General features: G+C 63.3%; 44 protein-coding genes, 1 tRNA gene and 2 pseudogenes. 22 read left to right on the top strand and 25 right to left on the bottom strand.

Annotation, left to right across the window (positions count from 1 at the left end; all coding sequences use genetic code 11):
• The 13 genes and pseudogenes from tnpA to J8G26_RS15945 all read right to left on the bottom strand — a co-directional run.
• Window positions 1-244, bottom strand: a pseudogene (gene tnpA, locus J8G26_RS16005) (IS200/IS605 family transposase); the annotation flags it as partial.
• A gap of 190 nt (window positions 245-434) precedes the next feature.
• Window positions 435-1,268, bottom strand: coding sequence for an N-formylglutamate deformylase (hutG, locus tag J8G26_RS16000; protein WP_210570122.1), 834 nt, complete (start codon window positions 1,266-1,268; stop codon window positions 435-437).
• A gap of 30 nt (window positions 1,269-1,298) precedes the next feature.
• Window positions 1,299-2,696, bottom strand: a complete 1,398-nt coding sequence (locus tag J8G26_RS15995; protein WP_210570121.1) for a formimidoylglutamate deiminase — start codon at window positions 2,694-2,696, stop codon at window positions 1,299-1,301.
• Window positions 2,686-4,008 (bottom strand): imidazolonepropionase, encoded by a 1,323-nt coding sequence (hutI, locus tag J8G26_RS15990; RefSeq protein WP_210570119.1) that lies wholly within the window; start codon window positions 4,006-4,008, stop codon window positions 2,686-2,688. Before hutI ends, J8G26_RS15995 begins: the two co-directional genes overlap by 11 nt.
• Window positions 4,009-4,075: 67 nt before the next feature.
• Window positions 4,076-4,744: a HutD family protein gene (locus J8G26_RS15985; protein WP_210570117.1), complete on the bottom strand. Its 669-nt coding sequence runs from the start codon at window positions 4,742-4,744 to the stop codon at window positions 4,076-4,078.
• Complete coding sequence (locus J8G26_RS15980; protein ID WP_210570115.1) at window positions 4,741-5,598, bottom strand: phytanoyl-CoA dioxygenase family protein; 858 nt, start codon at window positions 5,596-5,598, stop codon at window positions 4,741-4,743. Before J8G26_RS15980 ends, J8G26_RS15985 begins: the two co-directional genes overlap by 4 nt.
• Window positions 5,599-7,329 carry a urocanate hydratase gene (gene hutU / locus J8G26_RS15975; RefSeq protein ID WP_210570113.1) on the bottom strand — a complete coding sequence of 577 codons (1,731 nt, stop codon included), beginning with the start codon at window positions 7,327-7,329 and terminating at the stop codon, window positions 5,599-5,601.
• A gap of 39 nt (window positions 7,330-7,368) precedes the next feature.
• The gene (gene hutH / locus J8G26_RS15970; RefSeq protein WP_210570111.1) at window positions 7,369-8,910 is read right to left on the bottom strand and encodes a histidine ammonia-lyase; all 1,542 of its coding nucleotides are present in this window, start codon (window positions 8,908-8,910) and stop codon (window positions 7,369-7,371) included.
• Window positions 8,911-8,977: 67 nt separating this feature from the next.
• Window positions 8,978-9,790 (bottom strand): histidine utilization repressor, encoded by an 813-nt coding sequence (gene hutC, locus J8G26_RS15965; RefSeq protein WP_210570109.1) that lies wholly within the window; start codon window positions 9,788-9,790, stop codon window positions 8,978-8,980.
• Between the two features lie 18 nt (window positions 9,791-9,808).
• On the bottom strand, window positions 9,809-10,588 hold the full coding sequence (locus J8G26_RS15960) for an ABC transporter ATP-binding protein (RefSeq protein WP_210570108.1): 780 nt from the start codon (window positions 10,586-10,588) through the stop codon (window positions 9,809-9,811).
• Window positions 10,585-11,420, bottom strand: a pseudogene (locus J8G26_RS15955) (ABC transporter permease). The gene J8G26_RS15960 and the pseudogene J8G26_RS15955 overlap by 4 nt, the downstream one beginning before the upstream one ends.
• 21 nt (window positions 11,421-11,441) lie before the next feature.
• Window positions 11,442-12,407: an ABC transporter substrate-binding protein gene (locus tag J8G26_RS15950; protein ID WP_087748225.1), complete on the bottom strand. Its 966-nt coding sequence runs from the start codon at window positions 12,405-12,407 to the stop codon at window positions 11,442-11,444.
• Between the two features lie 459 nt (window positions 12,408-12,866).
• The gene (locus tag J8G26_RS15945) at window positions 12,867-13,793 is read right to left on the bottom strand and encodes a LysR family transcriptional regulator (protein ID WP_210570106.1); all 927 of its coding nucleotides are present in this window, start codon (window positions 13,791-13,793) and stop codon (window positions 12,867-12,869) included.
• 133 nt (window positions 13,794-13,926) lie between these two features.
• On the opposite strand from J8G26_RS15945, the gene J8G26_RS15940 reads away from it, so the two are divergent.
• The 7 genes from J8G26_RS15940 (at window position 13,927) to J8G26_RS15910 (ending at window position 20,307) form a co-directional block, all read left to right on the top strand.
• Window positions 13,927-14,925: a tripartite tricarboxylate transporter substrate binding protein gene (locus J8G26_RS15940; protein ID WP_087748224.1), complete on the top strand. Its 999-nt coding sequence runs from the start codon at window positions 13,927-13,929 to the stop codon at window positions 14,923-14,925.
• Entirely contained in the window at window positions 14,922-15,770 is an 849-nt protein-coding gene (locus tag J8G26_RS15935) for a hypothetical protein (RefSeq protein WP_087744985.1), read from the top strand. The genes J8G26_RS15940 and J8G26_RS15935 overlap by 4 nt, the downstream gene beginning before the upstream one ends.
• On the top strand, window positions 15,767-17,029 hold the full coding sequence (locus tag J8G26_RS15930; protein WP_210570103.1) for a CoA transferase: 1,263 nt from the start codon (window positions 15,767-15,769) through the stop codon (window positions 17,027-17,029). The genes J8G26_RS15935 and J8G26_RS15930 overlap by 4 nt, the downstream gene beginning before the upstream one ends.
• 669 nt (window positions 17,030-17,698) lie before the next feature.
• Window positions 17,699-17,774: transfer RNA gene (locus J8G26_RS15925), tRNA-Asn, on the top strand.
• Window positions 17,775-17,926: 152 nt separating this feature from the next.
• Complete coding sequence (gene aat / locus J8G26_RS15920) at window positions 17,927-18,661, top strand: leucyl/phenylalanyl-tRNA--protein transferase (protein ID WP_087744982.1); 735 nt, start codon at window positions 17,927-17,929, stop codon at window positions 18,659-18,661.
• 17 nt (window positions 18,662-18,678) lie between these two features.
• Entirely contained in the window at window positions 18,679-19,440 is a 762-nt protein-coding gene (locus J8G26_RS15915) for an arginyltransferase (protein ID WP_210570102.1), read from the top strand.
• 54 nt (window positions 19,441-19,494) lie between these two features.
• Complete coding sequence (locus J8G26_RS15910; protein WP_210570101.1) at window positions 19,495-20,307, top strand: IclR family transcriptional regulator; 813 nt, start codon at window positions 19,495-19,497, stop codon at window positions 20,305-20,307.
• A gap of 53 nt (window positions 20,308-20,360) precedes the next feature.
• On the opposite strand, the gene J8G26_RS15905 is transcribed toward J8G26_RS15910, so the two are convergent.
• The 6 genes from J8G26_RS15905 to J8G26_RS15880 all read right to left on the bottom strand — a co-directional run bounded on the left by J8G26_RS15905 (window position 20,361) and on the right by J8G26_RS15880 (window position 27,980).
• Window positions 20,361-21,431 (bottom strand): serine hydrolase, encoded by a 1,071-nt coding sequence (locus J8G26_RS15905; protein ID WP_087744976.1) that lies wholly within the window; start codon window positions 21,429-21,431, stop codon window positions 20,361-20,363.
• Window positions 21,432-21,545: 114 nt separating this feature from the next.
• On the bottom strand, window positions 21,546-23,084 hold the full coding sequence (locus J8G26_RS15900; RefSeq protein ID WP_087744973.1) for a 2-isopropylmalate synthase: 1,539 nt from the start codon (window positions 23,082-23,084) through the stop codon (window positions 21,546-21,548).
• 209 nt (window positions 23,085-23,293) lie between these two features.
• On the bottom strand, window positions 23,294-24,127 hold the full coding sequence (pssA, locus tag J8G26_RS15895) for a CDP-diacylglycerol--serine O-phosphatidyltransferase (RefSeq protein ID WP_210570100.1): 834 nt from the start codon (window positions 24,125-24,127) through the stop codon (window positions 23,294-23,296).
• A 201-nt stretch (window positions 24,128-24,328) separates the two neighbouring features.
• The gene (gene ilvC, locus J8G26_RS15890) at window positions 24,329-25,345 is read right to left on the bottom strand and encodes a ketol-acid reductoisomerase (protein WP_210570098.1); all 1,017 of its coding nucleotides are present in this window, start codon (window positions 25,343-25,345) and stop codon (window positions 24,329-24,331) included.
• A gap of 160 nt (window positions 25,346-25,505) precedes the next feature.
• The gene (ilvN, locus tag J8G26_RS15885; protein ID WP_007857867.1) at window positions 25,506-25,997 is read right to left on the bottom strand and encodes an acetolactate synthase small subunit; all 492 of its coding nucleotides are present in this window, start codon (window positions 25,995-25,997) and stop codon (window positions 25,506-25,508) included.
• Between the two features lie 192 nt (window positions 25,998-26,189).
• Complete coding sequence (locus J8G26_RS15880; RefSeq protein ID WP_210570096.1) at window positions 26,190-27,980, bottom strand: acetolactate synthase 3 catalytic subunit; 1,791 nt, start codon at window positions 27,978-27,980, stop codon at window positions 26,190-26,192.
• A gap of 288 nt (window positions 27,981-28,268) precedes the next feature.
• On the opposite strand from J8G26_RS15880, the gene J8G26_RS15875 reads away from it, so the two are divergent.
• The 6 genes from J8G26_RS15875 to J8G26_RS15850 are packed head-to-tail and all read left to right on the top strand — an operon-like array spanning window position 28,269 to window position 31,767.
• On the top strand, window positions 28,269-28,838 hold the full coding sequence (locus J8G26_RS15875) for an RNA polymerase sigma factor (protein WP_210570095.1): 570 nt from the start codon (window positions 28,269-28,271) through the stop codon (window positions 28,836-28,838).
• Complete coding sequence (locus J8G26_RS15870; RefSeq protein WP_087744961.1) at window positions 28,835-29,275, top strand: DUF3619 family protein; 441 nt, start codon at window positions 28,835-28,837, stop codon at window positions 29,273-29,275. The genes J8G26_RS15875 and J8G26_RS15870 overlap by 4 nt, the downstream gene beginning before the upstream one ends.
• Before the next feature lie 19 nt (window positions 29,276-29,294).
• Window positions 29,295-30,173: a DUF3106 domain-containing protein gene (locus tag J8G26_RS15865; protein WP_087744959.1), complete on the top strand. Its 879-nt coding sequence runs from the start codon at window positions 29,295-29,297 to the stop codon at window positions 30,171-30,173.
• A 5-nt stretch (window positions 30,174-30,178) separates the two neighbouring features.
• Window positions 30,179-30,718: an RDD family protein gene (locus J8G26_RS15860; RefSeq protein ID WP_087744957.1), complete on the top strand. Its 540-nt coding sequence runs from the start codon at window positions 30,179-30,181 to the stop codon at window positions 30,716-30,718.
• 52 nt (window positions 30,719-30,770) lie between these two features.
• Window positions 30,771-31,181, top strand: coding sequence for a diacylglycerol kinase (locus J8G26_RS15855; RefSeq protein ID WP_198314769.1), 411 nt, complete (start codon window positions 30,771-30,773; stop codon window positions 31,179-31,181).
• Complete coding sequence (locus tag J8G26_RS15850; protein ID WP_210570093.1) at window positions 31,174-31,767, top strand: TIGR00730 family Rossman fold protein; 594 nt, start codon at window positions 31,174-31,176, stop codon at window positions 31,765-31,767. The genes J8G26_RS15855 and J8G26_RS15850 overlap by 8 nt, the downstream gene beginning before the upstream one ends.
• An 82-nt stretch (window positions 31,768-31,849) precedes the next feature.
• Here J8G26_RS15850 and J8G26_RS15845 read toward each other — a convergent pair whose 3' ends face one another.
• Together J8G26_RS15845 and J8G26_RS15840 are read right to left on the bottom strand one after the other, a co-directional pair.
• A complete protein-coding gene (locus tag J8G26_RS15845; RefSeq protein ID WP_210570091.1) occupies window positions 31,850-32,188 on the bottom strand; it encodes a P-II family nitrogen regulator in 339 nt (112 codons plus the stop codon).
• Between the two features lie 50 nt (window positions 32,189-32,238).
• Window positions 32,239-33,897, bottom strand: coding sequence for an NAD+ synthase (locus tag J8G26_RS15840; RefSeq protein ID WP_210570089.1), 1,659 nt, complete (start codon window positions 33,895-33,897; stop codon window positions 32,239-32,241).
• Window positions 33,898-33,980: 83 nt separating this feature from the next.
• On the opposite strand from J8G26_RS15840, the gene J8G26_RS15835 reads away from it, so the two are divergent.
• A complete protein-coding gene (locus J8G26_RS15835; RefSeq protein ID WP_210570087.1) occupies window positions 33,981-35,171 on the top strand; it encodes a GNAT family N-acetyltransferase in 1,191 nt (396 codons plus the stop codon).
• 56 nt (window positions 35,172-35,227) lie between these two features.
• On the opposite strand, the gene J8G26_RS15830 is transcribed toward J8G26_RS15835, so the two are convergent.
• The 3 genes from J8G26_RS15830 to ppa all read right to left on the bottom strand — a co-directional run bounded on the left by J8G26_RS15830 (window position 35,228) and on the right by ppa (window position 38,480).
• Window positions 35,228-35,740, bottom strand: a complete 513-nt coding sequence (locus J8G26_RS15830) for a chemotaxis protein CheW (RefSeq protein WP_210570085.1) — start codon at window positions 35,738-35,740, stop codon at window positions 35,228-35,230.
• 131 nt (window positions 35,741-35,871) lie between these two features.
• Window positions 35,872-37,635, bottom strand: a complete 1,764-nt coding sequence (locus J8G26_RS15825) for a methyl-accepting chemotaxis protein (RefSeq protein ID WP_210570083.1) — start codon at window positions 37,633-37,635, stop codon at window positions 35,872-35,874.
• A 308-nt stretch (window positions 37,636-37,943) separates the two neighbouring features.
• Window positions 37,944-38,480 (bottom strand): inorganic diphosphatase, encoded by a 537-nt coding sequence (gene ppa, locus J8G26_RS15820; RefSeq protein ID WP_210570081.1) that lies wholly within the window; start codon window positions 38,478-38,480, stop codon window positions 37,944-37,946.
• A gap of 240 nt (window positions 38,481-38,720) precedes the next feature.
• On the opposite strand from ppa, the gene J8G26_RS15815 reads away from it, so the two are divergent.
• The 8 genes from J8G26_RS15815 (at window position 38,721) to J8G26_RS15780 (ending at window position 47,855) form a co-directional block, all read left to right on the top strand.
• Entirely contained in the window at window positions 38,721-40,802 is a 2,082-nt protein-coding gene (locus J8G26_RS15815) for a sodium-translocating pyrophosphatase (RefSeq protein ID WP_210570079.1), read from the top strand.
• Window positions 40,803-41,016: 214 nt separating this feature from the next.
• Complete coding sequence (locus J8G26_RS15810; protein WP_210570077.1) at window positions 41,017-42,450, top strand: aldehyde dehydrogenase family protein; 1,434 nt, start codon at window positions 41,017-41,019, stop codon at window positions 42,448-42,450.
• Between the two features lie 106 nt (window positions 42,451-42,556).
• The gene (locus J8G26_RS15805) at window positions 42,557-43,174 is read left to right on the top strand and encodes a DUF2889 domain-containing protein (protein WP_210570075.1); all 618 of its coding nucleotides are present in this window, start codon (window positions 42,557-42,559) and stop codon (window positions 43,172-43,174) included.
• A gap of 98 nt (window positions 43,175-43,272) precedes the next feature.
• On the top strand, window positions 43,273-44,064 hold the full coding sequence (locus tag J8G26_RS15800) for an SDR family oxidoreductase (RefSeq protein ID WP_210570073.1): 792 nt from the start codon (window positions 43,273-43,275) through the stop codon (window positions 44,062-44,064).
• 128 nt (window positions 44,065-44,192) lie between these two features.
• Entirely contained in the window at window positions 44,193-45,329 is a 1,137-nt protein-coding gene (gene moaA, locus J8G26_RS15795) for a GTP 3',8-cyclase MoaA (protein ID WP_210570072.1), read from the top strand.
• Between the two features lie 11 nt (window positions 45,330-45,340).
• Window positions 45,341-45,973, top strand: coding sequence for a molybdenum cofactor guanylyltransferase MobA (gene mobA, locus J8G26_RS15790; protein WP_210570071.1), 633 nt, complete (start codon window positions 45,341-45,343; stop codon window positions 45,971-45,973).
• 46 nt (window positions 45,974-46,019) lie between these two features.
• Window positions 46,020-47,375 carry a gephyrin-like molybdotransferase Glp gene (glp, locus tag J8G26_RS15785; protein WP_210570070.1) on the top strand — a complete coding sequence of 452 codons (1,356 nt, stop codon included), beginning with the start codon at window positions 46,020-46,022 and terminating at the stop codon, window positions 47,373-47,375.
• A gap of 132 nt (window positions 47,376-47,507) precedes the next feature.
• A complete protein-coding gene (locus tag J8G26_RS15780; RefSeq protein WP_210570069.1) occupies window positions 47,508-47,855 on the top strand; it encodes a thioredoxin family protein in 348 nt (115 codons plus the stop codon).
• Window positions 47,856-48,121: 266 nt separating this feature from the next.
• On the opposite strand, the gene J8G26_RS15775 is transcribed toward J8G26_RS15780, so the two are convergent.
• A partial coding sequence (locus J8G26_RS15775) for an MFS transporter (RefSeq protein ID WP_210570068.1) occupies window positions 48,122-48,564 on the bottom strand: 443 nt, incomplete at its 5' end.

Genomic DNA, 48,564 nt, shown 5'->3' with positions numbered 1-48,564 from the left:
AATTCCCCTATCGGAATGTCCGAAAAAACTTGACCAGGACAGATCGATAGCATCACATGCACCTCATCAGGCATCGGGTGCCCTTCCTCCACCCTGTACTCCTTTTGCGCCGCCAGCTTGCGAAACACCTCTCCAAGGTGCTGGCGCAGTTGGTAGTACTGCGTCCTTCGCCGACATTTCGGCATGAAACCACGTGATATTTGCAGTCCCATGCCGTGTGATTCAAACTCTCATACTTGTCCATCCTCATTATTCCTTTCGTTTGCTGGGCGGCTCACGTCTGGAAGTCTCTGCGATGGACAACTCCTGAAAAGTCAAACTCCTACTGCCTCCCCGGCAGAACCGGGGTTTTCCTGCTATTAATAAACTGCGTCGAATCAATAACGTTCTGGACACCGGGCGTCCACCCTCATAGCCAGTGCCGGGCAAACCCGTCAGCCTTTGGGCGCCTGGCGCGCGGCAAACGCCAGCACGGCCTCCAGCATGCGCCGCAGGTGCGGCTGCACGCCCGCAGCCACCTCGGGCAGGTAGTCAAATGGCAATGCTTCTTGCATATAGCTGCACTGGGTCATCTCCAACTGGATGGCATGCACGCCCTGCCCCGGCTGGCCATAGGTGCGTGTAATGTGCCCGCCCTTGAAGCGGCCATTGAGCACTGCCGTATACCCACTGGCTTGCTTCGCAATCGACAGCACTTCTTGCGCCAACGCAGGGTCACAGCTTTCGCCGTTGGCCGTGCCCAGGTTCAGGTCGGGCAGCTTGCCTTCAAAGAAGCGCGGCAGCACCGAGCGGATGGAATGGGCGTCCCACAGCATTGCCACACCGTGTTGCGCGCGGATGCGGTCCAGCTCAGCACGCAGTTGCGCGTGGTACGGCGCCCAGATGGCGTCGCGGCGCGCGGCGATCTCAGCGTCATCGAGCACATCACCGTTGGCGTAGATGGGTGTGTCGTCAAAGGTATCGACAGGACACAGGCCGGTGACGCTCTGGCCAGGGTACAGGCTGGCGCCGTCGGGCGGACGGTTCAGATCGACCACATACCGCGAATGCGTGGCCACCAGGATGGACGCCCCCATGTCTTTGGCAAAGGCGTAGAGGCGCTCCATGTGCCAGTCCGTGTCGGGCACCTGGCGGGCTTCTTCCGTGAAGCGAGCGGCCAGCGCCGGGGGCACATAGGTGCCTGCGTGGGGCATGGAGATCAGCAGCGGCTGCGTGCCCTGGTAAAAATTGAACGACGGTGGTGGTGCGGTATTGGCGGTATTGGTCATGGCGGGTTCAGAAAAAAAGGGGGGAAGGGATCAGTCGCGTGCAATGGTGGCAGAGCGCGCGGCCACAAAGGCCTGCGCGGCGGCCTCGTGCAGCGCATGGCGGCCTTTGGACACACGGCACACGCCACCTGCCCACAGGCTATCAACGGCCGAAGTGCGGTGGCTGCCAAACACATGGGCCGACAGCATGCTGTGCACAGGCAGATCACGCAGCGCCACATGCTGCGCGTCCAGCACCACCATGTCAGCCTGCTGGTCCACGGCCAGGCCACCAACAGCGCGCCCGGCGGCCTGCGCGCCACCCGACACGGCCTGCAAGCTCATGGCCGTGGCGACCTCGGGCTGCGCCGCACTGGCCAGCACGTTGCGCTGACGCCGCGACAGGCGCTGGCTGTACTCCAGCATCTGCAACTCTTCGGCCGCGTTCACGCAGGCATGGCTGTCCGAGCCCACGCCCCAGCGGCCGCCATGTTGCAGCCACAGCGGCATGTCAAAAATGCCATCGCCCAGATTCGCTTCTGTCGTGGGACAGATGCCTGCCACGGCGCCCGTGCGTGCGGCAGCGGCGTATTCATCCGGCGTCATGTGCGTGGCGTGCACCAGGCACCAACGGGCGTCCACGGGTGCATGGTCGAGCAGCCATTGCACGGGGCGCTGGCCGCTCCAGGCCACACAGTCATCCACCTCCTGCGTCTGCTCGGCAATGTGGATGTGGATGGGAGCCTGCGGGTTCAAGGCGGTAAGGCCCTGCACGGCAGCGGCCAGGCTGTCGGGCGGCACAGCCCGCAGCGAGTGCGGCGCCAGACCCAAAACGGCCCCTTGCGCTTGTGCAGCGGGCGCAAGGCGCTCCAATAAAGAGAGCATGTTGTCCGTGCTGCGGATGAAGCGCGCCTGGTCGGCACGCGGCGGCTTGGCGCCAAAGCCGCTGGTCTGGTACAGCACCGGCAGCAGTGTGATGCCCATGCCCGCGTTGCGCGCGGCGCGCAGCAGGGCCAGAGACAGCGTGGCGTCGTCGGCATAGGGCCTGCCATCGCGGTCGTGGTGCACGTAGTGAAACTCGCACACCGAGGTGTAGCCCGCCTCCAGCATCTCCACGTACAGCCAGGTGGCAATGGCCTCCAGCGACTCGGGCGTGATGCGCGCGGCAAAGCGGTACATCAGATTGCGCCAGCTCCAAAAGCTGTCCTGGCTTTCTCCCCGGTATTCAGTGAGTCCGGCAAACGCGCGCTGGAACGCATGCGAATGCAGGTTGGGCATGCCGGGTAGCAGAGGCCCGGCTGCCACCGGCGTGCCCTGTGGCGCGGTGGTGTCCGCAGTGACCGCACCAATGCGCCCCGCCCCATCCCAATGCACCAGCACATTGCGCGCCCAGCCGGTGGGCAGCAGCGCATCGGCCGCAAAAAGGCTGTGTGAAGCGTCAAGCGCCATGGCGAACTCCCTGGTGTGTGTGAATGCCCAGGCCGTCGGCGGCCACACGGCCCTGGCGCACGATGGTGCAGGCGGGCTTGTGGCCCAACCAGTAGGCCAACTCTGCAGCCTCCCCCACGGGCCACAGCACAAAATTGGCGGGTCGGCCCGACGCAATGAGCCCCTGCGAATCCTGCAGCCCCAATGCGCGCGCGGCATGGGTGGTGATGCCTGCCAGCGCCTCGGGCACCGTCAGGCGGAACAGCGTGCAGGCCATGTTGGCCATGAGCAGCAGGCTCAGTGCAGGCGAGGTGCCCGGGTTGTGGTCGGTGGAGACGGCCATGGGCACGCCCGCTTTGCGCAACTGCGCGATGGGGGGCAGCTGCGTGTCGCGCAGCGTGTAGTAGGCGCCCGGCAGCAGCACGGCCACGGTGCCGGCCGCCTTCATGGCGGCGATGCCGTCGGCCGATAAGTGTTCGATGTGATCACACGACAGCGCGCCATAGCGCGCGGCCATCACTGCGCCGCCCATGTCCGACAGTTGCTCGGCATGCAGCTTGACGGGGATGCCGAGCTTTTGTGCCGCCTGAAACACTTGCTCCGTTTCCGCCAAGGTGAAGGCGATGCGTTCGCAAAACACGTCCACTGCATCCACCAGGCCCTCGGCCGCCAGCGCGGGCAGCATCTCGTGGCAGACGAGGTCGGTGTACGCCTGGCTGCGGCCCGCGTACTCGGGTGGCAACGCATGCGCGCCGAGAAAGGTGGTGCGTACCGTCACGCCGAACGCCTCGCCCAGGCGGCGCGCCACGCGCAGCTGCTTGCGCTCATGGGCCAAAGCCAGCCCATAGCCAGACTTGATCTCGATGGCGCACACGCCCTCTGCCAGCAAGGCCTGCAGGCGCGGCAAGGCCAGCGCGAACAGTTCGTCCTCCGACGCCTCGCGCGTGGCCTTGACCGACGACACGATGCCCCCGCCCGCCTTAGCCACCTCTTCATAGGTGGCGCCGGCCAGGCGCATGGCGAACTCGTTGGCACGCTGGCCGCCGTAGACCAAATGGGTGTGGCAATCGACCAGGCCGGGCGTGGCGATGGCGCCCTGGCCGTCAAACCGGGGCAAAGCGCTGAAGGCCGATGGCAACTGCGCGTGCGGCCCCACCCAGCGCACCATGCCACTTTGCACCACCACGCTGGCGGGTTGCCCCTCAGGCACCGCCACATCGGCCACCCACAAAGGGGCAACGGGTCGCAGGCCCGACCAGACGCCGTCCGCCATGGGGGCCGATGAAAGCCGGGAGAGCTCGCCCTGAATCTGCGGGTTTGCAAACGTGTTCATGGATGTAATTGCTACTCAATTAATAGCTGCTTACGCTTATAAATAAAGCGCTAGCGGCCATTTTTAATCATATTTCTATCGAAATGAAAGGCTGCAGCGCCACAAAGACCAGAACAGGGTCAGCACCTTGCTGCCCCACACGGCTCGTGTCACCGAGGGGTTCGAGGCGGGTGCTCGCAACCCCGCCGTCGCCCACCTGCGCGCCATTGCCATTGGCTTCGGCAGGTCCATTGACCCACCAGGCCCCCTGCCCCGCCATCAGCGAACGCGGGTTGCTACCGTCGCCGCAAAAAACCCAGGTGCCCTGCAGCACCATACAAAGGCCAGCAGGGGCGTGTGCAAGCTGCTGCGCGTCGCGCACCACTTGCAGCGTGCCGCGCCAGGCACCCCGGCGCAGCATGAGATTGAAGTCGGTCGAGGCGCCACCCCGCATGCGGCAATTCACGGGCTCATCGCCCGAGAAGGCAAACGGGTGCCAACGCTGGTCCAGCGTATGCTCCCAACGGCCACCAGCACCCTGCAGATGCACACCATCGCCCCCCAGCAGCATGATCTGCCGATCCACCCCGGGGAAGGCCGAGAAAGGTCCGGGGGTGGCAATGGTGGCCACACTCACACGCCATTCAAAATCGTCCATGCCGGCACCGGGTGGCCAGCAAACCAGCTCCTGCGTGCTGCCACCACCGTTCTTCCAGGGCACAGAAGATAGGTCGGCCAGGTCAAAAAACGCCGTCATGCGACGTTACCCCGCTGCGCCGGCGCACCATCCACCAACAGAGGGAACAGCGGGTGATTCATCTCCGCCCCGGCGGGCAGCTCATCGGCCAGGCCCGGAAACTCGGGCGATGTCTTCCACGGGCGGGGCGCATGGCGCGTGTCGTCACCGAGGAATCGCACCGAGAACACGCGGCGGCGGTTGGTGCCGTCCACCCCACCCGCCGCATGCAGCGTGAGCATGTGGAAACACACCACGTCGCCGGGCTCGGTCTCCCAGCCCACGATGGGGAAGGCGTCGCGGTCGGCCTCGACATTGGGCAAGTCCTGCAGGCTGCCTTCGGGGAACCACTTGGCCTGGTTGTCCATGAAGGTGCGCGGCATGAGCCAGGGGCCCTTGTGTGAACCGGCCACGAATTCAAGCGTGGCAGCGCGCGACACCGGGTCGACCGGAATCCACATGCTCACGTTCTGCATGCCTTCGATGTTGTAGTAGGGCTGGTCCTGGTGCCACGGTGTGCGCTGGCGCGTGCCCGGCTCTTTCACCAACACATGGTCGTGGTACAGCCGCACGGTGCGCGATTGCATAAGCCGCTGCGCGACCAGGGCCAGCGGCGTCTCGTGCACGAAGCGGCCAAATTGCGGGATGTCTTGCCAGTTGCAGAAGTCCTCGAAGAAGCGGCCCGGGTCATCGGGGCGGCTGGCCACCTTGGCGCGCAGGCTGGGTGCGGCCAGGTTGGCATCGATGCCTTCGCGCAGCAGCGCGACTTCATCGGGCGTGAGCAGTTGCTTGATGCAGATGGCGCCGTCGCGGGCGAAGTCTGCCACCTGCGCGTCGCTCAGTCGCTCCTGCAGGCGTTGTGCAAAGCTGGCCATTCACTTCACCATCGGCAGCTTCAGACCCTGCTTCTTGGCCGTCTCCACCGCCAGTTCATAACCCGCGTCGGCATGGCGCATCACACCGCTGCCGCAGTCGTTGACCAGCACATTGGCAAGGCGCTGAGCCGCCGCTTCGGTGCCATCGGCCACGATGACCATGCCCGAGTGCTGCGAGTAGCCCATGCCCACGCCGCCGCCGTGGTGCAGGCTGACCCAGGTGGCGCCGCCCGAAGTGTTGAGCAGCGCATTGAGCAGCGGCCAGTCGCTCACGGCGTCGGTGCCGTCCTTCATGCCTTCGGTCTCGCGGTTGGGGCTGGCCACGCTGCCAGTGTCCAGGTGGTCGCGGCCGATGACGATGGGCGCCTTGAGCTCGCCGTTCCTCACCATCTCATTGAAGGCCAGGCCCGCAATGTGGCGCTCGCCCAGGCCCAGCCAGCAGATGCGCGCGGGCAGGCCCTGGAAGGCGATGCGCTCGCCCGCCATGTCGAGCCAGCGATGCACGTGTTTGTTCTCGGGGAACAGCTCCTTGATCTTGGCGTCGGTCTTGCGGATGTCCTCCGGGTCCCCCGACAGCGCCACCCAACGGAACGGCCCTTTGCCTTCGCAGAACAGCGGGCGGATGTAGGCAGGCACGAAGCCAGGGAAGTCGAACGCGTTCTTAACGCCTTCATCAAATGCCACTTGGCGGATGTTGTTGCCATAGTCCACCACCGGGATGCCCATCGACTGGAAGTCGAGCATGGCCTGCACATGCACGGCGCAGGATTTGGCGGCGGCTTTCTTCAGCGCTTCGTGCTGCGTCACGTCCTGCTGCGCGGCGCGCCACTGCGCCACGGTCCAGCCTGCGGGCAGGTAGCCGTTGACGAGGTCGTGGGCCGAGGTCTGGTCGGTTACCAAATCGGGCTTCAAGCCACCTGCCTGGGCACGCTTCACCAGTTCAGGCAGCACGTCGGCCGCATTGCCCAGTAGCGCGATGGAGATAGCTTCCTTGGCCGCCGTGTGCTGCTGGATGAGTTCAAACGCATGGTCGACGTCACGCGCCTGCTTGTCCACGTAGCGTGTGCGCAGGCGAAAGTCGATGCTGCTTTGCTGGCACTCGATGTTGAGCGACACCGCACCCGCAAAGGTGGCGGCCAGCGGCTGTGCGCCGCCCATGCCGCCCAGGCCCGCAGTCAGGATCCACTTGCCCTCCAGCGAGCCGCCGTAATGCTTGCGGCCCGCCTCGGCAAAGGTCTCGTAGGTGCCCTGCACGATGCCCTGCGTGCCGATGTAGATCCAGCTGCCCGCCGTCATCTGGCCGTACATGAACAGGCCCTTCTGGTCCAGCTCGCTGAAGTGCTCCCAGTTGGCCCACTTGGGCACCAGGTTGGAGTTGGCCAGCAGCACGCGGGGCGCGTTGGAGTGGGTCTTGAACACGCCCACGGGCTTGCCGGACTGGATGAGCAGGGTTTCGTCGTCGTTCAGGTCCTTGAGCGAGGCGAGGATCTGGTCATAGCACTCCCAGTTGCGCGCGGCGCGGCCGATGCCGCCATACACCACCAGGTCTTGTGGGCGCTCGGCCACTTCGGAGTCCAGGTTGTTCTGGATCATGCGGTAGGCCGCTTCGGTGAGCCAGCTCTTGCAGGTGAGCTGGCTGCCGCGCGGCGCGCGGATCACGCGGCTGGCGTCGTGGCGGGGGTCGGTGTTGGACGAAGCTGCGGCAGCAATGATGGCGTCGTTGGCGTTCATGGTGGACTCCTGTGAATCAATGGGTGTGAACAGAAAAGATCAGGCGTGGCTGGGCAGGCACTGCAGCAACGGCACAGGCCATGGCGTCTCCATGGCCCATCCGCGCATGGCTTCGATGTCGGTAGCAAGGAAGCGGTCTTGCTCCAGATAGGCCACGCGCTGGCGAATGGCGGCGAACTGGTCTTCGATGAGGGGCGAGGATTTCAGGCTGCGGTCGAACTCCATGCCCTGCGCAGCGGCCATGGCCTCGATGCCCACCATCACGGCCGCATTGCGCACCATGTCACCCAGGCGGCGCGCGCCGTAGGTGGCCATGGAGACATGGTCTTCCTGGTTGGCCGATGTGGGCAGGCTGGTCACGCTGCTGGGGTTGGCCAGGCACTGGTTCTCGGCCGCCAGCGCGGCGGCGGTGACCTGGGCGATCATGAAGCCTGAATTGACGCCGCTGTCGCGGATCAGGAAGGCGGGCAGGCCTGAGAGACCTGGGTCCAGCAGCAGCGACAGGCGGCGCTCGGAGATGGCGCCAATCTCGGCCACGGCCAGTGCGATGATGTCTGCCACGAAGGCCACGGGCTCGGCGTGGAAGTTGCCGCCGGAGATCACGTCGCCGTTGTCAAAAACGAGCGGATTGTCAGACGCCGCATTCGCCTCGATCGTCAGCACGCGTGCGGCATGGTGCAGGTTATCGAGGCACGCGCCCATCACCTGCGGCACGCAGCGGATGGAATACGGGTCTTGCACGCGGCCACAGTTCGGGTGCGAGGTATCGATGGCGCTGCCATCGAGCAGCGCGCGCACGGCAGCGGCCACGGCGATCTGCCCGGTCTGGCCGCGTGCCTCGTGGATGCGTGCATCAAACGGCTTGACCGAACCCTTGATGGCTTCGAGCGACAGACAGCCTGCCACCAGCGCGGCAGCGAACACGCTCTCGGCACCAAACAGCCCGGCCAGCGCGAGCGAGGTGGACACCTGCGTGCCGTTGAGCAGCGCCAGCCCTTCCTTGGGACCCAGCACGAACGGTGCAAGGCCGATAGAGCGCATGGCCTCGGCCCCCGACACCACCGTGCCATTCACCTTGGCCTGCCCTTCACCGATTAGCACACAGGCCAGGTGGGCGAGCGGCGCCAGGTCACCCGACGCGCCGACCGAGCCCTTGGCCGGAATAACAGGAAGCACATTGGCGTTCGCCATGGCCAGCAGCGCATCCACGATCTCAGGCCGGATGCCGGAGTGGCCGCGCGCCAGGCTGATGGCCTTGGTCGCAAGGATGAGGCGCACCACATCGTCCGCCAGCGCATCGCCCGTGCCCACGCTGTGCGACAGCACCAGGTTGCGCTGCAACTCGGCCAGGCGCGCGTGGGCGATCTTGGTGCTGGCGAGCTTTCCAAAGCCGGTGTTGATGCCATAGACCACCTGGTCTTCGTCCACGATGCGCTGCACCGTGGCCAGCGACGCCTGCATGAGGGCGCGCGCGGACGGGTCCAGCGACAATTGCACGGGCGCGGCATAGATGCTGCGCAGCGCGGCCAACGACACATGGCCGGGGAGCAGGGTCAGGGAGGAAGTGGTGGCTTTTGTCATGGCGTTGATCCTGTATATACAAGTAGGTACAAGCGAAAGAAATTCTGGGGCTTTTGACCAACAGCCATCAACCAGCGACGGGGTTGCCGTCGGCCCGGAAGCGGCTGCCCAAACGGTAGCGGGTGGCGGGGTGCAGGCAGCGCACCACGGTGATGGGTACGCCGCGCGACCAGGTGCGGCGGGTGAGCAGCAGGCAAGGCTCCTGCGGAGACATCTCCAGCAGCGCGGCCTGCTCGGCGGTGGGCATGACGGCATCGACCACATGCTCGATCTGGTCGAACGGCACGTTGCGCACCAGGTATTCGGAGGGTTGCAGTTGCGTGAAGTCCTGCGCGGCGAACTGGGGCACCTGGCGCGGGTTCACGTGGCGGTCTTCCAGTTGGACGGGCAGGCCGTCCTCGCGGTGGATGCACAGCGAGTGGAACACCGACTCGCCCGTGCGCAGGTCCAGCGCTGCCGCCACTTCGAGCGTGGCCGAGATGCGCTCCACGGCCAGCACGTCGCATCGGTAGTCGTGCCCCCGCTGGCGGATTTCGCTCGCGAGGTTGGCGATCTGCAGCAGCGTGGACTGGGGCTTGTCTTCCGCCACGAAGCTGCCCACGCCGGCCACGCGCACGATGCGGCCCTGCTCCACCAGTTCGCGCAGCGCGCGGTTCACCGTCATGCGCGAGATGCCGAACTGGGTGACCAGCTCGTTTTCGGACGGCAGGCGGTCGCCCGCGCGCCAGATGCCTTCCTGGATCTTGCGCGAGATGTGGTCCTTGATCTGCTCGTACAGCGCCATCGCCGGTGCGGGCGCAGCCACGGCTGCCACGGCCTTGGCAGGCGAGGCTCTGCGGGATGCAGTGGCTACGGTGCTGCGGGAAAGACGGGCGCTCATGGGATGTGCGTTTTCAGATCAATGCAGATCCGCCGCCATGGATTCGGCGCGGATCTCTTCCGTGAGGCGCGCCTTGAGGTCCATGAACTCAGGGCTGGTCTTGATTGTGTAATGGCGCGGGTGCGGCAAGTCCACTGCCAGCTCGGTCTTGATGCGGCCAGGCCGGGCGCTGAACACGGCCACGCGGTTGGCCATGAAGATGGCTTCGTCGATGTCGTGGGTGACGAAGAGCACGGTCTTGCGCTCCGCTTCCCAGATGCCGAGCAGCAACTCTTGCATTAGCACGCGGGTCTGGTTGTCGAGCGCGCCAAAGGGCTCGTCCATCAGCAAAATCTTGGGGTCGTTGGCCAGCGCGCGCGCAATGGCGGTGCGCTGCTGCATGCCACCCGACAGCTGCTTGGGGAAATGCTGCTCGAAGCCGCGCAGGCCCACCTTGGCGATGAAGTACGCAGCGCGCTCTTTCTGCTGCGATTCGGGCATGCCCCGCTCGCGCAGGCCGAAGCGGATGTTCTGCTCGATGGTGAGCCAGGGGAACAGCGTGTAGCTCTGGAACACCATGCCGCGCTCTGCGCCAGGGCCCTCCACTGGCATGCCGTCGAGCAGCACACGGCCGCTGGTGGCGTGGTCCAGCCCCGCCACGATGCGCAGCAACGTGGACTTGCCGCAGCCCGAGGGGCCGAGGATGGTCACGAAGTCGTTGTCACGCACTTCAAAATCCACCGGCTGCAGCGCCTGTGTGCGCTGGCCTTTGGCGGTCTCGAAGACGCGCGAGACGGCTTGAATAGATACGCGGCTCATCGCACAAAACTCCAGGCAAACAGACGGTGGTTGAGCGCCTTGAAGGCGAAGTCGGACACCAGCCCGATGAGGCCGATGATGATGATGCCGAAGATGATCTGGCCGGTGTTGAGCAGCGACTGGCTGTCGGTGATCATGTGACCGATGCCGCTGGATGAGCCGATCAGCTCGGCCACGATCACATAGGTCCAGGCCCAGCCCAGCACCAGGCGCAGGGTCTCGGCGATCTCGGGCGCAGCGCCAGGGATGAGCACGCGCGTGACGATGCCCTTGTGGCCCGCGCCCAGGGTGTAAGCAGCTTCCACCAGGTCGCGCCGCGCCCCCCCACGGTGACGGCCACCATCAGCGTGATCTGAAAGACCGAGCCGATGAAGATGACGAGGATCTTCTGTGCCTCGCCAATGCCCGCCCACAGGATCAACAGCGGGATGAAGGCCGATGCAGGCAGGTAGCGGCAGAACGAAACGAAGGGCTCAAAGAAGGCCTCAATGCCCTTGTAGGCACCCATCGCGATGCCCAGCGGCACGGCGATGACAGCGGCCAGGATGAAGCCGCCGAACACGCGCCACACCGTCATGCCGATGTCTTTGTGAAAGCCGTATTCGCTGAACAGTAGCCAGCCCTCCTTGGCCATGGTGACGGGGCTGGCCAGGAAGGTGGGTGACACGAAGCCGCCCAGCGTGAAGAACGCCCACACCAGCACGAACAACACAAAAAAACCAAAGCCCAGCAGCCAGCGGGCACGGGCGCTCACAGGCTCCAGAGGGGCCAGTGAGCGTCGGCGCCCGGGGGCCTTTGGCGTGGTCACAGACAGGGGTTGCACAGCAGACATGGCGCGTTCTTCTTCCTGCTCTTATTTGATGAAGCTCGCGTCGAAGGTCACTGCCAAATCTTCATTCGCCTTGCGGATGATGCCCGCCTCCAACAAGATGGCCGTGGCGTCCTTCATGAAGGTGGTCAGCTCGCCCGCAAAGAACTTCTGGTTGGCAGCCTTGTCCTGCCAGCGCAGGAAGGACGACGACTTGGCGAACTGCTCGCCCGTCTGCTTGACGGCAGCACCCATGATCTCGTTGGACTTGGCAGGGTCGGCCTTGATCATGTCCAGCGCCTGGAAGTACGAGTTGGCCAGCGCCTGCGCGGCCTTGCCGTTGGCCTTGAGCCAGGTAGGGTCGCAGCCCACGGTGTCCATCACCATGGGGTAGTCAAGCGTGGTGGCCAAAATCTTGCCCGCAGCAGGGTTGTCGCGCACGGTGGAGAGGTACGGCTCGTAGGTCATGGCGGCATCGTTCTGGCCCGCCACAAAGGCTTGTGCAGCCGCCTGGGGCGACAGCGTGGTGGTCTTCACGTCCTTGAGGCTCATGCCGTTCTTGCTCAGCATCCAGGCCAGGCCAAAGTACGGGGCGGTGCCGGGCGCATCCACGCCGATGGTCTTGCCCTTGAGGTCGGCAAAGCTCTTGATGTCGCCGCGCACCGCGATGCCGTCAGCGCCATAGGACTTATCCATCTGGAAGATCTGCACGATGGGCACGCCATTAGCGTTCCAGGCCACATGCGTTTCGACCGTGGTGGCGGCGCACTGGATGGACTTGGATGCCAGGGCGAGGTGGCGGTCCTTTTGCGGAATCATCTTGATCTCCACGTCCAGCCCATTCTTCTTGAAGATGCCCGCTTTGTCGGCCAGGGTGAGCGGCGCAAAGCCCGTCCAGCCGGACATGCCCAGCACGATTTTGGTGTCCTGCGCCTGGGCCGGTGCGGCCAGGGCCATCATGCATGCCGTTGCCGCTGCCAGCGACGTCCATTTCACAACCGATCGAGTCATCATCTGCTCCTGTTTGAAGAAAGTACCTTGCCCCACTCCAGCCGGTGCACCCGTGCACATCGGCCGCCATCATGGCACCCTGGTATACCTGTCTATACAGGGTAAACACCAAAAACAGCTGAAAGTGATGCTGCCAATACACAGCAAGAAAAGGGCCAACCTGTGGCAACGGCTATTGGGTGGGGTTTTCAACACAATCAACTATCAAATTTATAGCTGCTTGCGCTTGTGCAACAAGCGTAAGAACCCAATTTGATATAAAAAGCGCCGCTGCAGACCCCCTGCATGGTTCGGTGACGACAAACCAAAACGCACCAGCGGTGTGCAGACAAAGCGCCCCTCAGCCTTAGCCCCCCTTTCAAGGTGTTACCCGCGGTGACCTTGCCCCTGAAAAGTGGGATTCTTAGCCCTATCGACCGTCAAAAAAGCAGGGGTTGGACAAAGGTCTGAAACCGAATTTCAACGGGCATGCCATTGAGGCGCCTGGTTTTTCAGGTGATCGCTGACAAAGTCCATGAGTGCTTTCGTTGCAAGGGTGGGATAGCGATTGGACGTTGTCAGCATGTAAATACTGTCGCCCACACCGACAGCTTCACAATTTTCGAAAACTTCCCTCGCCCCGCCCGCTTGAATCGCCCGCCAGACCGCATACCGAGGCAGAAGGGCAACGCCGAGCCCCGCCATCATGGACTCGAACAAGAAAGGATAGTCTCCAGACTGGATTCTCGGATTTGCCCGAAGGGTGTGAGACACGCCGTCTATCCGCAGTTTCATGTTGAACCGACGGCCCAGGGATTGGGGTGTTATCAGGTCGCATCCTTCCAGGTCTGCCAGTTGTGTGATTGGAGGCCGGGCATTCAAAAAAGCGGTGGATGCGCACAGGCACCAACTGACGTCGCAAATCCGTTTTGCGACATGGTCTTCCGGCGGCTGCGAGGTTACCTTGAGGGCGACATCGACTTCCGCCGAGATAAGGTCGCCGATACTGTCGTTAATCGCGACCCGCAAGGAAATCTGCCGGTGGCTTTTGGCGAATTCGAGGAGGACTGGGGTGAGATACAGATGCGCCAGCCCTGTCGGCACACGTATTCGGACATCGCCTCTCAATGTCTGCCCGAGGCTATCGATCGAACTCCTGGCCGCGTCCAACTCTTCCTGCATTCGCAGGGCGTGCGTGTAAAGAAATTGTCCTGCCTCGGTCAATTCCACATGGCGGGTGGTACGCCGCATCAACTGCGCCCCGACCGCGTTCTCCAATAGCTTCAAACGTCGCGACGCGTTGGATCGCGTCATGCCGCTGGCTGCGGCCGCTGCTGTCAGCGACGGCGACTCCACCATCGTGATGAACAGCCGCAGCAGGTTCAGGTCCAGCTGATTGTCAATCATGGGTCAACATATGTGGCACAAATTGCGAGATTGTCGCCGACGCGATGCACGAATAAGATTTGCGCTGCAAATGGGCCATCGCGCATCCGCCACCGGCGGCGGGCGACGGGCGGCCATGACCAAGGAGACAAACATGAACGATTTATTGAATGGCCTTTCCCGGCGCCGTGCGTGGATTACGCTGCCCCTGCTGAGCGCTCTTGGCGCATTGCCGTTATCGAGCCACGCGCAGGATTACCCCCGTCAATCGATCCGCCTGGTATTGCCCTTCCCGCCGGGCGGCCCCACCGACCTTCTGACCCGGCTTGTCGCCGTGAAGATGGGCGCTGCGATGGGCCAGACCTTCGTCATAGACAACAAGCCGGGCGCGAGCGGAATGATCGGGGCCGAAGCAGTGGCACGCGCCACTCCAAATGGCTACACCCTTCTCTCGAACGCTTCGCTGCACATCATCACGCCGATCGTCCAGACGAAGATGCGATACGACGCCGTTAAAGACTTTGAGCCCATCACGCAACTGGCCGAGGTGCCGCTGGTCCTGGTGGTCAACATCAACTCGCCGATCAAGACGGTCGCCGACCTGATCGCGCTGGCCAAGTCCGGACGCGAGCGCTTGAATTTCGGATCTCCAGGCAATGCTTCCTCGCAGCATCTGGCGGGCGAATCCTTCAAGCTCGCCGCCAAGGTGGCCATGCAGCACGTGCCATACAAGGGCAGTGCCCCGGCCTTGACCGACCTGATGGGCGGGCAGATCCAGCTGATGTTCGACTCGATGCCTTCGGCGATGCCGTTCATCAAATCGGGCAAGCTGCGCGCCATTGCCGTGACTACCGCCAAGCGCTCCTCCGCCTTGCCGGACGTGCCCACCGTGGCCGAGTCGGGCCTGCCCGGTTTCAACATCAGCACCTGGTATGGCCTGTGGGCGCCCCACGGCACTCCGGGCCCGATCGTCGCCCAACTGTCGAAACAGGCCGCCCTGGCCCTCAAGCAGCCCGACATTCACAAGCAATACGTCGAGATGGGAGCCGAGCCGGTGGGCTCCACGCCGGAAGAATTCGCCAGGTACATCCTGGCGGAGCGGGCCAAGTGGGAAGACGTGGTCCGCCGTGCGGATGTAAAGGTCGGCGAATGAACGCCGAACTGACAAGCGGCACCGGGAATTCGGTCGTCCGCACGGAAATCTGCGCGTTAGCTTCAGCAAGGCGGGTTGCGGCCATGCTGGATCAGGACCCAGACCTCCTGCGCGAAGGCGCCTCGCTGCCACGGGGCTGGCAATTCATCCTGATGGGTGCGGATACGCAGCGCAGCGCACTGCGCGGCGACGGTTTTCCAGGCTTGGGGGTCCCTCTTCCTGACCTGGGCCTGCCGCGCTTGATGATCGTCGGGCGCGCCGTGAGCTGCGTCTCGGACATCCCAATCGGCGCCGTTGTACAGCGGCTCAGTTCGGTAGAGAAGATTGTGGAAAAGGAGGGCGCTGGCGGACGCATGGCGCTCGTCACCATCGGGCATCGGCTCATGCGCGAGGGAGTGCTCGCCTTGAGCGAAACGCAGACTTATGCCCTCCTGGGGGCTGCACCCGCAACGGCCGCTGCGGCCACCAAAAGCATTCCGGCGTCACCGGTTCCGGGCGAAGTGTTGGCGAAGAAGACCTTGGTCGCCGACGAAACCCTGCTGTTCCAATACTCTGCCTTGGGCTTCAACTCGCACAAGATCCACCTCGACAGGCAGTACGCAAGGGACGTCGAAGGTCTGCCCGACCTGGTGGTCAACGGTGGCCTGACGAACCTGCTGATGACCGAGTTCGCATTGCGCGAAATGCAGTTGGCGCCCCGCCACTGGAAGACGCGGCATGTCGCGCCGCTGTTTTGCAATCGTCCACTGAACCTGGTCGGAGCGAAGGTTGCCGACCATTTCGAGGTCCATGTGCTGGACGACGACGGGCGCCTTTGCGCGGTGATGGAGGTGCAAACATCATGAGTTTCGAACCACTCAAAGGCATCCGCATACTGGACCTGACCAGCGTGGTGGTCGGGCCGGTATGCACCTGGCGATTGGGCCAGTACGGTGCGGAAGTCATCAAGGTCGAAAGCCCGGGAGGAGACCTGATGCGTGGCCTCGGCGGACTTTCGCCCACCGGCGAACACTCCGGCACTTACCTCCACCTCAACCGTGGCAAGCGGAACGTCTGTCTCGACCTGAAGGCGAAGGAGGCACGCGCGGCGCTCAACCAGCTGTTGGAAACAGCCGATGTCATCGTCGCGAACATGCGGCCGGACGCGCTGGCCCGGCTGGGCCTGGACGCCGAGACCGTGCGGGCGCGCCACCCCGACAAGATCCATTGCCTGATCACGGGGTACGGAACGGATGGGCCATATGCCGGCCTGCCGACATACGACAGCGTCATTCAGGGCGCCACCGGCATGGCGGGCCTGGCACTGCGCCGCGACGGCGCACCGGCCTATGTCCCCATGCTGATCTGTGACCATGTCGCTGGAGAAATCGCTGCAGGCGCGATCCTCTCTGCGCTCGTCCAGCGCGGCGTGAGTGGCGAAGGCTGCAGCATCGAAGTCCCGATGTTCGAGACGATGGCCGCGTTTGTCATGCAGGAGCACCTGGCGCAGCACAGCTTCGACCCGCCGGTCGGACCGGCCGGCGATCTGCGATTGCTCAGTCCGCACAACAGGCCGGTCGCCACCGCGGACGGCTGGATCTCCTTTACCGTCAACACGGACTCGCAAGTACGGGCATTCCTGGCCGCCACCGGGCGAGACGACCTGCTGGACGACCCCCGGTTCAACACCGTCGCGGCACGGGCCCGCAATGTATCGGAGTGGTTCGAGATCCGGGGCGCGCCGCTTGTTGCAAAGACGAGCGCTGAATGGCTGGCGCTTTTCCGTGCCGCCGACATCGCAGTCCAACCCTGCAACACCCTGGAGTCGCTGCCAGAGGATCCGCACCTCGTCGCCGTGGGTCTTCTGCGGGAAGAAAACCATCCCACGGAAGGCAAGACAAAGGTCATCCGCGCATCGATCCGTTTCGACGGCGACTACCCATCGACCCGGGGTGCCGCACAGCCCCGCGGCTGGGAAACCTCGAAGGTCCTCGCCGAGCTCGGTGTCGAAGGCGAAGCAGTCGAGCGGATGCTCACGAGCGGCGCGGCGATCCAGGCCGCCAACAAAAGCCAGATCGCCGAGTTTTCGCTGGATGAATCCGGCAAGGTCACCGATCCAACATAGCGGGCAACTTGCGTTCTTCGTTGTTGGCGGAGAAGCCTCAGCTTCAAGTGTCGGCATCGAAGCAACCTCGAAACCACCCCCTACGATTCGGGACTCAACAACCACCGGCTAAAGCCGGTGGGTTGAGACCCAGGCGCTGAAAGTGCACCGCCCACGCGGCGACTTCAGAAAACGTCAGACCCAGGTGGCTCTGCCCTGAAGTTGTCATTTGGGCTCGGCTCAAAGTGATGCTCCAGGTATGCAATGGAGCGCCGCCGTTTAAGAAAGGTGCCGTGCAGGAGGTGCGTCGCATAAACGTTTAGCTGCATGATTCCGGGCGAGCTTATGTGCTCGCCCTTTTTTTGGGACCAGCTACGCTGGAGGTTAGGGAGAGTCAGACGCTGAACGGACCGCGCTTGACCGGTTTCGAGCGCTTGGCCCTTACATTCGCGAAGCAGTTTGCATCAAACCCCATGCGTTGGGTCAGCCACGTCGTCACGGCGCTTTCCGCGCCGCTTGTTCTGTCGGCCTGCCCTCTCCCAGGGTCCTGCCGGTGTCCCATGGGACACTGGTAGGACACTAACCAGCGAAAAACTACAACAATCAGCAATCATTCGCAAAAACCGGTCCCATAAAACAGTAGCAAACTTACTATACAATCAGGGCTTCAACGTGTGTTGAACAGCATATTCCTCGATAGCTCAGTCGGTAGAGCGCCGGACTGTTAATCCGTAGGTCCCTGGTTCGAGCCCAGGTCGAGGAGCCATCTATTGGCAGCTAAAGGCTACCCTTACGGGTGGCCTTTTTGCTTTGCGGCACCGGGTGTTGACGCCGACGGAGAACTGAGCCACTTTTTGAGCCTGATACCAACGCAAAACTGAGCCAGGTGTTTTACCTACTCCCCTGACACGTAGCAATATGCCCCCTCAACTGCCCTGGCTGGAGCCAGAGGATTCTTTGCCAGATCCTTCCACCGCATGGGGAGCGGACAGCCCTGCTCCTGGCCTCTTGGCAGCGGGCGGGACCCTCGACGCAGCGCATCTACGCGCTGCCTACACTCAGGGCACATTTCCATGGTTCAGCACCGGCCAGCCCATTCTCTGGTGGGCACCGGATCCTCGCATGGTGCTGGAGGCGGCAGCATTCCGATTGCATCGTTCCCTGCGAAAAACCCTGCAGAGATTTCGCACAAACGCAGCCTGTGAAATCCGTATCGACTCCGCCTTTGGCAAGGTCATCCGGGCATGCTCCAGCACCCCACGGGACGGACAGAACAGCACCTGGATCGTCCCCGACATGGTGGCTGCCTACGAAGCGCTGCACGCACAAGGAATGGCGCACAGCGTCGAAACATGGGTGGAAGGAAAGCTGGCGGGTGGGCTGTATTGCGTGGCAATCGGCCACGCCGTATTTGGCGAATCGATGTTTGCCCATGCCACGGACGCCTCCAAGATCGCGCTGGCCGCGCTGGTGTGCATGTGCCGTCGCAATGGCATCGAACTGATTGACTGCCAGCAAAACACATCGCACCTGGCATCCCTCGGCGCTCGCGAAATGCCACGCGCGGAGTTCGTGCGACATGTCCAAAGACAGTGCAGTCGGCCACCCATTCCTTGGCATTTTGAACCCGTATACTGGAACGAGCTGTTGTAATCCCCGGTGCCCACGGCATGACGCAACTCAACGACCTCCCGCTGCAAACGCTTCAGTTCTACGCAACAGCCCCCTATCCGTGCAGTTATCTGCCTGACAGGCAGGCGCGGTCACAGGTCGCCACGCCCAGCCATCTGATTCAAACCGATGTCTATTCGGCCTTGGTGGCCCAGGGATTCCGGCGCAGCGGCATGTTCACATACCGCCCCTACTGCGACGGTTGCCAGGCTTGTGTGCCCCTGCGCATCAAGGTCCACGATTTCAAGCCCGATCGCAGCCAGCGCCGCGCTTTTGCCCGCCATGGGCACCTGCAGGCCAGGGTACTGAGGTTGTGCTTTGTTCCCGAGCATTACCAGCTGTACCGGCTGTACCAGAATGCCCGCCACCCCGGCGGTGGCATGGACCATGACAGCATCGACCAATACACACAGTTTCTGCTGCAAAGCCGCGTGAACTCCCGTCTCGTCGAATTTCGTGAGCTCGATGCGTCTGGCGAGGTGGGAGCACTCAAGATGGTGTCCATCCTGGACATCCTGGAAGATGGTCTCTCGGCCGTCTACACGTTCTATGCGCCAGACGCACAGTGCAGCTATGGCACCTACAACGTGATGTGGCAGATTGACCAGGCCAGGTCCTTGGGCCTGCCCCATGTGTACCTGGGTTACTGGATCCAGGAAAGCGCAAAGATGAACTACAAAGCCCGGTTCATTCCCCATGAAATCCGGGTGGCAAATACATGGATCTGCCAGCCAGATCAGCGCGTGTCCGGGGCTCTGTAGCGCCCATCAAATTTCACAAGATAAAATGCACAGACTCCCCTTTCATCGCACCCCATGAAGAAAAAAGATCCAGGCATTCCCGTGAAACCCAGCGTTCAGGTGCTCGAACGCATGTTCACGCTGATCGATGTCCTGGCATCTCGCGAAGAAGCCATTTCGCTCAAGGAAATCAGCGAGAAAACCGGCTTGCATCCTTCCACCACCCATCGCATCCTGAACGATCTGACCATTGGCCGATTCGTTGACCGGCCAGAATCGGGCAGCTACCGGTTGGGCATGCGGCTGCTGGAGCTGGGCAATCTCGTCAAGGCCCGCCTGAGTGTGCGCGACGCGGCACTTGCGCCCATGCGCAATCTGCACAAGCTGATTCAGCAGCCGGTGAACCTGAGCATGCGCCAGGGCGATGAAATTGTGTACGTCGAACGCGCCTACAGCGAGCGATCTGGAATGCAGGTGGTACGTGCCATCGGCGGGCGGGCGCCGCTGCACCTCACATCCACCGGCAAGCTGTTTCTGGCGCTCGATGATCCGCAACGTGTGCGCGCCTACGCCACACACACCGGGCTGGCAGGGCACACCCGCAACAGCATCACCCAGCTGCCGATCCTCGAACGTGAATTGGCCAAAGCCCGCCAGTATGGCGTTGCCCGTGACAATGAAGAATTAGAACTTGGCGTGCGCTGCATGGCAGCAGGCGTCTTTGATGACCAGGGCAAGCTGGTGGCAGGCCTGTCCATATCGGCCCCGGCCGATCGCCTTGATGAGGGCTGGCTGCCCAAGCTGCAAGCCACGGCACACGAAATTTCTCTGGCGCTGGGCTACCTCTCCACCAAAGACACGACCGGCGGCAACGTTTCCGAAGCCTGAAATATGCCGCAAGCCCTGGTTGACACCGCCAGGCCAGGGCAATGCCGCACCGATCAGCCCGCGCGGGCGCCCTGCAGTTTGGGCCCGAGCGCCGGCAAAGACTCTACCCACTGGCGCACACGCTGCGCATCCCCCAGACGACTGAACTTGCCCGCCGAGTCCAGAAAAACCATGATGAGCTTGCGTCCGGCGATGTGCGTCTGCATCACCAGGCATCGGCCCGCCTCAGAGATATAACCGGTCTTCTGCAACCCGATGTTCCACTCCGGGTTTTTTACCAGCCCATTGGTGTTGTTGTACTGCAGGGTTTTTTGCCCCACCGCGACCTCATAACCCGGAGAGGTGGAAAACTCCCGCATCACCGGATCCCCGTGGGCCACATTCACCAGTCGGGCCAAATCGCGCGCACTCGATTGGTTGCGGCTTGAAAGCCCCGTGGGCTCGACATAGATCGTGTCGGTCATTCCAATGGATCGTGCCTTGCTGTTCATCAGTGCCACAAAAGCATTCAGTCCACCGGGATAGGTGCGGCCCAATGCGTGGGCTGCGCGGTTTTCACTGGACATCAGCGCCAGATGCAGCAATTCGCCACGGGTCAAAGTGGTACCCACGCTCAGACGCGAGCGGCTCCCCTTTTCAGTATCCACATCATCCTGGGTAATGGTCAGGGGTTCATCCATGGGCAGGCGGGCCTGGGTGATGATGAGGCCCGTCATGAGCTTGGTCAGCGATGCAATGGGCAGCACCGCATGGTCGTTCTTGCTGACCAGAACCTCGTGCGTGTCCTGATCAATCACGAAAGCCACACTGGACTTGAGATCGAGGGGATCGGTGACTTGATGCAGTCCCGCCATCTGGCCAAAGGACTGCTTGGCGGGCTCAAAGGCAACCCGTGTAGGGGCCTTTGCGGTGCGTGCCGTAGCGCGCAACGCCCTGCCCGCGCCTGCAGACTTGCGCGTTACCGCAGCACGCTTTGCGCTGACGGACTGGGCTTGCTGCTTTTTGACGGAGGCTTTCTTGCGTTCGCTCGCCTGGGCGGCTGGAGACAGCAGCGCGACGCTCACCACGAACAACCCAATAGTCTGGAAAAAACGATTCAATGCGGTGGGGCGGCGATGGTGCATCAAAGTGCTCCAAACGGTAAAAAGTGTGGGCAGTGTACAGAATCGAAAAAAGTCGCGCAAGATCAACACCTTGCACGACTTTTCAATAAAGTGAGTGAATTATAGATTCACATCTCAACCTTGAGCGGCCACACGGTCGGCTTTACTTTGCAGTTTGTTCAATGCACTCAGGTAGGCTTTGGCGGACGCCACAACGATATCCGGGTCTGATCCCACGCCGTTCACCACACGACCGCTGTTTTGCAGTCGCACGGTGACCTCCCCCTGGCTCTCGGTCGAACCGCTGATGGCGTTCACCGAGTACAAAACCATCTCGGCACCACTCTGGACATGCGACTCGATGGCTTTGAGTGATGCATCCACCGGTCCATTGCCATCGGATTGCCCCTGAACCTCCTTGCCGTCCACGGTGAACACGATCGAGGCCTGAGGTCGCTCGCCCGTCTCGCTGTGCTGAGAAAGCGAAACAAATCCAAATTGTTCCTTTTCGCTGGTCACGCTTTCATCGCTCACCAGCGCCAGGATGTCTTCGTCAAAGATCTCGCTCTTGCGGTCGGCCAGTTCTTTGAACTTGGCAAAAGCATTGTTGACGTCGGTTTCGCTTTCCAGCTGCACACCCAGCTCCTGCAAGCGCTGCTTGAAGGCGTTGCGCCCGCTGAGCTTGCCCAAAACAATTTTGTTAGCGCTCCAGCCCACGTCTTCGGCGCGCATGATTTCATAGGTATCACGGGCCTTCAGGACGCCGTCCTGGTGGATGCCGCTGGCGTGGGCAAATGCATTGGCACCCACCACAGCCTTGTTGGGTTGCACCACAAAGCCCGTGGTCTGGCTGACCATGCGGCTCGCAGCCACGATGTGCTTGGTGTCGATGCCCACATCCAAGCCAAAGTAGTCGCGGCGTGTCTTGACCGCCATGACCACCTCCTCAAGCGAGCAGTTGCCCGCGCGCTCGCCCAGGCCGTTGATGGTGCACTCCACCTGGCGTGCACCGCCAATCTTTACACCCGCGAGCGAATTGGCCACCGCCATGCCCAGATCGTTATGGCAGTGCACCGACCAGATGGCCTTGTCGCTGTTGGGCACCCGTTCGCGCAAGTTCTTGATGAAGTGGCCATACAGCTCGGGCACGGCATAACCCACGGTATCGGGCACATTGATGGTGGTGGCACCCTCGGCAATCACGGCCTCGATCACGCGGCACAGAAAGTCCGGATCGCTGCGGTAGCCATCTTCCGGGCTGAATTCGATATCGCCCACCAGATTGCGCGCAAAACGCACCGACTGCCGGGCCTGCTCCAGCACCTGCTCTGGCGTCATGCGCAGCTTCTTTTCCATGTGCAGCGCCGACGTCGCGATGAAGGTGTGGATGCGCGCGCTGGCGGCGCCTTGAAGGGCCTCGGCGGCACGCGAAATATCGCGGTCGTTGGCGCGCGAGAGCGAGCAGATGGTGGACTCCCGGATGGCATTGGCGATGGCCTGCACCGCCTCGAAATCCCCGTTGGAGCTGGCAGCAAAGCCGGCTTCGATCACGTCCACCTTCAGGCGTTCGAGCTGACGGGCAATGCGCAGCTTTTCGTCCTTGGTCATCGACGCGCCTGGGGACTGTTCGCCATCGCGCAAGGTGGTGTCAAAAATGATGAGTTTGTCGGCCATGTGGTTTCTCCTGATACTGGTGGGTTGTTGCCCGCAACGTCAAAATTCTGGCGCCCAAAACAAAAGGCCCGTTGCGGGTGCATACGGGCCTTTGTGGAAAAAGTGTGCGCGTGCGCCTACAGTCTCCGCCCGTGGGGAGATAGCAGTAGAGCCAGTGCAAACGTGTTCATGCGTTCCAATGTAGCACAGTTTTTTGCGCCCTGCCGCTGTCACCGGTGCAGACCCCGTTCATCGGGTTCATCGGTCGACATGCTGATCACACTGCTGTGCTGCCCCTTGGCCTTGCGCCACGCATACACGCCGTAGCCGCTCAGGCCATACAGCACGAAGACGCCAAACAGGACGATGGGCGGATGGATATTGATGATGGCAATGCCCAGGGCAATCAGCACGATGACCGCGAAGGGCACGCTTCTCTTCATCTGCACGTCCTTGAAGCTGTAGAACGGCACATTGGTCACCATGGTCAGCCCCGCATACAGCGTGAAGGCAAACATTACCCAACTCACTTGCGACCACTCAAGCCACGCGTCTTCGCCCCGATGCACGCCCAACTCGGTCATCAGCCAGATGAAGCCCGCCACCAGCGCGGCGGCGGCAGGCGACGGCAAGCCCTGAAAATAGCGCTTGTCCACCACGCTGGTGTTGACGTTGAACCGCGCCAGACGCAGCGCAGCGCATGCGCAATAGACAAACGCGGCAATCCAGCCCCAGCGGCCCAGCCCCCTGAGCGCCCATTCGTAGGCAATCAGCGCCGGCGCTGCACCAAACGACACCATGTCGGACAGTGAATCCATTTGCTCGCCAAAAGCACTTTGCGTATTGGTCATGCGGGCCACACGCCCGTCGAGGCTGTCGAGCACCATGGCACAGAAGACACCCACAGCGGCCATGTCAAAACGCCCGTTCATGGCCATCACGATGGAATAGAACCCACCGAACAATGCCGCCAGCGTGAACAAGTTGGGCAGGATGTAGATGCCCTTGCGCCGCTTGCGCACCATCACACCGGGGTTTTCGGTGGATTCATTGCCGTCATGCATCAAATAGACCTCCAGCGCTTGCCAGTCATGCGCAAGCAGCTCTCAAATTTATAGTATTTGGTTCTCACCCGCAGACCAGGCATAACGCCGAACGGGTACAAGGCGAAGGCAGCAGTGTAGCGCCAGCCACGCTGTGCCCCGCCCACAAAAAAGGCCACCGAAGTGGCCTTTGGGTGCGCGTGATGCGTCAGCGACGCTGCATCAGTTGCGGGTCTGGTCGACCAGCTTGTTCTTGGCGATCCAGGGCATCATCGCGCGCAACTGGCCGCCCACCTTTTCGATGGAGTGGTCGGCCGTGTTGCGGCGGCGCGCCGTCATGCTGGGGTAGCCGGTGCGGCCTTCCAGGATGAACATCTTGGCGTATTCGCCGTTCTGGATGCGCTTCAGGGCATTGCGCATGGCTTCGCGCGACTGCGTGTTGATCACTTCAGGGCCGGTCACGTACTCGCCATATTCGGCGTTGTTCGAGATCGAGTAGTTCATGTTGGCAATGCCGCCTTCGTAGATCAGGTCCACGATGAGCTTGAGCTCGTGCAAGCATTCGAAGTAGGCCATTTCAGGCGCGTAGCCGGCTTCGACCAGGGTTTCGTAACCCATCTTGATCAGCTCGACGGCGCCGCCGCACAGCACGGCCTGCTCGCCGAACAGGTCGGTCTCGGTTTCTTCCTTGAAGTTGGTCTCGATGATGCCGGCCTTGCCGCCACCATTGGCCATGGCGTAGCTCAATGCCAGGTCACGGGCCTTGCCGGACTTGTCCTGGTGCACGGCCACCAGGTGGGGCACGCCGCCGCCCTGGGTGTAGGTGTTGCGCACGGTGTGGCCAGGTGCCTTGGGGGCGACCATCCACACATCGAGGTCGGCGCGGGGCACGACCTGGTTGTAGTGCACGTTGAAGCCATGGGCGAAGGCCAGCGATGCGCCTTGCTTGATATTGGGCTCGACGTTGTTCTTGTAGACGCCAGCGATGTCTTCGTCGGGCAGCAAGATCATGACCACGTCAGCGGCCTTCACGGCGTCGTTGACTTCCATCACCGTGAGACCGGCCTTGCCGACCTTGTCCCACGAGGCGCCGCCCTTGCGCAGGCCGACCACGACCTTCACGCCGCTGTCGTTCAGGTTTTGTGCATGGGCGTGGCCTTGCGAGCCGTAGCCGATGATGGCCACGGTCTTGCCCTTGATCAGGCTCAGGTCACAGTCTTTGTCGTAGAAAACTTTCATGGGTCGCTCCGGTTGAAATGCGTTGTGGGGGGTGAAAAATAAACAGTGGATTGTCTTACATAGGATTTGAATTCAACCGGATAACCAGGCGGGGAGCCGCGGACGGTGCTCTAGCACGGCAAGGCGACGCAACGACGTTAGAAGGTTGAAGGCAAATCCGTTACACGCGCAGGATGCGCTCGCCGCGGCCAATGCCGCTGGCACCGGTGCGCACGGTTTCCAGGATGGCCGTGCGGTCGATGGCCTGCAAAAAAGCGTCGTTCTTGGACTGGTCGCCGGTGAGCTCGATGGTGTAGCTCTTCTCGGTCACGTCGATGATGCGGCCACGGAAGATGTCGGCCATGCGCTTCATTTCCTCGCGCTCCTTGCCCACCGCGCGCACCTTCACCATCATGAGCTCGCGCTCGGTGTAGGCGCCTTCGGTGAGGTCCACCACCTTGACCACCTCGATGAGGCGGTTCAGGTGCTTGGTGATCTGTTCGATCACATCGTCGGAGCCCGTGGTCTGGATCGTCATGCGCGACAGCGATGGATCCTCGGTGGGCGCCACGGTGAGCGATTCGATGTTGTAGCCCCGGGCAGAGAACAGGCCCACGACGCGCGACAGCGCGCCGGGTTCGTTTTCCAGCAAAACGGCAATGATGTGTTTCATGATGAAGAGATTCCTCTTTTTGCGACGGCAGCACGATCAAGAAGTGGTCGCTGAAAACTGCCGTTTTTCGCTGCCCTCCCCCGTGCACGGTAATGCACGGGCTTGGCAGGCAATAGATTCGTCAAAAAAGTGAGTGCTATTTATTCGATAGCTGGTAGCGCTTGAAGGACAAGCACTGGAGGCCGATTTGGCTTAAAGGTCTTCCGACCCCAGCAGCATTTCGGTGATGCCCTTGCCGGCCTGCACCATCGGGAACACGTTCTCGGTGGGGTCGGTACGGAAGTCCATGAACACGGTGCGGTCCTTGAGCTTGCGTGCTTCGCGCAGTGCGGGCTCGACGTCCTTGGGGTGCTCGATCAGCATGCCCACATGGCCGTAGGCCTCGGCCAGCTTCACGAAGTTGGGCAGTGCGTCCATGTAGCTGTGGCTGTAGCGGCCGGAGTACTCGATCTCCTGCCACTGGCGCACCATGCCCAGATAACGGTTGTTCAGCGAGCAGATCTTGATCGGCGTGTTGTACTGCAGGCAGGTGGACAGTTCCTGGATGTTCATCTGCACCGAGCCTTCGCCGGTGATGCAGAACACTTCGGATTGCGGCTTGGCCAACTTGATGCCCATCGCGTACGGAATGCCCACACCCATGGTGCCCAGGCCACCGGAATTGATCCAGCGGCGCGGCTCGTCAAAACGGTAATACTGCGCGGCCCACATCTGGTGCTGGCCCACGTCGGACGTGATATAGGTGTCCGCGTCCTTGGTCATGTTCCACAGCGTCTCGACCACATACTGCGGCTTGATCACGTCGCCGCTGCCCATGCTGTATTTGAGGCAGTCGCGCTTGCGCCAGCCTTCAATGGTGTCCCACCACGCAGCGAGCGCGCCGGCGTCGGGACGCGTGCTGCTTTCGCGGATCATGGAAATCAGCTCGGTGAGCACATCCTTCACGTCACCGACGATGGGGATGTCGACCTTGACGCGCTTGGAGATGCTCGACGGGTCGATGTCCACATGGATGATCTTGCGCTCGTTCTGCGCGAAATGCTTGGTGTTGCCGATGACGCGATCGTCAAAACGGGCGCCCACGGCCAACAGCACATCGCAGTTTTGCATGGCGTTGTTGGCCTCGATGGTGCCGTGCATCCCCAGCATGCCCAGGAACTTGCGATCCGACGCGGGATAGGCGCCCAGGCCCATCAACGTGTTGGTCACTGGGTAGCCCAGCATGTCCACCAGCGTGCGCAGTTCGTTGGAGGCATTGCCCAGCAGCACGCCGCCGCCGGTGTAGATATAGGGGCGCTTGGCCGCCAGCAGCAGTTGCAGCGCCTTGCGAATCTGGCCGCCGTGGCCCTTTCTCACCGGGTTGTACGAGCGCATTTCCACGCTCTCGGGATAACCGGTGTAGGGCACCTTCTTGAACGACACATCTTTCGGAATATCGACCACCACGGGGCCAGGACGGCCGGTGCGGGCGATGTGGAAGGCCTTTTTCAGCGTCATGGCCAGATCGCGCGGGTCCTTGACGAGGAAGTTGTGTTTGACGATGGGGCGCGTGATACCCACCGTATCGCATTCCTGGAACGCATCCAGCCCGATGGCCGCCGTGGGCACCTGGCCGGAGATGATCACCATGGGAATGCTGTCCATGTAGGCCGTGGCGATGCCGGTGACGGCGTTGGTCAGCCCAGGGCCAGATGTGACAAGTGCCACTCCCACCTCGCCGGTGGCGCGCGCGTAGCCATCGGCGGCATGCACCGCGGCCTGCTCATGGCGCACCAGCACATGCTGAATGGTGTCTTGCTTGTACAGCGCGTCGTAGATATAGAGAACTGCGCCGCCGGGGTAGCCCCAGATGTACTGCACGTTCTCGGCCTGCAACGCCTTGACGAGGATTTCAGAACCCATGAGGTCCTGCGAGCCGGAGGCGGAAGAGTTGCCGTGGGAGGCAGCGGCTGCTGAAGTGAGTTCAGCCTTGGAGATTTCCATGATCGATCAACCTTTGTGAATTTCTCTAACGAAAAACCTTGGGTGCTCCTTGCACGCGCTCTTGTGAAGCCAGCTCGGAACTTGAGGCCAAGGACATGGGCGGGATGATTGCCGCGCCGGACCGTGACCCGTTTGCCTTTTGAATTGCAGCGCGGATTATCGCACTGCAACATGTCCAAAACCAGCCATTTTCAGAAAATTCAGCACCCAATGCGATAATTGAAGAATTGTGCGTGCTGCACCGCGCTTTTTCGCATGACAGCATTGATCCTCCCGGGCTGACTCCTCTTGGCAACTGAACAAGAACTCTCCGAATTCCTCAAAAGTGTAGAAAAGCGCGCTTTCAAGCGCTCGGTCTACCACGTCCGCAATGAGGAAGCGGCCCTGGATATCGTTCAGGACAGCATGCTCAAACTGGCCGAGCACTACGGCGACAAGCCCCCGGGCGAACTGCCCATGCTGTTTCAACGCATTCTGTCGAACTGCACGCTGGACTGGTTTCGCCGCCAGAAGACCCGCAACGCACTGTTTTCGAGCATGAGCGACTTCGATGGACCGGGAGACGTTGGCACGGAATTTGATCTGCTCGAAGCCTATGCCGGCCCGGACAACGGAGAGCGGGCCGAGAGCGCGGAAGATCTGGCACGGCGTGCGCAGATCTTCAAGGGCATCGAAGAAGAAATCGAGGAGCTGCCTGCACGTCAACGGGAAGCGTTTCTCATGCGTTACTGGGAAGAAATGGATGTCGCAGAAACAGCAGCCGCCATGGGCTGCTCCGAAGGCAGCGTCAAAACGCACTGTTTTCGTGCAGTACAGACCCTCAGCAAGGCACTGAAGGCAAAAGGAATCGAACCATGAACACCGCAAACACCCCCCCCTCTGAATTGGCGGCGGATCGTTTCGCACGCCGCGTTACTGCGCGGCTGACCAGTGGAACGGACGACCTGCCCTACGATATTTCCGAGCGGCTGCGCGCCGCGCGCATGCAAGCGCTGGCCAAGCGCAAAGTGGTTGTGCCAGTGCGTCGCGCCGCGCCTGCGGTCATGCACACTGGCAACACCGCAGTGCTCGGTGGTGGTAACGAGCGGGGTGGCTGGTGGAGTGCACTGGTTTCGGCGGTTCCCGTGATGGCCCTGCTGGTGGGCCTAGTGGTGATCAATATGGCCGAGGACGAGCAGGGTAACAATGAAGTGGCGGAAGTTGATGCCGCCCTGCTGACCGACGAGTTGCCCCCAGCGGCTTACTCCGACCCAGGTTTTGTACAGTTCCTAAAAACCACCCACACCAGCAACTGATTGCATTCGCTTTTACTGCATGTACGCAAGTCCACCTGAAGCCCGCCCCACCATGCCAGCCTTTGTGCTGGCTTTGGTGCTTTTAGGTGCGTTCGCAGCAGGTGGCATGGCGGTGCTCAATCAGGTGCGCATGGCCCCCGGCACCGTCCTGCCAGCTGCTGCGTTGGCACCCAAATCCAGCGGCAAAGGCACATCCGGCAGGGTGGTCGATCCGTCCACGCTCACTCCTGCCGGCCCGGGCTGGGAAGTCCTGAACACACCCCAGAAACTGGCGCTTTACCCACTGGCGGAACGCTGGGCTCTGCTCAGCGAGGTGCAAAAAAAACGCTGGCTCGCTTTGGCCCATACCTTCTCGACACTGCCAGAACAAGAACAGGAAAAACTGCACAACCGCATGACGGAATGGGCCAGCCTGAGTGCCCAACAACGCAATCAGGCACGGCTCAATTACGCCGATTCCAATCGCCTGGCGCGTGACAACAAACTCGCCCAATGGCAGGCCTACCAGGCACTGAGCGACGAAGAAAAGCGCAAGCTGGCTGCGCGCGCAGCCCCCAAGCCCCAAGGAGCAGCCACTGCGCTCAAACCAGTGTCTCCCCGCAAGCTGGCGCAGATTCCAGCAGCCTCGGAAGCCAACCCCAATCGCGCCAATCAGCCCAAGATTCCCCCCATCCAGAATCTGTCTCCGCGCGTTGCGATGCCTTTGCCAACGGCTCCTGCGGCGGGTGCGGGCGCCCATGGCTCCCCCGCTCCATCCCCTGCTGGCGTGGTGGAGACCGCCCCCGTCAACGTGCCTGTGGCCGTGCCCATCACACTGCCGCCACTGTCGGGCACGCCCGCAACCAACGACCATGCGGCCCCTGTGGCGCCCGATGTGCCCCTCCTCACTCCCCAGTAATCTGCATGCCCGCCTTGTCTTCGCCTGACGTGCAGACTTCCACTGTCGCCGCACCCTCGAACCTGCATGCCCCCAGCCTGGTGCGCCGCATGGCCTGCTGGATGTACGAAGGCATCCTGATGTTTGGCGTGGTCTTCATCGCCGGCTACCTGTTTGGAACCCTGAGCCAGACCCGCAATGCCATGGACAACCGGCACGCCCTGCAGGCCTTCCTGTTCGTAGTGTTTGGCATCTACTTCACCTGGTTCTGGGCGAAAGGCCAGACGCTGGCCATGAAAACCTGGAACGTCCGCGTGGTGGACCACGCTGGCCGTCCGCTCACCCAGCGGCGCGCACTGCTGCGCTACGTTCTTTCCTGGCTGTGGTTTCTGCCGCCACTGGCCGCCGTAGCGCCCTTTTCGCTGCCGGGCGGCGAGTCCGCGGTGATTGTGTTGGGCTGGGTCGCGGTGTGGGCGCTGCTGAGCCGCTTTCACCCGCAGCAACAGTTCTGGCACGACGCACTCGCGGGTACCCGCCTGGTGCACCATGAACCCACCAAAAAATAAGCCCTGGCCGGACATGTGCTTGCCAGACACATCCGCGCCTGACAATCGCCGCATGCAATCACTCGACCCATCGCCCCAAGCGCCCGCCAACCCGCACAAGGCACGCTCCGGGCTGAACCGGATCTGGCATGCCACCGGCTACTCGCTCGAAGGCCTGCGTGCCGGCTGGGGCGAGAAAGCGTTTCGCCAGGAAGCCATTGCAGCAGTGGTGCTGGTTCCGCTGTCGTTCTGGCTGGGCCACCGCTGGGTGGAAGTGGCGCTGCTGGCCGGTTCTGTGGTGATCGTGATGATCGTGGAGTTGCTCAACACCGGCATCGAAACCGCCATCGACCGCATCGGCCCCGAGTGGCACGACCTTTCCAAGCGTGCCAAGGACATGGGCAGCGCTGCGGTGCTGCTGTCGCTGCTGCTGTGCGTTGGCATCTGGTCTGCAGCTCTTTTTCAGAGGTTTTTCCATGGCTGAGCCAACTTTTTCCATCTGCGTGTACTGTGGTTCCCGCCCTGGCGAGAACGCGGCGTTTGCCCAGGCGGCAACCGCCGTGGGCCATTGGATCGGATCGCATGGCGGCCAGCTCGTGTATGGCGGCGGGCGCAGCGGCCTCATGGGCATCGTGGCCGAGGCCACGCGCCTGGCCGGCGGCCGGGTGGTGGGCGTGATACCGCAGACCTTGGTCGACAAAGAGCAGGCCAACCGCCAGTGCGACGAGTTGCACATCGTGCAGACCATGCACGAGCGCAAAGCCATGATGGCCGAGCGCAGCGACGCCTTCGTGGCCCTGCCCGGCGGCATCGGCACCTTTGAGGAACTGTTTGAAGTGTGGACCTGGCGCCAGCTGGGCTACCACGACAAGCCGGTGGGCCTGCTCAATGTGGCTGGCTACTACGACGGCCTGCTGGCCTTTTTGCAGACCAGTGTGGCCAGCGGCTTCATGGGGCCCTGGCAAATGGACCTGCTGAACACTGCAACCGACAGCAATGCGCTGCTTCGCACGCTGGTGCAGTCGGCCGACCACCGCCAGGAACAGGTGCCGCTGCGCTCCGTCATCTGAAGCGCAACCGGGACGGCTGGAACAACGGGCCACTGGCCCATCGGCCCCGCTCTGCGCCCGGCTGAGGCACCCAGGAAGTCGCTCAGACTGCCGCGTCGTCCAGGTCGCCCGTGCGAATGCGCACCACGCGCTCCACGGCGGTCACGAAAATCTTGCCGTCACCAATCTTGCCTGTGCGCGCCACGTTGACGATGGCGTCCACGCAGCGCTCCAGATCTTCAGACTTGACCACCACCTCGACCTTCACCTTGGGCAGGAAATCGACCACATACTCGGCCCCCCGGTACAGCTCGGTATGGCCCTTCTGGCGGCCAAAACCCTTCACTTCGGTCACGGTGAGACCGGTCACACCGCATTCGGCCAAGGCTTCGCGGACTTCTTCGAGCTTGAACGGCTTGATGACGGCAGTGATCATTTTCATGGGGAGTGGCTCCTGGAAGATAAAAAGAGGTTGAACCTGGCAGATGCCCGTCAGGCCCTGAATTGGCTGGTGATAGGGTAGCGCCAGTCCTTGCCAAAGCTGCGGCGCGTGACGCGCACGCCCACGGGCGCCTGGCGTCGCTTGTATTCGTTGATCTTGATCAGCCGGGTGACGCGCTCGACATCGGCGCGCTCGAACCCGGCGGCAATGATGGCCTCTATCGGCTCGTCATTTTCCATGTAACGCGCCACGATGGCATCGAGCACCTCGTAAGCCGGCAAGCTGTCCTGGTCTTTCTGGTCGGGGCGCAACTCGGCACTGGGCGGGCGCGTGATGATGCGCTCAGGGATGGGGTTGGCCCCCGTGCCATAAGGGTCGTGGGCATTGCGCCAGCGTGCCAGGGCGAACACCCGGGTCTTGGCCACGTCCTTGATGGGAGCAAAGCCGCCGGCCATGTCGCCGTAGAGCGTGCAGTAGCCCGTGGCCATCTCGCTCTTGTTGCCGGTGGTCAGCACGATGGCCCCGAACTTGTTCGACAGCGCCATCAGCAGCGTGCCGCGGATCCGGGCCTGTAGGTTCTCTTCGGTGGTGTCCTCGGGCAGGCCGGCAAACTGGCTTGCCAGCGCGGCCTTGAAGGCCTCGAACTGGGGCGCGATCGAGATTTCGTCATAGCGCACGCCCATGCGCTCGGCCATGTCGCGCGCGTCAATCCAGCTGATGTCGGCCGTGTAGGGCGAGGGCATCATCACGGTGCGCACCTTGTCGGCGCCCAGGGCGTCCACCGCGATGGCCAGCACCAGTGCCGAATCAATGCCGCCGGACAAGCCCAGCAAGGCGCCTGGAAAGCCGTTCTTGCCCACATAGTCGCGCACGCCCAGCACCAGCGCGTCCCACAAATCAGCCTCCAGGCTACGCTCGGGCACCACTTCTGCTTCTATTTTGATAGCTGCTTGCGCTTTATCTATCTGCGCAAACACCAGTTTTTCCTTGAAACCGGGGGCGCGCCCCGCCACCGCGCCGTCGGCATTCAGGGCAAACGAGCGGCCCTCGAAAACCACCTCGTCCTGCCCGCCCACCAAGTGGGCATAGACCAGCGGCAGGCCGGTTTCGGCCACGCGCTCGCGCATGGTCTGCTCGCGCTCGGCACTCTTGCCCAGATGAAAGGGCGAGGCATTGATCACCGCCAGCAGTTGCGCCCCCGCCTGCGCCGCAGCACGGGCGGGCGCTGCGAACCATGCGTCTTCGCAGATCAGCACGCCCACCTTCACACCCTCCACCTCGAACACGCAGGGCGATTGGCCCGCGACGAAATAGCGGCGCTCATCAAACACCTGGTAGTTGGGCAGCTCGCGCTTGGCATAGGTCTGCTCGATCTGGCCATGGCGCAGCACGCTGGCCGCATTCAGGCAGGGGCTGAACGCCGGGTCGCCAGCAGCCAGCTTTTGCGGATGGCCCAGCACGATCGCCAGGCCATTCAACCCCGCGGTCTCGCGGGCCACGGTTTTCACGGCATCATCACAGGCCGCAAGAAACGCGGGGCGCAGGAACAGGTCTTCTGCCGCGTAGCCACAAATAGCCAGTTCGGGCGTCAGCAACAGGCGCGCGCCCTGCGCATGGGCTTCACGCGCTGCAGCGATGATTTTCTGCGCATTGCCGGGCATGTCGCCCACGACAAAATTGAGCTGAGCGGTGCAAATGGAGAGCGTCATGGAACTGGGATCGGCCCTTGCGGCCAGGTTGGACACCGCCACCCCTCGGTGCCCCGCGCTAAACGGTGGCCCATGGAGGCAGCATGGCTGAAGCCGCCATTATCGCGCGCGTGCTGGCATCCCCGCTGGAGGTGGACGCCACGGCCTGGAACGCCCTGCTGGCACAGCAATCGCACGCCACGCCCTTCATGCGCCACGAATACCTGGCCGCCCTGCACCAGAGCCAAAGCGCCATTCCCCCAACCGGCTGGACGCCCCGCTTCATGACGCTGTGGGAAGGCGATGCACTGGTGGCCGCCTGCCCGCTGTACCTCAAGAGCCATTCGTACGGTGAATACGTGTTCGACTGGGCATGGGCCAATGCCTACGAGCAGCATGGCGTGCCCTATTACCCCAAGGCCGTGGTGGCCGTGCCCTTCACCCCCGTGCCCGGCACCCGGCTGCTGGCGCGCGACGACGCTGCGCGCCAGCGGCTGGTGCAGGCGCTGTGCCAGTGGTGCGAAGACGAAGGCATCTCCTCACTGCATGCGCTGTTCGCCAGCGATGACGATGTGCTGACCGCTGCCCGGCAAGGGCTAATGCTGCGGCACACGGTGCAGTTTCACTGGAAGAATGCGTCTTATCCGGATTTCGATGCTTTCCTGGCCAGCCTCACCCAGGAAAAGCGCAAGAAGATCCGCCAGGAACGCCGGCGCGTGGCCGAGGCCGGTGTCACCTTCCGCTGGGCGCAGGGGGCCGACATCACGCCAGCGGATTGGGACTTTTTTTACCGCTGCTACGAGCGCACCTATCTGGAGCACGGCAACCCGCCCTACCTCACGCGCGCCTTCTTTCATCAGATGGCCGAGCACATGCCAGAGCACTGGCTGCTGTTCATCGCCGAGCGCGAAGGCCGGCCAATTGCTAGCAGTTTGATAGCTATTGACGCTGAACCAGCAAGCGCTAGCGGCACAAATTGCTCCAAAAATTCGCCCCGCGCAGCATACGGCCGCTACTGGGGCGCGCTGGAGCGCGTGGACTGCCTGCATTTCGAAGCCTGTTACTACCAGCCGCTGGCCTGGTGCATTGCGCATGGCGTGCAGCGCTTTGAAGGCGGCGCCCAAGGCGAACACAAGATGGCCCGCGCCCTGCTGCCCGTGCAGGCGACCAGCGTGCACTGGCTGGCACACCCGGCTTTTGCCGACGCAGTGGAACGCTTTCTGGCCCGCGAGGGCGCTGGCGTGGAAGACTATCTGGACCACCTGCAGGCGCGCAGCCCGTTTCGGGTGGCATAGCGCCCCGCAGCGCGACCCGGCGCCCCCCTGCAACAGTGCGATGCCAGCGCGGCCGATTACTGCGCGACCTGGGCCACCAGGCCCATTTCGGCGCTGCTCAACAAAGATGCGATGTCCATCATGATGAGCATGCGCTCGCCCAGCGTGGCGATGCCGATGACGAAGGCGGAATCCACCTGGCTTTCAAACTGTGGCGCCGGCTTGATGGCATCGGCCGTGAGGGCCACCACATCGGCCACGGCATCCACCACGGCGCCCAGCACAGTGCCGCCCACATTCAGGATGATGACCACGGTGAAATCGGTGTATTCGGCCGTGGGGCAGCGCAGTTTCAGGCGCAAATCCACGATGGGAACGATGCGCCCGCGCAGATCGATCACGCCCTTGATGAAGTCGGGCGCATGGGCCATGCGCGTGGGCTGCTCATACGAACGGATTTCCTGCACCCGCAAGATGTCGATGCCGTATTCCTCCTGGCCCAGGCGGAAGGTCAGGTATTCCGCCGCAGGGGCTGTGGCAGCGGTGCGCGACGACGGCTCGGAACGGGTTGCCGTGGGGGCAGAAATCATGTGCGCATCTTTCAAAAAATCGGTGGAGGCAGGCGGGTGGCCACGCCAGTCAGGGGAACCAGCGCCCTGGCATCGTGGGCCGGCGTTGCCGCACCAGCGGCGGCAAGGTCGAGAGTCGGCGCGTAGGTGGCTTAAAAGCTTTCCCAGTCGTCCTCGGCACCGCTCTTGTGCGCCGGCGCAGCAGACTTGGGCGCTGCGGCCGCAGGTGCTGCCAGGCGGGTGGGTGCCTTGGAGGCGCCCTGCCCCTTGCCTGCTGCACGAACGGCGCCCGTGGCCCGCAGTGCCGAAGCCGACGGAGCGGGCACCGCCGCCGGACGAGCCCGTGCCGCCACTGGCGCCGCGCCGCCTGCGAAGCGGGCGTCGAGCCGGAACACCGACACCGACTGCACCAGCTCGCCGGCCTGGGCATTGAGGCTGCTGGCTGCGGCAGCCATTTCCTCGACCAGGGCTGCGTTTTGCTGCGTGGCCTGGTCCATCTGCATGACGGCTTCGCCAATCTGCGCAACGCCCGCGCTTTGCTCACTGCTGGCGGCGCTGATCTCGCCCATGATGTCGGTCACGCGGCGGATGGAAGCCACCACTTCGGTCATGGTGGCGCCGGCCTTGTCCACCAGCAGCGTGCCTTGTTCCACCCGTTCCACGCTGGCGGTGATCAGGCCCTTGATTTCCTTGGCGGCTTCGGCGCTGCGACCAGCCAGGCTGCGCACCTCACTGGCCACCACGGCAAAGCCGCGGCCCTGCTCGCCGGCCCGGGCGGCTTCGACGGCGGCGTTCAGCGCCAGGATGTTGGTCTGGAAGGCAATGGAGTCGATCACGCTGATGATGTCGGCAATCTTGTTGCTGCTGGCGTTGATGCCCTTCATCGTCTCGACCACTTCGGCCACCACCTCGCCACCCTGCTCGGCCACGGTCGATGCCGTCATGGCCAGCTGGTTGGCCTGGCGGGCGTTGTCGGCGTTCTGGCGCACGGTAGAGGCCAGCTCTTCCATCGAGGCTGCGGTTTCTTCCAGCGCGCTGGCCTGCTGTTCGGTGCGGCTGGACAGGTCATTGTTGCCCGACGCAATCTGCGCACTGGCCGATGCCACGCCTTCGGCGTTGCTGCGCACTGCGCTCACGGTGTTCACCAGGCTTTGCTGCATGCGCTGCAAGGCGCTGAGCAGGTAACCGGTTTCGTCTTTGGACTGCACGACGATCTGGCCGCTGAGGTCGCCACCGGCCACGCTGTCGGCCGCTTGCACCGCCTGGGCCAGGGGGCGGGTGATGGAGCGAATGATGGCAATGGCCAGAAAGATGGCCAGCCCGATGGCGAGCACACCGGCAATCAACACATCCCGCTGCACAGCGGCGGCGGTCGATTCGGCCCGCTGGCCGGCAATCGCCGTGGTTTGGGCCTGGAGCTCGACCTGCTCCTGAAGGGTGGCCTGGTAGGCCAGCTGCGCAGGGCGCAGTTGCTCTTCAAGCAGTTTCAGTGCTTCTTCTTTCTGGCCTTGCTGGACCATGGCCAGGTACTGGTCACCCAGCTTGAGGAACTCTGCGCGGGTTTGCTGGATGCGCCCCATGACCTCCTTGCCTCTTTCGGAGAGGACGAGGGTCTCAAGGGTCTTCATTTGCTCCGCAATCACAGCCCGCGCTGAGGTCACCTGCTCCAGCGACGACCTGGTGATACTTTCAGAGTTGAAGAGGGCCAGGTTACGAAACTGGATGGCCTGCACATTCACCCGATCGACCACCATGCCCAAAGCTTTGGTGATCGGAATACGAAACTCAATCACATCCTTGAGTTCAGCGCGCTGGCTGGATGATCGGACCAGACTGACTGCACCCAGCGCAATCAGCAACAACACCATGACGCCAAACGCCACCGCGAGCCGGGTTGAAATTTTCAGTTGATTCATGATGTTTTAGCCGTTGCTTGCATGCAGTCGATGGACACACGCCAAAGTTCGCACAAGTACGATTTCAGCATAGCGACAGACTGTTTCATTTATTTACACGATGGCATATAACCCTTCGTCGCCCTCAACCATTCAGGATTTACCCCAGTTTTCGTAAAAGCAAAGCTTGCGTGCCAGTGCCGCGCAACGCGGTGGCCATAAAAAAAGCATGCAACCCTCTCGGGTTGCATGCTTTCATTTTGATAGCTTAAAGCGCTTTCTGACAAAGCGCCAGGCCGCTATTTCACTCCAAAACTTTTGGGGTCTATTCAGGCCACGCTCTTCTGGAAGCTCTCGATGCCGTCGGTGATTTCCTTCTTGGCGGCGTCAATGCCTTCCCAGCCCAGCACCTTGACCCACTTGCCCTTTTCCAGATCCTTGTAGTGCTCGAAGAAATGGGCGATGGCGTTGCGGCGCATGGTGTCCACATCGTCGATGCTCTTCCAGTGGTCGTACATGGGCAGGATTTTTGACGTGGGCACGGCAATGACCTTGCCATCCACACCAGCCTCGTCTTCCATCATCAGAATGCCCAGGGGGCGGCAAGGCACCACGACGCCGGGGAACAGGGGGTAAGGCGTGATCACCAGCACATCCACCGGGTCGCCGTCGCCCGACAGCGTTTGCGGCACGTAGCCATAGTTGGTGGGGTAGTGCATGGCCGTGGTCATGAAACGGTCCACAAAAATGGCGCCCGACTCCTTGTCCACTTCGTACTTGATCGGGTCCGCATTCATCGGGATTTCGATGACCACGTTAAATGCATCGGGAAGGTTCTTGCCGGGAGTGACGTTGTTGAGGGACATGTCTTGTATATCTTGTAGAAGAAGTGGGTTGACGACAATCCACGCAGCATGCAGCGTCGGGATTAACCCTGATTTTAGGCGCACGCCCCTTTCTGCCGGCTTGCAAATAGGCGTTTGGCTGTAAATTGGGTCCGTTGGCCAATCGACTCCAGCCACTGGAGCACGCGGGAGCAACGCAGCACAAGCACGCCGATGCGTTGTGTTTCCTTCCGTGCGACGGATTACTTCAAGGAGTGACGAATGGCTGGAAATACAACGCTGACTGCCCCTTTGATCCTGGCTGTGGCTTGCGGATTGATTGCGGTGGCCTACGGCATCTGGGCCCGCGGATGGATCCTGGCCAAAGACCCCGGCAACGCCCGCATGCAGGAGATTGCCGCCGCCATCCAGGCCGGTGCCGCCGCTTACCTGGCCCGCCAGTACAAGACCATCGCCATCGTCGGCGTGGTGCTGGCCATTCTCATCGGCATTTTTCTCGATGGCACCACGGCTGTGGGCTTTGTGGTGGGCGCGGTGCTGTCGGGCGCCTGCGGCTTCATCGGCATGAACGTGTCGGTGCGCGCCAATGTGCGCACGGCGCAGGCCGCCACCCACGGCATCGGCCCGGCGCTGGATGTGGCGTTTCGCGGCGGCGCCATCACGGGCATGCTGGTGGTGGGGCTGGGCCTGTTGGGCGTCACGGGCTTTTACTGGTTTCTGGCGGGCAACGGCAACCTCACGCCCACGGCCCACCTGGCCACCCTGCTCAACCCGCTGATCGGCTTTGCGTTTGGCTCGTCGCTGATCTCGATCTTTGCGCGCCTGGGCGGCGGCATCTTCACCAAAGGCGCCGACGTGGGCGCCGACCTGGTGGGCAAGGTGGAGGCGGGCATTCCTGAAGACGACCCGCGCAACCCGGCCGTGATCGCTGACAACGTGGGCGACAACGTGGGCGACTGCGCCGGCATGGCGGCCGACCTGTTCGAGACCTATGCGGTGACGCTGATCGCCACCATGGTGCTAGGCGCGCTGCTGGTGGTGAGCGCACCCGTTAACGCCGTGGTGTACCCGCTGGCGCTGGGGGCGGTGTCCATCGTGGCCAGCATCATCGGCTGCTTTTTCGTGAAGGCCTCGCCCGGCATGAAGAACGTGATGCCCGCGCTGTACAAGGGCCTCGCGATTGCCGGCGTGCTGTCGCTCATCGCGTTCTACTTCGTCACCGTCTGGATCATGCCGGACAACGCCATCGCCGCCAGCGGCAGCCAGATCAAGCTGTTTGGCGCCTGCGCCACCGGGCTGGTGCTGACGGCCGCGCTGGTGTGGATCACCGAGTTCTACACCGGCACGCAATACGCGCCCGTGCAGCACATCGCGCAGGCGTCCACCACGGGCCATGGCACCAACATCATCGCGGGCCTGGGCGTGTCGATGCGCTCCACGGCCTGGCCCGTCATCTTCGTGTGCCTGGCCATCCTGTCGGCCTACCAGCTCGCGGGCCTGTACGGCATTGCGGTGGCGGCCATGTCGATGCTGTCCATGGCGGGCATCGTGGTGGCCCTGGACGCTTATGGCCCCATCACCGACAACGCGGGTGGCATTGCCGAGATGGCGGAGCTGCCCAGCAGCGTGCGCGACATCACCGACCCGCTGGACGCCGTTGGCAACACCACCAAGGCGGTGACCAAGGGCTACGCGATTGGCTCGGCCGGCCTGGCCGCGCTGGTGCTGTTTGCCGACTACACGCACAAGCTCGAAAGCCATGGCCAGTCCATCACGTTCAATCTCTCCGACCCGATGGTCATCGTGGGCCTGTTCATCGGTGGCCTGATCCCCTATCTTTTTGGTGCGATGGCCATGGAGGCCGTGGGCCGCGCGGCCGGCGCCGTGGTGGTGGAAGTGCGCCGCCAGTTCCGCGACATCCCCGGCATCATGGAAGGCACGGCCAAGCCCGAATACGGCCGCGCCGTGGACATGCTGACCACCGCCGCCATCAAGGAAATGGTGATCCCCAGCCTGCTGCCCGTGGTGGTGCCCATCGTGGTGGGCCTGGCGCTCGGCCCCAAGGCGCTGGGGGGCTTGCTGATGGGCACCATCGTCACCGGCCTCTTCGTGGCCATCAGCATGTGCACCGGCGGCGGCGCCTGGGACAACGCCAAAAAATACATCGAAGACGGCCACCACGGCGGCAAGGGCAGCGAGGCGCACAAGGCCGCCGTCACGGGCGACACCGTGGGCGACCCCTACAAGGACACTGCCGGCCCGGCCATCAACCCGCTGATCAAGATCATCAACATCGTGGCGCTGCTGATCGTGCCGCTGGTGGTCAAGTTCCACGGCGGGTGATTGCGCCTCCACGGCTGTCCAAAGGCTCGCTGCGGCGGGCCTTTTTTCTGCCCGTGCCGGACGCCATCCAGCCGATGTACGCCACCCGCCATGTGGGCCCGCGACGCGCCAACCGCTATTAACCTGATAGCTACTACCGCTTTACCAACAAGCGCTACAGCCCAATTTGCCATGCAACCAGCAAGGTCCCATTGCTTTGCCGCACAATTTGGCCATGCAATTGCACTTCATCGCCAACGCCCCCGTTCCGTCCACGTCCGGCCGCACCATCCCGGTGATCGACCCGTCGGATGGCCAGCCATTTGACGACATCCAGCGCGGCACGGCCGATGACATCGACGCGGCGGTGCACGCGGCGCGCCAGTGCTACCAGGCCGTGTGGCAAAAGCTGGCGCCGGTGGAACGGGGCCGCCTGCTGCAAAAGCTTTCGGCCAAGATCCTGGAGCATGCCGACGAACTGACCACCCTGGAGCAGCGCGACTGCGGCAAGCCCACCAAGCAGGCGCGCGCCGATGCGCTGGCGCTGGCGCGCTACTTCGAGTTCTACGCGGGCGCCTGCGACAAGTTGCACGGCGAGACCATTCCCTACGCCGACGGCTACAGCGTGCTCACCTGGCGCGAGCCCCATGGCGTGACGGGCCACATCATTCCGTGGAACTACCCCATGCAGATCTTTGGCCGCAGCGTGGGCGGCGCCCTGGCGGCGGGCAATGTGTGCGTGGTCAAGCCCGCCGAAGACGCCTGCCTGAGCCTGATCCGCGTGGCGCAACTGGCGGCCGAAGTGGGCTTTCCGGCAGGCGCCATCAACATCGTCACCGGTTATGGCCACGAGGTGGGCGACGCGCTGGCGCGCCACCCGGGCATCGCCCACATCAGCTTCACAGGCAGCCCCCAGATCGGCACGCTGATCCAGCAGGTGGCCGCCGAGCGCCACTGCCCGGTCACGCTGGAGCTGGGCGGCAAAAGCCCCCAGATCATCTTTGCCGATGCCGACCTGGATGCCGCCGTCCCCGTGGTCATCAACGCCATCGTGCAGAACGCCGGGCAGACCTGCTCGGCCGGCTCGCGCGTGCTGATCGACTCGCTGATTTACGAACCGCTGCTGGAGCGCCTGGGCCGCGCCTTTGAAGCGCTGCGCGTGGGCCCGGCCGCCATGGATCTGGATGTGGGCCCGCTGATCCGCCAGTCGCAACAGCAGCGCGTGTGGGACTTTTTGTCGGATGCGCAGGTGGCCGGCATCCCCATGGTGGCCCAGGGCCAGATCGTGGACGATGCGCCAGAAACCGGCTTCTACCAAGCCCCCACGCTGCTGCGCGATGTGCCGGTTAGCCACCGCCTGGCGCAGGAAGAAGTATTCGGCCCCGTGCTGTCAGCCATGGCCTTCCAGGACGAAGACCACGCGGTAGAGCTGGCCAACGCCACGCAGTTCGGCCTGGTGGCCGGCATCTGGACGCACGATGGTGCGCGCCAGTTCCGCATGGCCAAGCGCGTGGCGAGCGGCCAGGTGTTCATCAACAACTACGGCGCCGCCGGCGGTGTGGAGCTGCCTTTTGGTGGCGTCAAGTCCAGCGGCTACGGGCGTGAAAAAGGACTGGAGGCGCTGTATGGCTTCACCACGCTCAAAACCGTGGCCATCCGGCACGGCTGATCTCGGCAGTCCTGTCACACCGGCGCAAGGCTGATCGGCGTAGTGTCGGTAGCATGTGCCCCATCCCCGTTTTCCTTCTCCTTTCGCACGACGGTCTTTTTTCTCCATGCCCCTGAGCTCCCCCGCCCCCCGCACCGCCCGGCACCTGCGCCGCGTCACTTACCACGGCTTTGAACGCGATGATGGACTGTGGGACATCGAAGGCGAGTTGCACGACAGCAAGATGCACGACGCGCCCTCGTTCCGCGAAGCCGGCCTGCGCCGCGCCGGCGAGCCCATCCACCACATGTGGCTGCGCGTCACCGTCACCCCCCAACTGGTGGTGCAGGCCATTGAAGTGGCCATGGACACCCACCCGCTCAAGGACTGCCCCCAGGCCCAGCCCGCGCTGCAATCCATGGTGGGCTGCAGCATGGCACGCGGCTGGCGCCAGGCCATCCAGAAAAACCTGGGCGGCGTGGTCAGCTGCACCCACCTGCGCGAGCTGCTGTTCAACCTGGCCACCGCCGCCTTCCAGTCGGTGCCCGCGGTGTTTGCGTCGGCCAACGAAGACGAGCCGCCCCGCCATCTGGGCCAGTGCACCGGGTGGGACTTCAACGGCAACGGCGTGAAGGAATATTTTCCGCAGTTCTACCGCCGCGGCCCCGACGGTCTGGCCGTGCCAGTAGGCCAGATCGAAACGGCCCACCCGGCCACCGACGCGCCCGCCAAATTGCAGCCATAGCCAGCGCTCTGGGGGCAAAAAATACAGTAAAAAATGCCTCCAGCGCTTACCCAGCAAGCGCGAGCTGCTATGAAATTAAAAACCCAGGAGACAACACCATGCGCGTGCAGCACAAATCCATCATCGTCACCGGCGCCGGCAACGGCATTGGCGAAGGCATCGCCAAGCGCCTGGCGGCCGAGGGCGGCCAGGTCATCGTCAACGACATCAACGAAGCCGGCGGCCAGCGCGTGGTGGCCGAGATCACCGCTGCCGGTGGCACCGCAGCCTTCTTCAAGGCCGACGTGACGCAGTCCACCGAGGTCAAGGCCCTGGTCAACGAGGCCGTGCGCCTGCATGGCCGGCTCGACGTGGTGGTCAACAACGCGGGCTGGACACACCGCAACCGCCCCCTCCTCGAAGTGAGCGAGGAAGAGTTCGACAAGGTCTATGCCATCAACGTCAAAAGCATCTACCTGTCCGCCATCCACGCCGTGCCGGCCATGCGTGCAGCGGGCGGCGGCAGCTTCATCAACATCGCCTCCACCGCCGGGCTGCGCCCCCGTCCAGGCCTGACCTGGTACAACGGCTCCAAGGGCGCCGTCATCATCACCAGCAAGTCGATGGCCGCCGAGCTGGGCCCCGACAACATCCGCGTGAACTGCATCAACCCCGTGTTCAACCCCGACACCGGCCTGGCCGCCGAATTTGCCGGCGGCCCGGTGGCCAATGCGCAAGGCACTGGCGATGCCGACGCCGTGGCCCGCCGTGCGAAGTTTCTGGCCACCATCCCGCTGGGCCGCTTCTCCACCGCGCTCGACGTGGCCAACGCCGCGCTGTACCTGGCCAGCGACGAGGCGGCGTTTGTCAGCGGCGTATGCATCGAGGTGGATGGCGCGCGCTGCGTCTGAGAACGTTTTCACGGGCTGGAAACCACAGTCGACACCGGCCCGACCGGAGCGGGCCAGAACTTGATGCCCATCAAGCAACAGCCACGCTGCGCAATCCCCCTGCGCAGCAAGTGGGGCAAAATCGCCCCATGTCTGAACGTGTGATTCCTCTGGTGGACCAACGCATCGCGGCCCTGGTGGCCAAGGTGCCCACGCAGGCCACCGCCCCCACCGGTCTGCTGACCGACACCCGGGGCCGTCCGCTGCGCGACCTGCGCATCAGCGTGACCGACCGCTGCAACTTCCGCTGCAACTACTGCATGCCCAAGGAAGTTTTCGACAAGGACCATGCCTACCTGCCGCACAGCGCCCTGCTGAGCTTTGAAGAGATCACGCGGCTGGCGCGGCTGTTTCTTGCACACGGCGTGCGCAAAATCCGCCTGACGGGCGGCGAGCCCCTGCTGCGCAAAAACCTCGAAGAACTGGTGGCGCAACTGGCCCAGCTGCGCACGGTGGACGGCGTGGCGCCCGACCTCACGCTCACCACCAACGGCTCGCTGCTCGCGCGCAAGGCGCGGGCGCTGAAGGACGCGGGCCTGAACCGCGTGACGGTGAGCCTCGATGGCCTGGACGACACGATCTTTCGCCGCATGAACGATGTGGACTTTCCGGTGGCCGACGTGCTGGCCGGCATCGAGGCGGCGCACGCGGCGGGCCTGTCGCACATCAAGGTCAACATGGTGGTCAAGCGCGGCACCAACGACCACGAAATTTTGCCCATGGCGCGGCATTTTCGCTGCACGGGCACCACGCTGCGCTTCATCGAATACATGGACGTGGGCGCCACCAACGGCTGGCGCATGGACGAGGTGCTGCCTTCGGCCGAACTGATTGCTCGCCTGCGCGCCGAACTGCCCCTGGTGCCGCTGGACCCGAGCAGCCCCGGCGAAACCGCTGCACGCTGGGGCTATGCCGATGCCGCTGGCCAGCACGACCCGGCGCTGGGCGAGGTGGGTGTGATCAGCAGCGTGACCCAGGCGTTTTGCCACGACTGCAACCGCGCGCGCCTGTCCACCGAAGGCAAGCTCTACCTGTGCCTGTTTGCCACCCAAGGCCATGACCTGCGCACGCTGCTGCGCGGCGGCGCCACCGACGAAGCGATTGCATCGGCTATCGCCCCCATCTGGCAGCAGCGCAATGACCGCTACTCGGAGCTGCGCAGCAGCCTGCCTGCCGATACAGCCCAAGGCGCACGCCGCGTCGAAATGAGCTACATCGGCGGATAACGATTGAACGAATGATTGACACCCAAGACATCACCGGCCTGGTCCTCGCCGGTGGCCGCGGCTCCCGCATGGGCGGGGTCGATAAAGGCCTGCAGAACTTTCGCAGCCTGCCGCTGGCGCTGCACACGCTGATGCGGCTGCAGGTGCAGACCGGCGCCACCATGGTCAATGCCAACCGCAACCTGGCGGCCTACGAGGCCTTTGGCGCGCCGGTCTGGCCCGACGTGTTGGCCGACTATGCCGGTCCGCTGGCCGGTTTTCTGACCGGGCTGGAACGCTGCGAGACGCCCTGGCTGCTCACCGTGCCCTGCGACACGCCGCTGTTTCCGCTGGACCTGGCCACGCGGCTGGCCACTGCCGCCGACCAGGCGGGCGCCGACATCGCCATGGCGGCCGCCCCCGAGGACGATGGCGCGAGCGGCACCGCCGTGCGCCCCCAGCCCGTTTTCTGCCTGCTGCGCGTGGACCTGCTCGAAAGCCTGGTGGCCTTCACCCAGGCGGGCGGCCGCAAGATCGACGCCTGGACCGCGCAGCACCATCAGGTGGTGGTGCCGTTCGACCAGCCAGGCGACGACCCGCTGGCGTTTTTCAACGCCAACACGCTGGCCGAACTGCACCGACTTGAAAGCGCCGGCATTCCCTGACCGAGTGCACCGGTTGCAACCCCTCTCGCACTGCGCGCATTTCCCCATGAAAACCATTGCCCAGATTGCCGCCGAGCTGCAAGGCTACGACCCGCAGGCGCTCAGTGCCGACCAGGTGTCGGCCTTTCTTGAACGGTTGGTGCAGCCCGTCACGGCCACCGAAGAAGTCGGCATTTTTGAAGCCCTGGGCCGCGTGCTGGCCCGCGATGTGGTCTCGCCCCTGAGCGTGCCGCCCCACGACAACTCGGCCATGGATGGCTATGCGCTGGCCGGCATGCAACTGGTGGCGGGCCAGCCGCTCACGCTGCGCGTGGTCGGCACCGCGCTGGCCGGCAAGGCCTGGTCTGGCACCGTGGGTGCGGGCGAATGCCTGAAGATCATGACCGGCGCCATCATGCCCCCGGGCCTGGACACCGTGGTGCCGCAAGAGTTCACCACCACCACAGCCGACGGACACATCACCATCGCCGCCGATGTGCTGCGCCAGGGCGACAACCGCCGCTTCAAGGGTGAAGACCTCATGGAAGGCAGCGTGGCGCTCTCAAAAGGAGAGCTGCTGACGCCCGCTGCGCTGGGGCTGGTGGCCAGTTTGGGCCTGAAAACCGTCACGGTGCACCGCCGCCTGCGCGTGGCGTATTTCTCCACCGGCGACGAAATTTTGAGCCTGGGCGAGCCGCCCCGCGAAGGCGCGGTGTACGACAGCAACCGCTACACCGTGTTCGGCCTGCTCACCCGGCTGGGCGTGCAGGTGATCGACCTGGGCGTGGTGCGCGACGACCCCGCCCTGCTGGAGGCCGCCTTTCGCACTGCCGCGCTACAGGCCGACGCCATCATCACCAGCGGCGGCGTGAGCGTGGGCGAGGCCGACCACACGCGCAGCATGATGAAGCAGCTGGGCGACGTGGCCTTCTGGCGCATCGCCATGCGGCCCGGCCGGCCCATGGCCGTGGGGCGCATCGCAGCCTCTGCTTTGCAGGCAAAAGAGGCCTCTGGCGCTGATACAGCAAGCGCTGACAGCTATCAAAAAGATACCAAACCGGAAACTGGTGGCGCCATCCTCTTCGGCCTGCCCGGCAACCCCGTGGCCGTCATGGTGACCTTTCTTGCCTTTGTGCGCCCCGCCCTGCTGCGCATGATGGGCAGCACCCGCCCCGCCCCGCCGCTGCTGCGCGCCGTGAGCACCGAGGCCATCCGCAAAAAACCCGGCCGCACCGAGTACCAGCGCGGCAGTGTGACCACGGCACCCGACGGCACGCTGCAGGTCTGCACCACGGGCAACCAGGGCTCGGGCGTGCTCAGTTCCATGGTGCAGGCCAACGGCCTGATCGTGCTGCACCACGGCCAGGGCAATGTGGCGCCGGGCGATGCGGTGGATGTGATGGTGTTTGACGGGGTCATTTGATCCCCCCCTGTGTCGCTGCGGGGCGGCCCTGGCTCAGCATCCCTGGCCGGGGACGCGCCAGTGGCATGCGCCGGGGGTGACGCGCAGCACAATGGGCTACTCCTGAGCCAACTTTCCGAAGTCTTCGCCCTTATGCCCTACGCAGCCCAACACCTCGCCCAAGCCCCCACCCGCGCCGAAGTGGACCGCCTGCCCGGCACCACCGTGCTCGAATTCGGCACGCCCTGGTGCGGCCATTGCCAACGCGCCCAGCCGCTCATCGCGCAGGCCCTGCGCGACCGCGCCGACGTGGCCCACGTCAAGGTGGAAGACGGCCCCGGCCAGCGCCTGGGCCGCAGTTTTGGCGTGAAACTCTGGCCCACGCTGGTATTGCTGCGCGATGGGCAGGAGGTGGCGCGCGTGGTGCGGCCGCAGGATGCCCAGGCCTTAGAACCTGTTCAAAATCTTTTCGGGGATCGCGTTGGAGTGCAATCGGGATGAGTGGATGCTTCGGATGCGCCGCATGGGCTCATGCCCATGCAAGCAGCCGGGACGTCCAATCGCCCGATTTCACTCCAACCCTTCGGGCAAGCGCCTTGCCGGGCGGTCTGCAGCGTTGCGGCGCTTGTTGATAGCCGAGCTATCAACTGCACACCGCGCCTTGCATCCCTTCCCGGCAAGGCGCTTGCGCGACCCCGAAAAGATCTTGAACAGGTTCTTAGCCCAACTGCTCGGCGCGGGTCACACGGGATGACCGCGCCCCTGAATCAGGCCTGATCGATCACCGGCGTGCGTTGGGCCAGCCAGGCCAGCGCGCTGGTCAACGCCGCCATCGCCACGCAAAAAATGACGATCGCCACCCGCAGACCCAGGTGGTCCGACAGCCAGCCCACGCCCACAATGGGCACGATGGTGCCCAGGTAGCCCACCACCAGGTAAGTGGACAGCAGCCCGGACCGATTCTGCGGGCCTGCCACCTTGTTCACGATGGCAATGCCGGCCAGGTTCACCAGGCCATGGCCCGCGGCGGTGCACAGCACGCTCAGCACAAACAGCAGCGGCAAATTGGTGTAGGTGGTGGCAATCAGCAGCAGGTTGCAGGCCGCCAGCAAGACCAGCCCCACGATGGCGCAGGTCTTGGTGTGCACCGGCCGGGCCAGCCACTGAAAGGTATCCGTCCGGCCACCCCATCTACCCCGAATGAGCAATT

Source organism: Acidovorax sp. JG5, assembly GCF_017939685.1.
Lineage (GTDB): Bacteria > Pseudomonadota > Gammaproteobacteria > Burkholderiales > Burkholderiaceae_C > Acidovorax.
Note: the sequence above shows the minus strand (reverse complement) of the source record. Positions and strands in the feature narration are given on the sequence as shown.

Coding starts and splice junctions, on each gene's coding strand:
- hutG (WP_210570122.1), bottom strand. CDS start 1,268: ATGACCAATACCGCCAATACCGCACCACCACCGTCGTTCAATTTTTAC.
- J8G26_RS15995 (WP_210570121.1), bottom strand. CDS start 2,696: ATGGCGCTTGACGCTTCACACAGCCTTTTTGCGGCCGATGCGCTGCTG.
- hutI (WP_210570119.1), bottom strand. CDS start 4,008: ATGAACACGTTTGCAAACCCGCAGATTCAGGGCGAGCTCTCCCGGCTT.
- J8G26_RS15985 (WP_210570117.1), bottom strand. CDS start 4,744: ATGACGGCGTTTTTTGACCTGGCCGACCTATCTTCTGTGCCCTGGAAG.
- J8G26_RS15980 (WP_210570115.1), bottom strand. CDS start 5,598: ATGGCCAGCTTTGCACAACGCCTGCAGGAGCGACTGAGCGACGCGCAG.
- hutU (WP_210570113.1), bottom strand. CDS start 7,329: ATGAACGCCAACGACGCCATCATTGCTGCCGCAGCTTCGTCCAACACC.
- hutH (WP_210570111.1), bottom strand. CDS start 8,910: ATGACAAAAGCCACCACTTCCTCCCTGACCCTGCTCCCCGGCCATGTG.
- hutC (WP_210570109.1), bottom strand. CDS start 9,790: ATGAGCGCCCGTCTTTCCCGCAGCACCGTAGCCACTGCATCCCGCAGA.
- J8G26_RS15960 (WP_210570108.1), bottom strand. CDS start 10,588: ATGAGCCGCGTATCTATTCAAGCCGTCTCGCGCGTCTTCGAGACCGCC.
- J8G26_RS15950 (WP_087748225.1), bottom strand. CDS start 12,407: ATGACTCGATCGGTTGTGAAATGGACGTCGCTGGCAGCGGCAACGGCA.
- J8G26_RS15945 (WP_210570106.1), bottom strand. CDS start 13,793: ATGATTGACAATCAGCTGGACCTGAACCTGCTGCGGCTGTTCATCACG.
- J8G26_RS15940 (WP_087748224.1), top strand. CDS start 13,927: ATGAACGATTTATTGAATGGCCTTTCCCGGCGCCGTGCGTGGATTACG.
- J8G26_RS15935 (WP_087744985.1), top strand. CDS start 14,922: ATGAACGCCGAACTGACAAGCGGCACCGGGAATTCGGTCGTCCGCACG.
- J8G26_RS15930 (WP_210570103.1), top strand. CDS start 15,767: ATGAGTTTCGAACCACTCAAAGGCATCCGCATACTGGACCTGACCAGC.
- aat (WP_087744982.1), top strand. CDS start 17,927: ATGCCCCCTCAACTGCCCTGGCTGGAGCCAGAGGATTCTTTGCCAGAT.
- J8G26_RS15915 (WP_210570102.1), top strand. CDS start 18,679: ATGACGCAACTCAACGACCTCCCGCTGCAAACGCTTCAGTTCTACGCA.
- J8G26_RS15910 (WP_210570101.1), top strand. CDS start 19,495: ATGAAGAAAAAAGATCCAGGCATTCCCGTGAAACCCAGCGTTCAGGTG.
- J8G26_RS15905 (WP_087744976.1), bottom strand. CDS start 21,431: ATGCACCATCGCCGCCCCACCGCATTGAATCGTTTTTTCCAGACTATT.
- J8G26_RS15900 (WP_087744973.1), bottom strand. CDS start 23,084: ATGGCCGACAAACTCATCATTTTTGACACCACCTTGCGCGATGGCGAA.
- pssA (WP_210570100.1), bottom strand. CDS start 24,127: ATGCATGACGGCAATGAATCCACCGAAAACCCCGGTGTGATGGTGCGC.
- ilvC (WP_210570098.1), bottom strand. CDS start 25,345: ATGAAAGTTTTCTACGACAAAGACTGTGACCTGAGCCTGATCAAGGGC.
- ilvN (WP_007857867.1), bottom strand. CDS start 25,997: ATGAAACACATCATTGCCGTTTTGCTGGAAAACGAACCCGGCGCGCTG.
- J8G26_RS15880 (WP_210570096.1), bottom strand. CDS start 27,980: ATGGAAATCTCCAAGGCTGAACTCACTTCAGCAGCCGCTGCCTCCCAC.
- J8G26_RS15870 (WP_087744961.1), top strand. CDS start 28,835: ATGAACACCGCAAACACCCCCCCCTCTGAATTGGCGGCGGATCGTTTC.
- J8G26_RS15865 (WP_087744959.1), top strand. CDS start 29,295: ATGTACGCAAGTCCACCTGAAGCCCGCCCCACCATGCCAGCCTTTGTG.
- J8G26_RS15860 (WP_087744957.1), top strand. CDS start 30,179: ATGCCCGCCTTGTCTTCGCCTGACGTGCAGACTTCCACTGTCGCCGCA.
- J8G26_RS15855 (WP_198314769.1), top strand. CDS start 30,771: ATGCAATCACTCGACCCATCGCCCCAAGCGCCCGCCAACCCGCACAAG.
- J8G26_RS15850 (WP_210570093.1), top strand. CDS start 31,174: ATGGCTGAGCCAACTTTTTCCATCTGCGTGTACTGTGGTTCCCGCCCT.
- J8G26_RS15845 (WP_210570091.1), bottom strand. CDS start 32,188: ATGAAAATGATCACTGCCGTCATCAAGCCGTTCAAGCTCGAAGAAGTC.
- J8G26_RS15840 (WP_210570089.1), bottom strand. CDS start 33,897: ATGACGCTCTCCATTTGCACCGCTCAGCTCAATTTTGTCGTGGGCGAC.
- J8G26_RS15835 (WP_210570087.1), top strand. CDS start 33,981: ATGGCTGAAGCCGCCATTATCGCGCGCGTGCTGGCATCCCCGCTGGAG.
- J8G26_RS15830 (WP_210570085.1), bottom strand. CDS start 35,740: ATGATTTCTGCCCCCACGGCAACCCGTTCCGAGCCGTCGTCGCGCACC.
- J8G26_RS15825 (WP_210570083.1), bottom strand. CDS start 37,635: ATGAATCAACTGAAAATTTCAACCCGGCTCGCGGTGGCGTTTGGCGTC.
- ppa (WP_210570081.1), bottom strand. CDS start 38,480: ATGTCCCTCAACAACGTCACTCCCGGCAAGAACCTTCCCGATGCATTT.
- J8G26_RS15815 (WP_210570079.1), top strand. CDS start 38,721: ATGGCTGGAAATACAACGCTGACTGCCCCTTTGATCCTGGCTGTGGCT.
- J8G26_RS15810 (WP_210570077.1), top strand. CDS start 41,017: ATGCAATTGCACTTCATCGCCAACGCCCCCGTTCCGTCCACGTCCGGC.
- J8G26_RS15805 (WP_210570075.1), top strand. CDS start 42,557: ATGCCCCTGAGCTCCCCCGCCCCCCGCACCGCCCGGCACCTGCGCCGC.
- J8G26_RS15800 (WP_210570073.1), top strand. CDS start 43,273: ATGCGCGTGCAGCACAAATCCATCATCGTCACCGGCGCCGGCAACGGC.
- moaA (WP_210570072.1), top strand. CDS start 44,193: ATGTCTGAACGTGTGATTCCTCTGGTGGACCAACGCATCGCGGCCCTG.
- mobA (WP_210570071.1), top strand. CDS start 45,341: ATGATTGACACCCAAGACATCACCGGCCTGGTCCTCGCCGGTGGCCGC.
- glp (WP_210570070.1), top strand. CDS start 46,020: ATGAAAACCATTGCCCAGATTGCCGCCGAGCTGCAAGGCTACGACCCG.
- J8G26_RS15780 (WP_210570069.1), top strand. CDS start 47,508: ATGCCCTACGCAGCCCAACACCTCGCCCAAGCCCCCACCCGCGCCGAA.